The organism is Synechococcus sp. FACHB-909, from assembly GCF_014698945.1.
Classification (GTDB): domain Bacteria; phylum Cyanobacteriota; class Cyanobacteriia; order PCC-6307; family Cyanobiaceae; genus Cyanobium.
In genome coordinates, this window is sequence record NZ_JACJTY010000005.1 from 109,784 (window position 1) to 162,133 (window position 52,350).

Consider the following 52,350-nt stretch of genomic DNA (forward strand, 5'->3'; position numbering starts at 1 on the left):
AGACCATCAGCGGCGGAAGCGTTAAGAGTGCAGCCGCGCTCGGTTCGGCGGCAATTTCAGCAGCCTCCTAGGCAGAACGTCGTCTTTGAGCACGGATACCTGATCGCTAAGCTTGGCCGACGGCATGTGTGCGCGTTGGTGAAGAGTGGGGTCGAAGTTCCAAACGATATCAGCGCTGTGGTCTACATACAGCTGGATGAACATGGAGCCTGGCAGCTGGCTGTCGCAAAGGAACTGCTGAACGCAGGCTATGATATGGACATGAATAAGGTCGTGAAGGCTTCTGTACCGCGGGTGCCGAACCATTTCTTCCAGCAGTCTCACCTGAGGTGATCCGCCTAATTCAAACGTTAGACGACCAATGCATCATTGAGCTCAACATGAAACCCAACCCACTTCCAAGATCTAAGCAAGAAGCGTTCATCGATAGCCCGTTGTATGCGGCTTTCTCACTTGAGGGGTGGGAAGATGACGACACAACGAAATTCTTTCTCGGAGGTGGCACTCTCGATGCCTGGTGTCCGAAGTGCGGCAAGAACAGCGTATTCAGAATTCAGAGCAAGCTGCCAGGGTATAACGAAGCAAAAAAGAATCTTCCTCTTATCGGTATCTTGGAAATCGCATCTCAGTGCAGTCGCGGTGCCGAAGACAGCTATAGTGGCTGCCGCTCCCCACTTTTCGTACTCTTCCTTAAGGAGCACGATGAGGTAAGAAAAGTTGGCCAGAGTCCATCTGCCGCCGATCTGGCATTCGGAAGTCTTGACCCAGCATTTAGCAAAGAGTTGGGTGTCAGCGAACGTAGAGAGCTAGGCACAGCACTTGGACTCCACGCACATGGCGTTGGAATAGGCTCATTCGTATATCTTCGTCGGATATTTGAGTCGCTGCTTGACGGTGCCCGTCTCCAAGCGGAATCTGAGGAAGGTTGGGACGTAGACAAATACTCTCGTTCAAGAGTTTCAGAGCGAATTAGACTCCTTAGCAAGCATCTGCCTTCGCGCCTAGTAGAGTCGGCAGATTTATATGGCCTACTAAGCGCCGGAATTCATGAGCTATCTGAAGAGAAGTGCCTCCAGACTTTTGGCCTGGTACAAAGTGCGATTGAACTGATCCTCAAGGAAAGGCACGAGGACAAGCGTTATAGCGAGGTCATAAAGCGCCTCGATGCAGGAACGGATATCACTTAACTCACTGATCGCCTAACATCCAGATGTAGAAGACGGGTCCAATGAGTACATCTCAGTGCAAAAAGTTTCTGCCCGCTTCTGATCTGGGGTGTTAGGCCTTGCAGTTGAGACAATGAGCGTAGCTCCAGAAAAATCGACGCCTCGCATAACCAGATGACGAGCCCTGGACAACCCACAGAACCTCCCGAAGAGCCGAGCACCATATTCGATCTTGCAGAGTCGGAGGGGATAAATGACTCCGAGCGCGCCCTCACTAGGCTTTGTCGCAAGTCATTTCTGCGCCTTTGGTCACAGACCAACGTCTTTACCGACGAGGGATTTAAGGACGGGAAAGGGTCGACCAAAGAGCTATGTGATGCTCTTGTGGTCTTCGGCGATGAAGTGCTTGTCTTTTCGGACAAGCATATAGTCTTCCAAGCGGACAAGGATATCAACGTCGCTTGGCCTCGCTGGTACAAGAGAGCGATACGCGATTCATGTAAGCAACTTCAAGGTGCGAAGTTGTGGCTTCAACGCTTTCCCGATCGCGCATTCCAAGACCCCAAATGCACACGCCCGCTGCCAGTTGCGGTGCCCTCGGGCTCATCAATTAGATTTCACTTGGTTGCGGTAACTCGTGGGACGCGAGAAGCCGCCCTCGCGAACAACGGTGGAGAGGGCCTTGGCTCGCTTGCCTTGTGCAGTAGCGTCGAGGGAGATGGCCACTTCAAAACTCCCTTTGTTATTGGTCTTCCTGAGCCAGAGAAACACTTTGTCCATGTTTTCGACGATGTATCGATTGAACTTCTCCTGAACGAACTGGACACGATTGCTGACTTCCTCGACTACTTGAAGAAGCGCGAGACTTTACTCGGACGCCGCGGCACACACGTCATGGCGTACGGCGAAGAAGAACTCATGGCGTCGTATTTAAGGAATATGAACGCCGACAAGACTGAGCATGTCTTTGTTGATATTCCACCTGAGGAAGGCGTACCAGATCTCATTCTTTTCGATCAAGGCCACTTCGAATCTCTGAGCGAGGATCCAGGGTATCGACGCAAGAAGGTAGCTGACCGCATCAGCTACGCATGGGACGCACTGATAGATCGATTCATTCGCTACGGGGACCCAAGTATCCATTCGCGGTATGCGGAGCAGAAGGCTGTAGATGCCGAGCAGGGCCTGCGTCTCATGGCCGCCGAGACACGATTTCGGCGACGCCAACTGGCAGAGTCATTCATCGGCGCACTGCGACGTGCAAAGCAAGGCATTCGTCTTGGGCGGCTCGTATACGGCGGAGTCGAGAATGAAACCGTGTATGTATTCGTTGTGGCAGCCAAGAGAGCAGAAGAGTCCTATGAAGAATATCGGCAGTACCGGATTGGCCTGCTACATGCCTATGTCCAAACAGCAAAGCTCTAGGCACCGCTGGGAACGATCTTCGTCGGCATAGCCTTTGATATTAAGTACAAGGACTATCCAGGAGGGTCTGAGGATCTATTTGTTCTGTCAAAGCCAGATTGGAGCGACGATGAACTGGTCGAGCTTGAGTTAAGAAGGCGGGAACTCAGCCTATGGGGTGATGCAATGGAGTTCTCACGGTTTCGTCAGGATGAGTTCCCGCAGGCCAATCAGCGCATGGCCATCAGGCGAGTATTCAAGGAACGTCCTGAATCTGCTGCCGTAGCCAATTCTAGACATTCTGAGCGAGTAAAAGCGAAGAAGCGCCGCCGTAAAGTACAGCAGGCTTCAAAGCGAAGTAATCGCAGGAGGAAGTAAACCACCGCTCAAGTGTGGCTGGCATGATCGAGGCCTAGCTAGTTATTATGGCTGACAGCCTTCTGCGGCGGCTGAACTCCAGCGTTAGACATCAATCAAAGAGGTGCTCCATGAGGCGTTCAGCTGAAGAGGTTCTCCGAATGACTGAGGACAAACCAAGCCGAGGCACTGTGCGCCGACATTACCTCGAATGGAGGCGCTCACGCGACCTGCCTAAGCGCTGCGACAACCAGAAGTGCCAATTTCATTTAAATTCTCTGGTTTGGAATGGACAGCCCCTAAGTCTTATTCTGGACCATATATCTGGCAATGCTAGGGATAACAGGCCAGAGAATCTGAGACTCCTATGTCCGAACTGTGATGCGCAGAATACAACAACTCGGGGAGGGGCAAATGCCGGCAGAATCGAAACCCTTAAGGGTGGATCATATCATGTAAGAAATCGGGATGGTACACAAGCTGCATATGCGAATGGTGCGAGCTTCGTCGCAATTGCATCAGTTTTCGCTGGCGCACCCAATTCTGGTATTGTGACAAGTTCGCTCTTATCGAGTTCTGCAGAAAATCCATGACAACCCCCTCAAGTTGACAGGCAAGCTCTGGCTTGTCACCCTTGCCCCATGATCCATGCCTGTCACTCAAGGACGGCGTTCGCTCTGCTGTCGACCGGCTTGATTGTTCTTGTCAGGTATTCAGGTGAGAATCCCTCGACATGCCTTGAAACCAATATGCATCATGCTGGCAGTGGCTCAGGAGTTAATGGCAGCTTGCACGGTGAGTCGACAAATTGCTCAAATCAAAGGCATACACCCTGGATGCCCGAGAGGCATGCGCGGATCAGTCCAGAGCGCTAGACGCACCACGTATTCGCGCCCACGGACCAGGCCGTTCATCGGGGCGTAGGGCTGGTGAACACCGCCTCCAACCAGTCGTAAGCACGCTGATGGAACAGTGAACGCGCCATCTCCTCACAATGGCCACCGGCGCCTTCGGCTGTGGTGAAGCGCACCAGGGTCCGGGGACACTGCAGCGCGGCATGCAGCTGCTCCGCGAAGCGCGCGATCGGATCGCCTTCCGCCCAGGCCACCAGCGTGGGGCAGCGGATCTGTTCCGCGCGCCCCCTGAGGCTGTAGTCGCCGGCGATCCTGAAGTAATCGGCGAGGGAATCGAGGCCATGCACCCAGAGGGCCCGCTGGAAGGTCCAGTGCAGGGATGGATTGGAGCGGATCTGGCCCTGCAGGGCTTCGAGATCGGTGGGGGCGATTTCGGGCAGGCGTTCGCGCACGGCAGGCGGGAGCGGCAGGTTCGCCCGCAACGCTTCGAGAAGGTCCCACTGGCCGGGGTCGGCGATGCAGGCCGCAAGCCGGTGCTCCCCGCTGGCTGCACGGGGCGCCAGATAGCCGCCGAAGCTCCAGCCGATCAGCGCCATCCGCTGCGGGTCCACCTCCGGGCGGGAGTGCGCGTAGTCGACAACCGGGCGCACCACGTTCTCCCAGTCGGGGCGGAACACCAGGCCCTGGTGGATGAGGGGGCGGCCCTGGCCGGGGCCGTCGAAGGTGAGGCAGTGGTAGCCGCGGCGCACGGCGGCCACGGCATGGGCAAAGTGCGCCTCGTGCACGGTGGCGTCGTAGCCGTTGGTGGCGATCACCAAGGGGCGCGGCTGGCCCGAGTCATCGGCACGGTGGAAGTAGCCGGGCAGGCTCGTGCCCTCGTAGGGGATTTCCACGGCCTCCACCGCTGGCGACATTCGGGCGGCGGCTCTGGCGAACGCCTCGGCCTCCCGGTCGAAGGCCTCCACCAGCCGGACGTCCACAGGCACGCCGAAGAGCGGCAGGTAGGACGTGCGGTAGTAGTTGCTGGCCCGCAGGTAGGCCTCGCGAGCGCTCACCGAGCAGCCGGCCGCCGCACAGGATTCGGCGATCTGAAACACACGGTCGGCGGTGGCTGTCCAGGCCCGATACCAGCTGTCCGGATCGGCGGGCGTGATCTGCGCAGCCGTGACGAAGCACTCGCCGAAATCAGCACCCCCATAGAGCGCGTGCGAGAGGGCGCGGACGGCAAACCGCTCAAACAGCGTGTCTTGAAAGAAGAGCCCCATCGCGACGATCTCCGGCGGCCGCGCGAAGACGACCCAATACGCTCTGCATCATCACCGAGGGCTTCGGCGTTCTCATGCGCACGGCGGGCCTGAGCGCTGAGGCGACGGGTCTTCCTGCCCATGCGTGATCCGTTCGGCATCGGCAGTGTCTGCATCGTCAGGTGGACACCGCCGTTGACGTTAGCGTTAATCTGGCGCTTTGATCGACCCAGTCAGAAGCTCATGAACTCCACGTCTCTTGGAGCCATCCAACTCATGCTTGTGGCGGGCTCCGTTATCGCCGCTCTGTTTATTTTGTACCCAGCATTTCTGGCCTGGAGGTGGGGGGAGGAAAGCAGAAGCTGGCCAACGGTGACTGGAACGATCACCTATTCAGGCACGGTGTTTATCCTCAGTGGTGGCGATGGAAGTGCCGTGCACGCTTCCTATCGACCATGGGTTGTGTGCGAGTACTGCGTCGATCAAGCCAAGCACAAGTGCAGACGAATCAGTTTTGGATTCAGGTTCAATACAGTCCGCAGCAAAGCAGAGAAGGTGGCGGCTGAGTTCGTCGTGGGCCAGGATGTACTCGTGCATTACATGCCAGGCAAGCCCGCCATGGCGACGCTGAAGCCGGGGATCTCTGCTGGCCTATTGAGGTTCAATCTGCTCTACAGCGCCTTTCTGGTCACTCTTCTTGGGTGCGGTTGGATCTGGGTGGCTGTCCATTCCCTCGGGCGTTAGTTGGCGTTCCCCAGCAGGCGGCATCTGGCTGCCGACGCCAATGATATGGGTCTCTCTTCGTGGGGGAGGCTCCCCTGCGATCCTCAGGCCGAGAGGCTCAGATAGCCTAGGGCAAGCCGCTTGATCTCGGCAACCATTCGGAGTCGCTTCTCGGGCTCTTGCAGGCGGGACAGCCAGATCAGCGGTGTGATGGCCTTGACCAGCACAAGGGCCATCAGCTCCAGATCTGTCGTGGATGGGCTGGACTCCTGGTTCTTGCCGTCGCCGATGCCGCGCCCGGCGAGTGAGGCGGCGAGGTCAACGATGAGCTGAGCATCGGCGGCGTCTTCGGTCTCGCGGAGTTCCGGTACCGAGCCCTGGGTTTCCATGAAGATCGCGTGATACCCGGGATGGTCGTCGAAGAAGCGGGACGTGATGTCAATCAGCCGGCTGACGTACTCCGGTAAGGACAGCTGCATCAGTTCGGCGTTGTCGGCCAGGGCAAGCCGCTCGTGGAGCAGACGGTTGTACCGCTCCATCAGCAGGAGAACGATCGCCTTCTTGTCGGAAAAGAACTGATACAGCGAACCGATCGGCACCTGGGCCTTTTTGGCGATTTCGTTGGTGGAGGTGGCACCGAAGCCCTGGGCCACGAAAAGCTCCTCGGCCACGTCAAGGATGTGGTTGACGCGCTCCTGGCTACTCGCCTGTTGCGGCTTTCTGCGGATGCCACTGACCCGGGTCGGGCGGCTGGCCATGGGCTCCCCTTCGAACAGAGCAGTACGGGAGTCCTACACCCCCGCCCGACGCGGCAGGGCCCGCCTGGTTGACAGATGTGAGCAAAGCTCGTACGGTCTGCGGCATGAGCAAAGCTCACATCCTCCACGCCCCTGCGGCACCCTCCCCCATGCAAGACCTCCTGCTCGGCCTTGAGCGCGCCCCGTGGCTCTCGGACCTCCTCTCCCTCGGCGACTTTGCGCTGTTCGACAGCGCCCTGCCGGCTGCGGCCATCTACGCCCTGATCACCGTTCCCTTCTTCTTTGTCTTCTGGGTCTGGCGCCGGCAGGCGGTGCAGCCGCGGCGGATCCAGCCCAAGCAGCGCAGCACGTCCGCCCAATGGACCAGGGAGATTCGCCAGTCTCTGTCGAGCGTGGCGATCTTCACGCTCATCGACGTGGGAATCTTTCTGGCCGATCGGTCGGGCTTCACAACGATCTATCAGCACATTGGCGACTATGGCCTCGCCTACCTGGCGGCCAGTGTTGTCCTGATGATTGTGATTCAGGACACGTTCTTCTACTGGGCCCACCGGCTGATGCATTGGAAGCCCTTGTACCGCTGGAGCCACAGGGTCCATCACGAAAGCATCGACACCAGCCCCTTCACGGCGTACTCGTTCAGCCTGGTTGAAGCCGTTGTGGAAGGGATCCCCAACATCATCTTTCCTTTTCTCTTCCCGGTGCACTGGTCGGCGCTGATTGTCTATCAGGTGCTGTCGCTGATCATGAATGTGATCGGACACCTGGGCTATGAAATCATTCCCGAGAGCTGGAGCGGCCACTGGTTGTTGAAGTGGAAGACCCCCTCCACGCACCACAACATGCACCACTCCCATGTGAACGGGAACTACACCCTTTACTTCCGATTCTGGGATGTGTGGATGGGCGCGGAATTCAAGGATTATCCGCAGAAGTTGCAGTCTGTCTACGAGCGGATCCGCCAGCACCGGCAGGCCGCTGATGAGAGCGCGACCCCGGACGTCCAGCTGCAACTCACCGCGCCAGCCACTTCTGCCTCCATCCCGGAGACTGCCGCATGAACGCCAACAGTGTTGCCCAGGCCATTCAACTCGTCATTGCTCCGTCCGTGATGCTGTCAAGCTGCATCGTCTTTCTGAACCTGACCCTGGGGCGCTACCTGAAGATCAGTGATCGCCTCCGCGGCATGACGAGGGAGCGCATTGACATCCTCAACAGGTACGACCCCCAGGATCATGCGTATCGCGATGGCCTGAGCCTGATCGACAAGCAACTGATTCAGCTGGCGGATCGCTATTCCTCTCTCCAGAAGGCGAGCCTGGTGCTTTACGTCTCGATCGTCCTGTTCCTGCTCAGCATGATGGCGATTGGTTTGTCGATCAATCTGTACCCCCTCTTCTTCTCCTTCCTGGCGATGGCGATGTTCCTGCTTGGATCGCTGGCCCTCCTGACCGCCATCATCCTTGCCATGTCGGAGGTGTCGGTCTCCCATCGCGCCGTACGGGCGGAAGTCCGATGGGCCATGTCCCTGAGGCCAGACCAGTAAGCGGCAGCGCAACGACCCATCACCACCATGACGATGCAACAGACATCCAGCGTTGTAAGGCTCACCGGTGCAGACCTTGACTGGGCAACCGCCCTGCTGGGCGCAGCCTTCCTCAACGAACCGCCCATGAGCCACCTCTTCACAGGCGCTCGACGCGAATGCCAGACCAGGGAGTTCGTGCGTTGTGCCTGCGCCTATGCGCTCCATTCCGGGGAGGTGTACACCACCAGTACCCGTCAAGGTGTAGCTCTCTGGCTCCCACCTGGGAATACCAACATCAGCCTCCTAACCATGGCCCGCAGCGGCTTGCTGCTGGCACCCTTTCGGTTGGGCCTCACCACCCTGGCAAGGGTCCTGGGCTTCATGGAGCACATGGACACCATGCACAAGCAATCTGCGCCTACGCATCACTACTACCTTCTGATGCTTGGTGTGCATCCTCAGGCGCAAGGCAAGGGTGTTGGCAAGATCCTCATGAATCACCTGCTTGAACGTGCCGAGCAGGAGTCCATGCCTGTCTACCTGGAGACCCAAAGCGAGCGCAACCTGGACCTGTATCGGCGCTTTGGCTTCAACGTCGCCATCGAAGACTCGGTTCCTGGAATCACGGGCCTGAAGAACTGGGGAATGCTGCGAAGCGCCTCCTGACCCTGCGATCACACACGTCCCGACACCATCCCTTCATCAATCACACGACGAGCATCGATCATGGCAACACAAGCAACGTCAGATCAGCCGATCTTCGACACGATCATCGTTGGAGCAGGCCTTTCGGGGCTCTACGCAGCCCGTGTGCTGTCAAAGGCCGGGCAGCGGGTCGCCGTCCTGGAGGCACGCGATCGGGTCGGTGGGCTCACCTGCTCCCCATACAGCGAATACCTCGGCGAACACATCGACCTGGGCGGTGCCTGGCTCGCCGACAACCACACGCGCATGCATGAACTTGTGCGCGAATTCTCTGTGCCACTGATTCGCCAGTTCAAGACCGGGCAAGAGGTGGCGGTTGACGGAACGACAGCCCATGCCGGAGAGGTCGGCAGCTTTCCTGGTCGAGATGCGGCCCTGCCTGAACTCCAGGCCGCCATTGCCAGGCTGGAGGAGGCCCTCTCTGGCATCGACCTTGACGCGCCCTGGGACCACCCGATGGCCAAGGACTTTGATGCCATCACCTTTGCCACCTGGCTTCAGCAGAACGTGGAGACACCGGCCACGCGCGAGCTCCTGGCGATGAGCACGAATGCTTACTTCGGGGTGATGCCAGCGGAAGTCTCTTTCCTCGAAACCCTGCATCTGTTGAAAACGTGCGGGGACATCATCTTCATGGGGGATACCCTCACCGGTGGACAGGCCGCCCACATGATGGGCAGCCAGTTGATCTCCGAGGGGCTGGCCGCCAGCGTCAACGGGGTTGTTTCCCTCCGATCTCCTGTGCGCCGGATCATTCAGAACGATCAAGGTGTCGTCGTGGAGTGCCACGATTCCACCTGGCAGGGCAAGCGGTTGATCTGTGCACTGCCGCCGGTGATGATCAATCGGTTGGAGTTTGAGCCACCCCTACCCGCTTATCGGCGCGCCTTTCACCAACGCTGCCCCATCGGTCGCTACACCAAGGCCATCCTTGCCTACGAAACACCGTTCTGGCGTGAGCAAGGGCTGTCGGGTATCGCCACGAGCCTCGATAACGGCATGACGGGCATCTTTGACCTTGGCGATGGCGACGCCAGGCATGGGGCCATCTCGATTCTGTTTGGCGGTGAGCCGTCGCTTCGGCTTGAGGACTTGAGCGTGGAAGAACGCGACCGAATCATTCTCGATCAGGTGGCCTTTGCCCTGGGCGAGCAAGGACGCCATCCCGTCGAGATGGTGGTCCAGGAGTGGGTCAACGAACCTTGGTCGCAGGGCGGCGCCTGCTCCTACATGACGACCGGGACCCTCACGACGATCGGTGATCGCCTCTGGCAACCCTGCGGCCGGATCTTCTGGGCTGGCACCCATCTGGCCCGCGCCTGGAGGGGCTACATGGAAGGGGCCTGCGCGGCGGGCGAAGCAGCAGCGAATGCCGTGCTGGCAGCGTCGCCATGAAACGGATGATTCCCCGCCGCCCATCTCTCGCGTTGTGACCGGACCCCAAGCCTTTCTCGCCCCACCCGCCACCAGTGGCCCCCCATGCACGGCCGTTGGCATCGATGTCGGCGGCCCCCGCAAGGGCTTCCATGCCGTTGCCCTCAGCGGCGGCGCCTACGCCGCCCAGTTGGCCACGAGCGATGTGCAGGACCTCGCCCACTGGTGCCGCTCCGTGGTCCAGGCGAGCGTGATCGCCATCGACGCCCCCTGCCGCTGGAGCAGCGACGGCCGCGCCCGACCATGCGAACGGGAGCTGAGGCAGCAGGGGATCATCTGCTTCGCCTCCCCCACCCGCCAGGCCGCCGTGGCCCACCCCAACGGCTACTACAACTGGATGCTGCAGGGGGAGGCGCTGTATCAGGCCCTGGCGGCGTCCCATCCCCTGGTCGCTCGCCTGCCCATCAACGGGCCGGGCTGTTTTGAAACCTTCCCTCACGCCATCACCTGGCACCTGCGCGGCGGCCAGGCCCAGGCCTCCCAGAAGCGTGCGCAGCGCCGGGCGGTGCTGCAGCAGGCGGGCATCGACCTGGCACCCCTCACCAGCATCGACTGGATCGATGCCGCCCTCTGCGCCCTCACGGCCCACCATGCCGCCGTCGGTGGCGCCTGCGTGCACTACGGCGAACCGGAGACCGGCTGGATCGTGGTGCCTCACTGAGCCGCCGGGGCCTCGGCCCCGCGGCAAACGGAGATCAGCGCTCCCACCAGGCCGAGGGCGGCCGCCAGACGGAAGGCCAACTGCTGGGCGCCAAGAAAGGCCTCCAGCTGGGACCCGCCCAGCCGCGCTCCCACCTCCCCGGCCAGGGCGGCGTCGGCACCGGCGGCGCCAAGGCCGTGGGCGAGCAGGGAGGCCGCCAGCGCCGTGCCGATCGCCTGGCCGAAGTTGCGCGCTGTCGACAGGAACCCATTGGCCACGCTGAGGTGCTGCGGCGGCACGGTGTTGAGCGTGGCGCTGTTGTTGGGGGGATGGAACAGGCCGCCGCCCATGCCCAGCAGCACCAGCGGCCCGATGATGCTGGCGTCGGCAGCGTCCGGACCCAGCCAGGACAGGCCCACCAGGCCCGAACTGACGCAGAGCATGCCGGCGGTGCTCAGGGTCCGCGCCCCGGTCCGATCCCCCAGGCTGCTCACCGTCAGGCTCGTGGCGGTGAGCACCAGCGAGAGCGGCACGATCAGCACCCCCGACATCACCGGTGTGCGGCCCAGCACCAGCTGGGCGTACAAAGGCAGCAGGAAGTAGCAGGCCACCGCGGCCACGAAGTAGAAGGCGGCGGCCACCGAGCCGAAGCTGAAGGCCCGCGAGCGGAACAGGCTGAGCGTCAGCAATGGTTTGGGCAGGCGCTGCTCCACCCCCACGAACAGAGCCAGGGCCGCCGCGCCGCCCATCAGTAGCGCCAGGCTGGCCGGGCTCAGCCCCTCCTGGGAGAGCTGCTCGATCACCAGGAAGGGAGCGCTGGTGGCCACCACCGCCAGCAGGGCCCCCGTCCAGTCCATGGCGCTGCGGTCCTGGCTGCGGGGGCGGGCCTTGAGGATCCGGAGGCTGAGGATCAGTCCGGCCAGGCTCACCGCCAGGATCACCAGAAAAAGGGAGCGCCAGCCGAACTGGCCGATCAGCAGGCCGCCGAGCACCAGCCCCGTGACCTGGGCCAGCGCCAGGATCGAGGCATTGACGGCCATGGCCTTGCGTCGCTCCTGCTTCGGGAAGACGGCGGTGATCTCGGCCATCACGTTGGCCAGCACCAGGCCGCCGCCCACGCCCTGGAGAACGCGGAAGCCGATCAGGATCTCCACCGTCGGCGCCAGCGCGCACAGCACCGACGTGACGACGAGGACGCCCATGCCGATGACGACGATGCGCCGGCGTCCCCAGATATCGGCCAGGCGTCCGGCCGGCAGCAGGGTGACCGTCACGGTGAGCAGGTAGGCGACGATCACCCACTTGAGAACCGGCAGCCCGACGCCGAACTGACGCGCCATCGCCGGCAGGGCGAGGGTGACGATGAACCCGTCCATGTAGACAACGAAGTTGCCGCATTCCACGGCGGCCAGGGTCCACCAGCGGTCGGGATTGGCCGGCGGCGCTTCCCCCGGACGCTGGACGGCTGCGTTGCCCTGTTCCATGGCCGGCGTTGCCCTGATCTCCAGATGGTCTGCAGATACTGGCAGCGGTGCTGTTCTACCGACGTGGGTTTCGGCTGTGAGCAGGCAGAAGGACCTCAATCGAAATGTCCATTAAGATGCCCTAATGGACATTTCCGTGACCGAGTTCCGTGCCCAGTGCCTGGAGTTGATCCGGCAGGTGGAGTGTGGTGGCGAGGTGGTGGAGATCACCCGCCACGGCAAGTTGGTGGCACGCCTCATGCCGCCGACCGCGCGCTCCGCTCAGGGACCCCCGCCATGGACGACCCTGCGCGGTTCCGGTGTGCTCCACGCTGAGCCAGAGGAATCCGTGCTGGAGGCCCAGGCCTTCGATGCCCTGCGGTGAAGATTCTGCTTGACACCCATGTCTGGCTGTGGTGGCTGCTGGGTTCCGAGCGCCTCGTGGCCGGGGAACGGCGTTCGCTGGATCGAATGGCTGCCGCCGGCAGCACCCACCTCTCGGCCATGAGCCTCTGGGAGGCGCAGATGCTCTCCACCAAAGGACGGCTGACGCTGGATCGGCCGTTTCAGACCTGGTTGCAGGAGGCCGCTTCCCCTGCGGTAGTTCAGATCATGCCCCTTGACGTGGAGGTGGTCATCGCCCTCCATCAGATGCCGGATGGGTTCCATGGTGATCCTGCCGACAGGCTGATCGTGGCCACGGGTTTGGCCCATGGGTTGGTGCTCGCCACCCATGACCAGGCCATCCGCAACAGCGGAGTGATCCCGATCTGGAGGGGGGCCAGGACGTAGCCCAGTTTTTCCGGCATTGGCCGCTGCCGCAGGCCTGCTGGGCCTTCGCCAGCAGATCGCTCCGGGCCGCTGGGGCCTTGAATAGGCAGGAGGCCAAAGCACCGCCTATTCCAGGAGCCAGACCCTTGCCCTACGTGAACGTTCAGATCACCCGAGGTGCATCGCGGCAGCAGAAGGCCGAAATCGTCAGGGACATCACGGATTCACTCGTTCGTGTGCTCGGCAAGAAGCCCGAGCACACCCATATCGTCATCCAGGAGATCGACGACGAGAACTGGGGGTTCGCCGGGATGCTCACGGACGACTGGAAGGCGGCGCAGGCGGGGACATCGAGCTATGGGCAATAAACCTGCCACCGATTGGGAGGCGAGGTTCCAGGCCAGCCGGGAGCCCCAGATGAAGGTGCTGGAGAAATCGTTCGCGGGCATCCCCGCCGGTGCCCGGATGCTGGTCGTCACCCCTCGGATCGTCGATGCGGAGGTGTGCGAGATCGCGCCTGGGGCCGTGATGGCAGCGGCGACCCTGCGCCAGAGGCTGGCCGCGCGGCATGGAGCCGACTATTCCTGTCCGGTCACGACCGGGATCGCCCTGCGGGTCGTGGCCGAGCGCTCCTACCTCCGCCTGCAGGCCGGTGTGGACCCGGTCACGCCGTTCTGGCGCGCGCTTGACCCCGAGAGCGACCTGGCGGGCAAGCTGGCCTGTGGCCGGGAGTTCCTGCGGCGGATGCGGTCGGTAGAGGCGGCGCCCCCGCGCACTGGTCGATGAAACCCAGGATCTTCGAAGGCGGCTGCCTCTGTGGCGCCATCCGCTTCCGAGCCACCGGTGTCCCGCAGAGGCCCCACACCTGCTCCTGTGCCATCTGTCGCCGGCACTCAGGCGCGCTCACGCTCACCTGGGTGGAGTTCCCTGCAGCAAGCGTCGAGTGGATCGGTCCCGGCGGCAGGCCCGCCACATGGCGGTCCTCCGCCTTCTCCAGCCGGGCCTTCTGCAGCACCTGCGGCACCACGATCGGAGCCATCGACGACGGGCCGATCGTCGCCCTCGCCACCGGCGCCTTCGACAAGCCCCACCTCAAGGATCTGGCTCCGACGGCCCACTCCTACCTCTCGCGCAGGCCGCGGTGGTGGCATGTCGCTGCCGAGGCCAGGAGCCGCCGGGAGGACTGATGTCCGCGGCGGGGCAACGGACCGCTCGGGCCCCTTGCCTACCCTGAACCCATGGCAGATGCTGACATCCGCTGGCGCCAGCGGTTTGACAACTTCGAACGGGCCTTGCAGGTGCTGGCACGCGGTGTTGCGCTGGCGCAGCAGCGCCCGCTGAGCGAGCTGGAACAGCAGGGGCTGATTCAGGGATTCGAGTTCACCCATGAACTCGCCTGGAACCTGCTCAAGGACTATCTGCAATATCAGGGAATCGAAGGCATCATTGGATCGCGCGATGCCACGCGCCTGGCCTTCCAAAGTGGTCTTGTCGACGATGGGGAGGGCTGGATGGCGATGATCAAGGCCCGCAACCAGTCATCGCATACCTATAACCTTGAGCAGGCCAAGGCGATCGCCCACGACGTGATCGATCGCTTCGCTCCGCTGTTCGGCGCCCTGCGTGTGCGCTTCGCGGCACTCAGCGAATCCCGGCCATGATCAGCACGGCCCCGCTGGCGTCAGGTCAGGCCATCGGCCTACCGGATTCGGCCGTGGCGGCCATCCAGAGGGTGCTCGCCGGCTACCCCGAGGTGGAGGCTGCGATCCTCTACGGCTCCAGAGCCCTTGGCCGCCACCGCCCCGCCTCCGATATCGATCTCACCCTGACGGGTCACGTCATCCGCAACGCCACCCTGGCCCGCATTGATGCCCATCTCGATGATCTGCTCCTGCCCTGGGTGATCGATCTCTCCGCACTCTCCGCCATCAGCCATCCCGCCCTTCTGGACCACATCCAACGTGCCGGCGTGCTGCTGTACCGACGCTCGGATCCGCCAGCCGTCCCTGCCTGACCGTCCGGGTGGCTACTTCTGGTCTAGTCTGGTCTGGTTGAGGTGCCCGTCGCCATGGTGTCCCGTCCCAGCCGGGTGGTGAACATGCTTGAAGCGAAGACCCACCTCTCACGCCTGGTGGAAGCGATCGAAACCGGCGTCGAGGCCGAGGTGGTGATCGCTCGCAACGGCCGGCCCGTGGCACGGCTCACCAGCCTGCAGCCGCCCGAACGACCCCGCCGGCTCGGCATCGCCCGCGGCCAGTTCGTGGTGCCCGAGTCGATCGATGCGGCCAATCCCCTGATCGCCGATCTGTTCGAGCAGGGCTGATGCGGCTGCTGCTCGACACCCACACCTTTCTCTGGGCCATCACCGATGACCCGAAGCTGGGGCCCCTCAGCCGTGAGCTGATCACCAACCGGGCCAGCGCGGTGGTTCTCAGCCATGTGTCGCTCTGGGAGATCGCCATCAAGCACACCCTCGCCCGCGGCGACATGCCCCTGTCGGCCGGCGAGGCCATCGCCTGGGCGGAGCCATCCGGCTTCGTGTTCCTCCCCATCGACCTTCCCCATCTGCTGGCGCTTGAGCAGCTGCCCCTGCATCACCGCGATCCCTTCGATCGCCTGCTCGTCGCCCAGGCCATCAGCGGCCCCTTCACCCTGCTCAGTGCCGACGCGGCGTTCGCCGCCTATGGCTGCCCGCTGCAGGACGCCCGCGCCTGAAGTCGCCTCCGCCAGAGCCCCCGAATCAGCCCGGAGTCCCCGGCGGCGCGCTCACCAATCGCACCAGCAGCTCGGCGTACGCCTCCCGGTCCACCGGGGCCACCTCGCGGCCGTGCAGCAGGTCCTGCATCAGGATCAGGTGCACCAGGGCGCCCATGAACAGCCGCGCCCGCAGCTCCGCCTCCGCTTCTCCGGCGATGGCCTCGAACAGCGCCGTCACCCGGCCCACGCCGGTGAGCTCCAGCTGGGCCAGGAAGGTCTTGGCCAGTTCGGGGAACCGCTCCGACTCGGCGATCACCAGCCGCAGAAAGTCCAGGAACTGGGGCTGGCTGTGGCGGCACTCCAGGCAGCGGGCCGCCAGTTCCCGCAGGGCCGCGGCGGGCTCGGCCGGCAGGGCCTGCTGGGCTGAGGCGCCGAACAGTTCGCTGAGGCGCTCGCCCACCATCGCCTCGGTGAGGGCGCGGAACAGGGCCTGCTTGTCGGCGAAGTGGCCGTACACGGTGGCCTTCGAGACGCCCGCCGCCGCGGCGACGCGGTCCATTGAGCTGGCGGCGTAGCCGTGCTGCAGAAATTCGCGCCGGGCGCCGTCGAGAACGGCCTGACGCTTGTGCTGGCTGCGCCGCTCGCGGGCGCTGGGGCCGGAGGTGTTCCTGGGGACGGCAGCGTCACCACCGGCATCGGCTGGGGGCATGGCGCGTCCTGCTCAAAAAACTGAACTGAACCGTATAGTAACTGCAGATGGGAGGGGCGCGATGGTGGGGCGGCGGACGCAGCTGGGGCTGGTGGCGGCGGGCGGGGCCGTGGTGCTGGCCCTGGGCGTCGGCCTGCTGCGCCGCGCCACGCCGCCGCCGCCGCCGCCGGTGGTCGAGCGGCCGATCCGCACCGTCACCGCCCTGGGCCGGCTGGAGCCGGTCAGCGCCCTGCGCACGATCGCGGCGCCGCTCTCGGGCGCCGGCCAGCCCACCCTGCAGGCCCTGCTGGTCGACCGCGGCGATGCGGTGCAGGCCGGCCAGCTGCTGGCCCTGCTCGACAACCAGCCCCAGCTGGAGGCCGCCGTGGCGGCGGCCCGGGCCGAGGTGAACCTGGCCCGTTCCCGGCTGGCGATCGCCCGCGCCGATGCCGGCAGCGGCGAGGACGGCCAGCGGGCCAAGGTGCGCTCCCTGGAGGCCCAGCGGCGCACGGCCGCCACCGAGGCCGCCCGCTACCAGAGCCTGTTCACCAGCGGTGCCGTCTCGGCCGAAGAGCGCGACAACCGCCGCCTCAGCCTCGACACCATCACAGCCTCGCTGCAGGAGGCCCGGGTGCTGCTGGCGCGGCAGCAGGCGCGCAGCAGCGCCGGCGACGGCGGCGTGGATCTGGATGTGGAGGCCTCCCGGCGCGTGCTGGAGCAGGCCCAGGCCAACCTGCAGCGCGCCATCGCCGCCCGCGACGACAACCTGATCCGGGCGCCGATCGCGGGCACCGTGCTGCAGGTGTTCGCCCGGGCGGGCGAGGCCCCCGGGGCGGCGGGAATCCTGCAGCTGGGCCAGACCGGCCGGATGCAGGCGGTGGTGGAGGTGTACGAGAGCGATCTGCCGCGGGTGCGGCGGGGGCAGCCGGTGCGGATCACCAGCCCGGCCCTGACCCAGCCGCTGCAGGGTCGGGTGGAGCAGATCGGCGCGATCGTGCTGCGCCAGAACCTGATCAACACCGATCCGAGCGCCAACACCGACAACCGGGTGGTGGAGGTGCGCGCCCCGCTGACGCCGGAGAGCAGCCGGCGGGCGGCGGGGTTCACCAACCTGCAGGTGCGGGTGGTGATCGGGCCATGAGAACTCCGCTCGGCTGGCTGCAGCTCCGCCACGACCGCGGCCGCTTCCTGGTGGCCCTCGCCGGCATCGCCTTCGCCGATCTGCTGATGTTCATGCAGCTGGGCTTCCAGGCGGCCCTCTACGACAGCAATACCCGCCTGGATCGCGCCTTCCGGGGCGATGTGGTGCTGATCAGCCCGAAGGCGCTGAACCTGCAGAACCTCTCCACCTTCCCGCGCCGCCGGCTGTTGCAGGCCCTGGATGTGCCCGGTGTGGTGGAGGCCCAGGGGCTCTACATCCGCACGGTGAACTGGCGCAATCCCCAGACCCTGCAGAGCGCCACGGTGCAGGTGCTGGGCTTCGATCCGGATGCCGATGTGCTGCGATTGCCGGAGGTGCGGGCCCAGGCCGATCGCCTCAAGCTGCCTGACACGGTGCTGTTCGACCGGGGTGCCCGGGGCCGCTATGGCGAGGTGATCGCCCGGCTCGATCGCGGCGAGCCCGTGACCAGCGAGATCGAGCGGCGCACCATCGCCGTGGGCGGCCTGTTCCGGCTGGGGGCCTCCTTCGGGGCGGATGCCACCCTGATGGCCAGCGACCAGACGTTCCTGCGGATGTTCCCGCGGGCGAAGGCCGGCAGCATCAGCGTCGGGCTGCTCACCCTGGCGCCGGGCGAACCGGTGGCACCGGTGGTGCGGGCGCTGCGGCGCCACCTGCCGGACGATGTGCAGGTGCTCAGCCACGCCGACTACGTGCAGTTCGAGGAGAACTACTGGCGGGTGGCCAGCCCGGTGGGTTTCATCTTCGGGCTGGGCACGGCGATGGCCTTCGTGGTGGGGGTGGTGATCGTCTACCAGGTGCTCTCCACCGATGTGAACACTCACCTGCAGGAGTACGCCACCTTCAAGGCGATGGGCTTCCGCCAGCGCTACCTGCTGCTGGTGGTGGTGGAGCAGGCCCTGATCCTGGCGGCGCTGGGCTTCATCCCCGGCGTGCTGATGCCGGTGTGGCTGTATGCGGTGGCGGCGAAGGCCACCAGCCTGCCGATCGCCATGACTCTGGGGCGGGCGAGCACGGTGTTCGTGCTGACGCTGGTGATGTGCCTGGCCTCGGGGGCGATTGCCACCCGGCGGCTGCAGGCGGCCGATCCGGCCGAGCTCTTCTGATGGGGACCGCCGCCATGGCCAGCGCGATCGTGATCGAGGGGCTCAACCACCACTTCGGCCGGGGCGCGGTGCGGCGTCAGGTGCTGTTCGATGTGGCCCTGGAGGTGGCCGCCGGCGAGATCGTGCTGCTCACCGGCCCCTCCGGCTCCGGCAAGACCACCCTGCTGACCCTGATCGGCGGCCTGCGGGCGGCCCAGGGGGGCCGGCTCCGGGTGCTGGGGCGGGAGCTGGTGGGGGCCTCGCCGCTGCAGCTCACCCTGGCCCGCCGCGAGCACGGCTACATCTTCCAGGCCCATAACCTGCACCGCAGTCTCACCGCCACCCAGAACGTGCGCATGGCGCTGGAGATGCGCGGCACCCTCAGCGACGCCGAGATGGACCGGCGCGCGCGGCGGATCCTCGAGAGCGTGGGGCTGGGGGATCACCTGGATGTCAAGCCGGACCAGCTCTCGGGCGGACAGAAGCAGCGGGTGGCGGTGGCGCGAGCCCTGGTGGGGGAGCCGCCGCTGCTGCTGGCCGATGAACCCACCGCCGCCCTCGACAGCCACTCCGGCCGCGAGGTGGTGCTGCTGATGCAGCGGCTGGCCCGGGAGCAGGGCTGCACGATCCTGCTGGTGACCCACGACAGCCGCATCCTCGACATCGCCGACCGCACCCTGTCGCTGGAGGATGGCCGGCTCTGCTGATGGGGCGGTATGTGAACGCTGAACTGCCGCCAGTTGGACGCGGCGTTTCACCAGGCCTCGCCGTTGGAGCTCTGCCGCGTGGCCAGAGAGGTCAGGGTGCTTTCTTTGCTGGAGTTGGGCTGGGCGACGTCACCCCATCGCGCCGCAGCGGTGGAGATGCTGCGCATTCAGCGCGATGATGGCTGATAGCCACGCGTTGTTACTTGCCCCCCGTTGTTGTCCGTCAAGCCGGTCCATCCGATCTCGATGTGATCGTTCCGCTGTTCGACGGTTATCGCCAGTTCTATGGCCAGCCGTCCGAACCGGATCGCGTCCGCGCGTTCCTGAAGGAGCGGCTGGCCCAGGGCGACTCGGTGCTGCTGATGGCCGAAGCCGATGGGCTGGTGCTTGGTTTCACCCAGCTCTATCCGTCGTTCTCCTCGGTGTCGATGGCGCCGATCTTCATCCTCAACGACCTGTTCGTGGTGCCCGAGACCAGGCGCTCGGGGGTGGCCCGCCTCCTTCTTGATGCCGCCGTACGCCACGGCCGCGAGGCTGGCGCCATCCGCCTCTCCCTCTCCACGGCCCACACCAACACCGCCGCGCAGGCGCTGTACACCTCAGCCGGCTGGAAGCGCGATGCGGTGTTCTGCGTCTACCACTACGGCCTTTCCCGTTGATCGGGAACGGCAAGTCCGTCGCAACTGACCACCGCCCACCCAGGTCCCATTAGAGGCCCTGTTCCCGGAAGAAGCGCTGCATGGCGTCCTCGGCCTGGGTCACCTGGGCGGGGGTGCAGGCGGAGGTCTTGCTGAACTGTTTCCCGGCCTTGTTGAAGTTGACCCGGCAGGCGCCCTCGAACTTCACCTGGCGGATGCCCAGCAGCAGCTGCACGATTTCCGGCGGTTTCGCCGCGGGCGGGGTGGGTGTGGTGCTGCTGGCTTCCTTGCCGTAGGGGGCGGGATCCCAGAAGACGAAGATCGATTGCTTCTCCAGTCGGTACACCTGGCCGCGGTTGGCGTCCAGGATCTCCCGCCTGGCCGGTTCACCGCGCCCATCGAAGTAGGCGTTGGGGGTGCTCTCGTTGGGCTTGAGCTCGATCCTCTGGCCGCCCTTGAGCTCGATGCTGACGAATCCCTGCCGCTGCGAGAAGGTGCACAGCCCGGAGGACGTGGCCTTGTCGTCTCCGGCGGGGAAAACATCGCAGCGGGCCTGCACGGTATCGGCCAGCGCCGGCGCCGCCACCACCACGGACGCCAGGCCCAGCAGGGAGGCGGCAAGGATCGGGAGACGTCGCATCGGCAGAATCGGTGCTGCTCCGAATGTACCCATGGCCGCGATGGGCGTCCGTCCGACGATCCGCCTGGGGATCGCGCTCTGGCTCGCCTACAGCGCCCTGGCCGGAGTGCTGCAGTTCCGCACCGGCATTCCCTACACGGACTGGTTCAAGACGGCCGGCAATGCCTTCGCCACGGCGGTTGTTCCCCTCAGCCTCGGCGGCCTGGCGCTTCTGGCCTTCACCCACTGGTGCCGTTGGGACCATGTCTGGCGGGATCCCGTGCGACTGCGCTGCACCGGCCTGATGAAGCTGTCGATGCTGGCCTGGATGGCGATGATCGCCTTCCGCCTGGTGGGCATCCAGTGGAGCGCGGTGCCGCCGGCCCTGCTCCTGGCCATCCTCGCCGCCGGCATCGGCGTCGGCTTCGCCGAGGAGTTGCTGTTCCGCGGCCTGTTCCTGCGCTGCCTGCGCCAGGGGGGCCGCTCGGAAGCCAGCGCCGCGATCTGGACGGGCATCTGCTTCGGGCTGTTCCACCTCCCCAACATGGCCATGGGCATGGGCTGGATCGGGGCGATCCAGGTGGTGCTGGCGGCCCTGAGCGGCATCCTCCTGTATGTCTTCCGCCGCTACACGGGCCTCATCTGGCCGGCGATGGTGGCCCATGGCCTGTGGGACATCTCGACGTTCCTGGCCGGTGGCTATGCCTACCCGTGGCTCTCGATGGCCTCGGTGGTTGCGCAGGGGGTGTTCGTGGTGCTCGGCCTGCTCGTCTACGTGGGTCTCTACAGAAGCGACCGGGACACGGTGGTGATTCCTGCTCTTGAAGTGGCTACAATGTGACTACATGGTTGGGGCCGGGCGTGTGAGGGCCAAGCTGGTCAGGATCGGCAATTCACGCGGTCTTCGCCTGGCCAAGCCGCTGCTCGAGGAAGCCGGCCTCACCGATGAGGTGGACATCCACGCCGCCCCTGGTGTGCTGACCATCACGCCTGTGGCGGCGCCGCGGGCCGGTTGGGCCGAGGCAGCAGCTGCCGTGGCGCCAGAGGGTCTGCTTGATGCGGCGACTCCCACCCGCTTCGACGATGGGGAATGGGAGTGGTGACGGACGTCGCCGTCTGCCGCGGGGACATCTTTCTGGTGGCATTGAATCCCACCCGCGGCCAGGAGATCCGCAAGACCCGGCCCTGCGTGGTCGTGTCGCCCGATGAACTCAACGCCCACATGGGCACGTTCATCGTGGCGCCGTTGACGACCGGTGCTCACCCCTACCCCTTCCGCGTTCCTTGTTCGTTCCAGGGCAAAGAGGGCCACGTCGTGCCTGACCAGCTGCGCACGGTTGATCGAGAACGGCTGGTGAAGCGGCTGGGCACCCTGCCGAACGACACCCTGCTCCAGCTGCTGACCATCCTGCAGGAGATGTTTGCGGTCTGATGGCCGCCTCACACCACAGCCAGCGCCGTGAGTGAACCGCTGTAGCCGGTGATCTCGACGAGGGCGTCGCTGGCGGCCTGGAAACCGGCGGTCCCGTCGTTGAGGGCCAGGAAGGTGCGGCTGCCGCCGCCACCGCCACCGGCGGCCAGGGTGAAGGTGGCCCCGCCGTTGGCGGCGAAGGTGGAGGGGGTGAGCACGGCGGCCAGGGCGGTGGGGGTGAGGTCGGCCACGGCCCCCAGTTCGCGCAGGGCGGCGGCCGACACCGCCTGGGGGCCATCGATGCGGTCGCTGCCGATCACCAGATCGGTGATCTGGTCGGGGGCGCCCAGCAGCGAGTCGCGCAGGCTGGCGAGGCGGAACGTGTCGGCGCCCCCCAGGCCGGTGAGCGCATCGGCGCCGGGGCCGCTGCTGAGGCTATTGGCGGCGGCGTTGCCCGTCAGGAAGCGGGGGTTGGCGGCGCTGAAGGCCAGCCGGCCGGCGCCGCCGAACAGGGTCGCGGCCGTGAGGGCGCCGCTGTGGCCCAGGGCCCTGCCCTGGCTGGCGTTGAAGCCCACCGTCACGCTGCGGCCGGGCTGGATCGCGCTGGCCCAGGCGTCGCCGCTGACGACGTGGCGGAACAGGCCGCCCGCCAGCGCCGTGCTGCTGATCCGCACCCCCCATGGCGTGCCGCTGGGACGGTGCGGGCTCTCGAAGCTGAAGTTCCAGCCGTTCAGCGCCGCCGCGCCGGCGTTGCTGATGGTCAGCTGCACCGTCATGCCGCCGGTCCAGATCGAGCCGCCCACCACCACCGCCAGATCCGGGCTGGAGGTGAGCGGAATGCCGTTGAGCGTGGCCGGCAGCGGGGCGCCGGGGGTGGGAATGGGCGTGGGAATCGGTGGCGGCGGTGTGGGCGTTGGGGTTGGCGTGGGCGTTGGTGTGGGAGTCGGTGTCGGGGTGGGAGTCGGTGTTGGCGTTGGTGTGGGCGTCGGCGTCGGGGTTGGTGTCACCGGAGTTCCGCCGCCGCCCGGCCGCACCGTGATCCCGGGCAGGGCGTCGAGCTGGGCGTCGCTGAGCGGCACGCCGCCGCGGCGTTCGACGCTGCGGGCGAAGGCGCCGGTGAGGGCGGCGTTGTAGTCGAGGGCCACCTCATTGGCGACGTAGTCGTCGCGGCGGTCCTGGTAGGCGAAGTCGTTGGCGCTGGTGGGGCCGCCCACCAGGGCGCCGTAGAGGGTGTGGGTGTTGGGTTGGCCGTTGCGGAACCCGTCCCAGCCCACTCCCGAGGCCGCCCGGTGGTGGGGCTGGCGGGGCGCGTTGGCCCCGAAGCCCACCAGGTAGCTCGACTGGCGCGGATTGGCCCCGAGGATGTAGTCCACTGTTCCCTGCGAAAGACGGCCGTAGGCGCCGCCGGGATCGCGCACGTTGTCGGCGTAGACATCGGCCAGGAAGGCCGTGTTGGCGGCGTAGCGCAGCGAACCCCACTGGCTGATGTGGCGCAGGCCTCCGGCGCTGATCGTCACGCCGTTGCCGCCGCTCACCCAGTTGTTCAGCCAGCCCTCCACGTCCTGCTGGATGCGGGCCGAGCCGGTGTCCTCCGCCAGGATCACCGCCGTGGCGTAGGAGGCGTCGTCCCAGTTGCCCGTCCAGCCGCGCGAGAGGCCGCCGATGCTGCCGGTGTAGATCGACAGGGCCTTGTCCCGGTAGGCCGTGCCGTTGCCCCCCGCCGCGCCCACCGCCCGCGACAGCCAGGCGGCGCCGTAGGCCAGCTCGTCGTTGTAGCCGCTCCAGGAGTTGTAGAAGGAGCGCACCTCGGGGATCGCATCGGCGTAACTGCCCCGGTAGCGGTCGGCGAAGTCGTAGAGCGAGACGGCGCGGTTGAGCAGCACGTCGGCGTAGGCGGCATCGCCGTTCTGGCGGAACAGCACCGACGCCGAGGCCAGTGCCGCCGCCGAGCCCGCCGCCACATCGGAGCCGGGCTTGCTCGGCGTCACCGCCATCGCCGGCCGGGCGATCGTCTGGTTTTCGGGCGAGCTCCAGAGGGCATGGTCGGCCCCGGCATCGCCCACCTGGGCCACGAAGTAGAGCGTGGTGCCGGCGGCGTCGACGCCGTGGGCCTTGAGCAGGTAGTCGGTGCCCCAGCGCACCGCATCCAGCAGCTCATCGGTCTGCCCCGTGACGGCATAGCCATCGGAGAACTCGATGCCGCCCCAGGCGAGGGTGGCGAGGGTGGAGGCCAGCGGCAGCCCGAACTTCACGTGATCGCCGGCATCGTGGTAGCCGCCGCGGAGGTCGAGCGTCAGGCCGCTCTGCAGGTTGGCCGCCGTGCGCCCGCCGAAGTACACCCCGTCGGCCCCGTCCCGCAGACCGGAATCGCCGCGCCAGTCGATCCGCTTGCGGGCCTCATCGAGATCGCCGGAGCGCTGGGCCTCATAGAAGAGGAAGCTTTTCTGCAGGGCCTCGGCGTAGTTGAACCCCACCCCGGTCAGCGGATCGACGGACGCCATCGCTCAGAACAGATCACCCCCAACGGTTTACGGCGCCCCACCTGTCCGGGGCGACCCCCTTCGGAGGGTGGTTGGCGGCGCGCCGGAGGGTGATCGGCCGCCGCGGCACCGGCGCGCGCGCGGTTCAGCGCAGCCGGATCAGGCCCTGCCGCAGCGCCATCACCAGCGCCTGGAGCCGGTTGCGGGCGCCCATGTTCTGCAGCAGCCGCTTGGTGTACGACTTGGCCGTGCTCGGGCTGATCATCAGCCGCTCGGCGATCTCCCGGTCGGTGAGGCCGTCGGCCAGGCCCTCGAGGATTTCGTAGTCCCGCGGACTGAGTTCGCTGATCGGCGCCGGCACCGGCAGGCCGCGCATCGAGGCGCTGCGGAAGTGGTGCCCGCCCAGCGCCGCCAGCACCGCCGCCTGCAGGGCGCCGCTGCGGAAGGTCATGTCGCGCTCCGCCACCAGCCCGTCCACCCAGGCCGCCCGCACCAGCGCCGGGTCCTGGACCGGGGCGGTGCCGATCACGATCACCTTCAGCTGGGGATGGCGCTCCTTCACCGTGGCGGTGAGGCTGAGCACGTCACCGCCCTCGAGGCTGTCGGAGCACACCAGCAGCCCGTGGGCCTGCTCCGCCAGGCGGCGCAGGCAGCTCTCCGCATCGGTGACGGCGCAGCCGATCAGGCCGTAGCCGAACAGTCCCACCGTGTAGCGCAGCAGCTGCGGCTCGTCGCCCATCGCCAGTGCCACCCGCGGCGGCACATCGGTGGCGATCAGGGCCCGGCGCATCACCGCCCGCCGGACCTGGACGACGGGCAGATCGGCGGTGAAATCCACAGGGACCGGCGGGTGCTGTGGGGCAGGCTATGGGGATGGACCGATTCGGGGCGACACGTCGGAGCCGGCGGCGCGCCCTGGCGCCGATGCTGCTCGCCTGTGGCCTGCTGCTGGCCGTGCGGCCGGGTCTGGCGGAAGGCGAACCGGCCGGCGTCACGGTGCGGACGCTGGTGCAATCCACCCGGTCGTGGAACGGCACCCCCCTTCCCGCCTACCCCAGCGGCCAGCCGGAAGTCACCGTGCTGCACATCACCATCCCGCCGGGGGTGGCGCTGCCCATGCACCAGCACCCGGTGATCAACGCCGGCATGCTGATCCGCGGCCGGCTGCTGGTGACCAGTGCGGCCGGCGCCAGCGTGCAGCTCCAGGCGGGCCAGGGCTTGATCGAGATGGTGAACCAGCCCCACTACGGCACCAACAACGGCACCGAACCCGCCGAGATCGTGGTGGTCTACGCGGGGGTGAAGGGCCAGCCGATCACCGTGCCGGCGCCGACGGCAGGCCCAGCCCGTTGATGGGGGGCCTCGCCGAGGGGCCGTTGCCGAGGGGCCGCTGCGCCGAATGGCCATGGAGCCTGATCAGCGACCTTGATGTCTCTCTCGGAGCACGGAGCAGACCTGTACAGGCTGTACAGCTTTGTGCGCTGCCCTGTTGAGCCCCTGCCGCCCCCGGAAGCCCCGCAAGCCCCGGAAGGTTGTTCGCCCGAAGCCATGGGTTTGGTGTTGGATGGGCCCCAGTTCTGCGCAGGGAGCTGGGCCGATTGGTCAGGCATCTCCGTCCCCTCCTGGCTGGCCTTCTGGGCGCCTACGTACTGGGCTACGGCGTGGCCCGGGTGTCCATCTTCCACGCCGTGGAGCGTTATGGCGGCCCGGAAGGGAAGGGGCCCCCACGGCAGGACTTCATCACCCGGCGCGACCGTCCCCCCGGCGACGGCTGGGAGTACGGGCTGTTCCTGCCGGCCATCCGGGTGGAAGAGGCCACCCTGGGTTGGATCCACAACCGTTAGCCGTTAGCCGTGAGCCCATGGACCCTCTCGAGCTGCTGATCGATCTGCACCGGGATGGGGAGCGGCAGGGGCCGGGCGGGGACGCCGAGACGGAACTGGCACTGCAGCTGGCCGGGGTCGACCGCACCGCGCCACTGCAGCTGGCCGACATCGGCTGCGGTACCGGAGCCTCCACCCTGCTGCTGGCCCGCCTGTTGCCGAACGCCCGGATCACGGCGGTGGATCTGCGGCCGGAGTTTCTCGACGTTCTCCAGGCCCGGGCGCGACAGCAGGGAGTGGCGGGCGCGATCACCCCCTGCGCCGCCTCCATGGACAACCTGCCCTTCGCTGACGGGGAGCTGGACATGATCTGGTCGGAGGGGGCTATCTACAACATCGGCTTCGCCAGGGGCATCGCCGAGTGGCGCCGTTTCCTGAAACCGGATGGCTTGCTGGTGGTGAGCGAGATCACCTGGACCACCGCGGCGCGACCGGCGGATCTCCAGCGGCACTGGCAGGCGGAGTACCCCGAAATCGACCGGGCCTCGGCCAAGATCGCCCTGCTGGAACAGCACGGTTACGCGCCGATCGGCTACGTCGTGCTCCCCCGGCGCTGCTGGTTGGATCACTATTACCGGCCCTTGCAGGCCCGCTTCAATGACTTCCTGAGCCGACACGGCCACAGCGAAGCCGCCCAGGCCATCGTCAGCGCCGAAGAACAAGAGATCCGTCTCTACGAAGCTCACAGCGCCCACTTCAGCTATGGCATGTACGTGGCCCGGAGGGTCGGGTAGACCGGTCCTGCCGAACGGCGATCGGGTGAGGTCAGACACAGTGACGGATGGGACCCGTCCATAGACTCGCTGCCGTGGTATTCACAGATGGCTCAGGTCTGGATATGGCTGATTCACCCACCACCAGAGCTGATTCGCTCCCAGTCAGAACCGACAACCTGGCGCCCATTCTTCCGAACGTTCCCTTGCTGTCCAGTGCTGGGGCAGGGTGGCAGGGGATCGCGCTGGAGCAGTTCCGTTGCCCTCCGTTCGAAACCCCGGAGTATGCCTATCCCGACCACAAAATTGCCATCCATACCCATATCCCGGAAGATCTCCAGGTCAAACGGACGTTGAATGGACGGGTGCAGGTTGAGCAGGTTGTTGCCGAGCAGGTGATCGTCGTCCCTGCCAAGGTGACGCATCAGGTTCAGTGGGATCAGGACGCGGAGTTCCTGATCCTCACCCTCAGGCCCGATGTTCTCGGTCGGGTTGCCTATGAGGCGATCCGCCCCGATCAGGTTGACCTGGTGCCGGGTCTGCCCCGGGTGGATGCCCTGGTTCGTCAGTTGGGGCTGGCCCTGCGCTCGGAGCTGGAGCTGAACGGGGGACGCGATCAGCTGTACGTGGAATCGCTCGTAAATTGTCTGGCCGTGCATCTGCTGAAGACGTACTCGGCGGTTCCACCCCGATTCCCGGCTGCGGGGCCATTGCCGCCGTCCACGCTTGCCCTGGTGACCGGCTACATCCAGGACCATCTCGACCAGGCACTGTCGTTGGCGGATCTGGCGGACTTGGTGGGACTGAGCGCCTGTTACTTTGCCACTTTGTTCAAACAATCCACGGGAACGTCGCCCCACCAGTTCATCGTTCAGTGCCGGCTGCAGCGGTCGCAGCAGCTGCTGGCGCGCTCGGATGCAGCCATCGCCGCTATTGCCCTCCAGTGTGGCTTCTCCAGCCAGAGTCACCTGACGCGCGTGTTTCGCCAGCACCTGGGCACGACCCCCAGGGCCTATCGAACATCCGTGAAATAGCCCACACCTGCACCCCAGATCAAAAGATTGTGCCATCTTTCAAAAGATCAGGAAAGATCCATGCGGACTTGATGGCTAGCCTGACCCCGGTTCCATTTCAATGGCTCGCGTTCCGAGGATCCTGAATGTCTACCCCAGCCGGACTGCCGCCGATTTTCGCCGAGGTGCCTGTGGCGATCGCTCCATCGCATCTCGTTGCGGAGTTTCCACCAGGCACATTCCTGGAAAGCATTGCGGTCAGCACCGATGGCACGTTGTTTGTCAGCAGCCATCTGGATGGCAAGGTGTTTCGGATGGGCGTCGATGGTGTGCCCGTGGTGCATGCGGCCATCGCTGGAAATGCCACGGGGCTGGCCCTGACCCCTGCCGGAGACTTGTTGCTGACAGCCTGGGACGCCGACGGCCTTCCTGTCGTCTATTCGATTTCCTCCCAGGGCGCTGTGACGCTGCTGGTGACCATGCCCAAGGCCATCTTCCTGAACGGATTGACACCCCTCTCGCCATCCTCCTATCTGATGGCCGACTCCTATCGCGGTGCCATCTGGCACTTGAATCTGGCGGATCGGTCGGTCGGCCTATGGCTGGAGCATCCTCTGCTGGCGCGCCGTTCCGAGGACAGGGAGTTCCCGGCGGTCAACGGACTCAAGATCCATGGGCAGATGCTCTACGCGTCCAACACGGAACGGATGCAGTTGATCCAGATACCGATTCAGCCCAATGGGCAACCTGGTGAGCCGGAGATCTTTTTCGAACCCGTCAATCTCGATGACTTTGCCTTTGACCGGGAGGGCAACCTCTATGGCACCACCCACATTTACAACAGTGTGGTCAAGATCACGCCCGATCGCCGGATCACCACCATTGCCGAGGCAGAGCAGGGGATGGTCGGAAGCACGGCGCTGGCCTTTGGTGCCGGTGCGGGCGACCACACCAGTCTGTATGTCGTCACCAATGGAGGCCTGTCGTTCCCGTTGCCGTCGGGTCTGGAGCCTGCCAAGGTTGTGCGCCTGGACATCGGCATCGCCGGGCACCAACTCCTGCAGCCATGAGCGCCCCTGAACACCTGGATTCTGATCCGCCCACGACGGTGGATGTGCTGCAACGGATCAAACCCGGATGTGAAGCAGCCTTCGAAGCGGTTCTCGCCGAGCTGATTCAAGCGGCCATGGCCTGTGAGGGGCACCTGGGCGTCAACGTGTTCCGCCCATCCGATCCGGACCATCCGGAATACCGGATTGTGTTCAAGTTCGACCGCATCAGCAGGCTCAAGCAATGGGAAGCCTCTCCGATTCGCCAACGCCTGTTGAATCGTGCCCGTCAGTTCACGGAGGGCACGGGCCAGTACGCGATGCTCACTGGCCTGGAAACCTGGTTCACCCTGCCCCATCGACCGGGTCTGCCTGCCCCACCTCGCTACAAAATGATGGTGGTCTCCTGGATCACGATCTATGTGCTGATCAATCTGATCAATGTCATCCTGGTGCCGCTGATCGGCCCTCTCCCCGCCTTGCTGCGGACGTTGGTGGTGACGTTGGTTGTGGTCGCCGTTATGACCTATGTGGCCATGCCCCGCATGACGAAACTCTTCAAGGGCTGGCTGTATCCAGCCAGGCGACTGTGATGGCGACTTGCATGGAGATCATGATCCGCTGAACAGGCCTGTACAGCGTGTACAGCTTCCGTTACGGCTTTTGGCGGCTTACCTCTGCTGCGTGGCGTGATGTCTTTCGCCGTATCCGATGTTCCTGAGCCGCCGCCTAGGATCGCCAGACAGATCCATGGACCGTGAGGATGGTGCCCCCCAACACGGTCTCTCGCAAAACGGTCTCTCGCAACACGATTTCTCGCAACACGATCTGCCTCTGGTACGACGGCACCGCCTTGGAGGCGGCCACGTTCTACGCCGAAACTTTCCCGGACAGTGCGGTGGGTGAGATCTTTCGGGCGCCGGCCGACTATCCGTCGGGCCAGGAGGGTGATGTCCTGACCGTGTTGTTCACCGTCGCCGGCCTCCCTTGCATGGGCCTCAATGGGGGGCCGGCGTTCCAGCACAGCGAAGCGTTCTCGTTCCAGATCGCCACCGACGACCAGGCCGAAACCGATCGGCTCTGGAACGCGATTGTTGGCAATGGCGGCGAAGAAAGTGCCTGCGGCTGGTGCAAAGACAAATGGGGCCTGTCGTGGCAGATCACCCCGCGCGCCCTCACCGCCGCCATCGCCGACCCCGACCGGGCCGCGGCCCGGCGCGCCTTCGAGGCCATGATGCAGATGACCCGGATCGACATCGCGGCGATCGAGGCGGCCCGCCGCGGGTAGGGTCCCTCGGCGGCGCCGCCAGGCCTCACCCATGACCCGCCAGCCGATCGTGATCCTCGGGGGTTTCCTGATCAGCCCCGAGGCCTATGCCCCGATGGTGGCGCGGCTGGAGCAGCTCAGCGGCCAGCCGGTGCGGCTGGTGCCGGTGGGCAAGCCCGAGTGGCTGCTCACCGTGTTCGCCTTCGCCTGGGCCGGGATCCTCGATCGAGTGCAGGCCACGGTCGCCGAGCTGGCCCGCCAGTCCCCCACGGGCAAGGTGACGCTGATCGGCCACAGCTCCGGCGGCATCATGCTGCGGCTGTTCCTGGATGAGGCCCCGTTCCAGGGGCGCCGCTACGACGGCAAGGCCCTGGCCGACACCCTGGTGATGCTGGGCAGCCCCCACACCGCCCTCAAGGCCACGGTGCTGCGCCGGATGGTGGCGGAGCGCCTGCCCGGTTGCCCCTTCGCCGATCGGGTGCGCTACGTCTCGGTGGCCGGCGACCTGGATCTGCAGGCGGCCTCCCCCATGGCCCAGCGCCTGGCTCCCACCGCCTACCGCAACAGCACCGGTGATCCCACAGGCCGGGGCGACGGCCTGGTGCCGGTGGCCTCAGCCCTGCTGGAAGGCTCCACCCCCCTGGTGCTGCCGGGGGTGGCCCATGGCGGCGCCTTCGGCCCCTTCTGGTACGGCAGCCCCGCGGTGGTGGAGCGCTGGTGGAGCGCCGGCTTCAGCGCCCCTGGGCGTTCCCCCGGGTCGTCGCCTGCTGGCGCAGCTCACTGACCACGCCGCTGCGCTTGAGGGCGCTGATCGCCTGGTCGATGCGGTCGGCGGTGGCCACCGGCAGACTCGGCGCGTAGGCGAACGCCTGCGACTCGGGCCGGATTCCCTCCAGCGCCAGGCTGGGCAGGAAGCCTTTGGCCTCCTCCTGGAGCAGCAGGTAGCTGAGCTGCAGGTTGTCCCCCAGCAGGGCGTCGACCCTGCGCTCGGCCAGCAGTTGGCCCCCCTCGCTGATGCTCTTCAGGGGCACGATCGTGGCCCTGGGGCCGGGACTGGAGGCGTTGAGTTCCTTCAGCAGCGACTCGCTGACGGTGCCGCTGCGCACCCCCACCCGCAGGCCGCGCAGGTCGGCCGGCGAGCGGATGGCGCCGCTGGCCGTGTCCTGGATCTCCCCGGCCACATTGACGGTGAGATAGCCCACCAGCAGCGACGCCGAGACGATCCGCACCAGGTAGGCCAGGATCACGATCCCGTTGCCGCGGGTGGTGGTCACGATCGTGTTGCTGCCCGGCCCGGTGGCCAGCACCTGGAACACCTTGCTGCAGTGGCGCAGGGAGCTTCGCCGGCTGACCGGAACGGGATGGGTGCGCACCTCCAGGCGCAGGGTGAGCCAGGTGAGCGCCGCGATCGCCAGCAGGTAGCCGCCCAGCAGCTGCAGCAGGGTCGGCGTCAGCAGGGCCGCCAGGAAGGAGCGCCCCAGGTCCAGCCGGCTCTTCACCACCATCACCGCCAGGCCGTCCTCCTGGAAGGGGAGGCTGAAGCGGTAGCGCTTCAGGCGGTCGGGCGAGACGTTGATGCAGCCCACCGCCACATCCACCTTGCCCTCGCGGCTGGCCTCCAGCATCTGCCGCACCGACGGCCACTGGGAGACGACGTAGGGGATCTCCTCCAGCGTGGCCACCCGGTTCCACAGATCGACCCCCAGCCCCCGCCAGACCCCCGCCTCCCGGTAGCTGCAGGGCGGCGAGCCATCCACCAGGCCCACCCGCAGCACCGGTGCCGCCGCCGCCGCACCCGGCAGGGCGATGGCCAGGACAAGCGCCAGGCAGGGGGCGAGGCCCCAGCTGAGGCGTTTCATCAGGGCGCCAGCCTGGCCTTGTGCAGCCGGCTCTTCTCGTACCAGTCGGCGAATTCCGGCACCCACTGCTGCAGGTGGGGCCACATCAGGTCGCAGAGCTCGCGGATCTCCTGCTGGGCATCGAGCTTGGCCCGCAGGTCGAGGAAGTGCAGGAACGCCCGCAGGGTGAAGCTCACCACGAAGTGCTGGCGGTAGTCGAAGGGCAGGATGCCGCGGGCGTGCTCCTCGGCGTAGCCGGCATCGAGCAGGTCGCGGTAGCGCTCCGCCGCCGTGCGGCAAAGCTCCAGATCGATGGCCCGCTGCCCCTCGTCGTAGAGGTACTTCTTGCCCTGGCGGTCGCTGTAGGGCCCCACCGGCCGCAGGTAGAACACCTCCTCCAGGTCGAGCTCCCCGTTGGCGGCCCGGCGGATGCGGTCGCCCGTGTAGCGCATCGACTGCACATCGAAGCTCACCCCCACCCGGTGGGTGCGGGCCTGCTGCATCACCGAATGGGGGAACCAGCCCACGTTGAGCACGATCTGGGCGTGCTCCAGCGGGCCGTAGTGGCCGCGTTCGCCGGCCAGGAGCCGCTTGACGCAGATCTCACCGGCCTTGCGCTCGTCGGGCCAGTCGGCCCGGTCGGCGGCCACGAACCCCTCGCTGTAGTCCTGGTGCATCCCGGCGTAGACGCACTGCTGCGGGTTCGGCGTGGCGGCGATCAGCTCGACCCGGAAGCGGGGATCCATGGGCGGGGTGCGGGGGGAAGGGAGGTGGCGGGATCAGCCGTGGCTGCGGGGGCCGGCCTGGGGGCTGGGCAGGGCGGCCGCCGGGGGAGCGGCACCCTCGGTTCCGGCCGCCTCCGGCAGGCTGCTCACCGCCCCCACCCCCGCCAGCAGGGGCAGGGGCTGGCCGTCGACCAGGGCGGTGGTGAGGGCCTCGAGTTCGGCGCCGGAGCGGGCGCCGAGCGAGCGACCCACGGGGGCGCCGGCGGCGTCGAAGAGCTCCAGCTGGGGGATGCCGTTGACGTCGTAGCGCTCCAGCTCCGGCTGCCAGCGGGGATTGTCGACATTGAGCAGCACCACATCCATCCGGCCGTGCTGCTGGCGCTCGATCCGCTCCATCGCCGGCGCCATCGAGCGGCAGGCCTCGCACCAGTCGGCGTAGAACTCCACCAGGGTGGGCCGGCCGTCGGCCAGGGCCACGTTGAACTCGGGCGACTGGCGGGCGAGGCGCTCCAGGGGCGCTTCCGGATGCAGGCCGCCCCGCAGCCACACCATCAGCACCACCAGCACGGCCGCCACGGCCGCCAGCACCATCCGCTCGGTGCGGCCGAGGGCGGAGGGGGGGGGACTGCCCGACGGGGCCATGGGCGACGGCGACACGGAACGGCGCCCACTCTGGCAGCGTCGCCCCTCCCACCGGGCACCTGCGGGCGGGGGCTGGCCCCGGACATCGTTGCTAGCGTCAGCTTTCCCGGCCTGGAGCGGTGAAACGGCGCCTCACTCTCCATTTCCCCTCCGAGGCGGTGCACCAGCCGATCACCTACCGCCTCGCGGTCGACTTCGACATCGCCGCCAAGATCCTGCGGGCCCAGATCGCCCCCAACCAGAGCGGCACCATGGTGGTGGAGCTCTCCGGCGACATCGACGAGCTCGATGCGGCCGAAGACTGGCTGGAGATCCAGGGGCTGGGGCTCAACCGCGCCCCCGGTGAGATCCGCATCGATCCGGAGCGCTGCGTCGACTGCGGCATCTGCTCCAGCGTCTGCCCCAGCGGGGCTCTCCACTACACACCGGTGACCCAGCGGCTCCACTTCGAGGCCTCCCGCTGCCTGGTGTGCGAGCAGTGCATCCCCAGCTGCCCGCTGGAGGCCATCACCCTGGTGCTGCAGCCATGAAGGACATCTTCCGGCTCATGCTGCTGCCGCTGCAGGCGCCGATGCTGCTGGTGCTGATGGGGGTCAGCACCTACCAGGGCATGCACTGGAGCCATGCCCTCGAGACCGGCGGCACCCAGATGCAGGAACTCACCACCCTGGTCTGGTCGGCCGAGTGCCTGCAGGCGATGTTGATCGTGTTCGTCTGCACCATGCCCGACCTGGTGATCCGGCAGCTGTCGATGGTGATGGCCGCCAGTCGGGTGGTGAGCCTGGTGGTCACCCTGCTGCTGGTCACCGTCGGCGGCCTCTACCTGCTGCACCTCAACGTGCTGGCCAACGTGCTGATCATGGGCTCGGCGGTGCTGCTGGCCCGGCTCGATCTGCTGCGGGTGCGGGTGGTGCCGCCGCCGCTGGTGCTGGCCGGGGTGCTCACCCTGCTGGTGCTCGGCGGCGCCAACTTCGGCCGCCTGCTGGTGCGCTGATTCAGCAGCCCGGTTCGCTGCCCTGCTGGTAGCTCCAGACGTTGCCCAGCACCTTCTTCACGTACAGGCGGGTTTCGGGGTAGGGGATCGCCTCCACCCACAGTTCCGGGTCGCTGCGCAGCTGGGGGTTCACCCAGCCGGCCACGGCGCCGGGCCCGGCGTTGTAGCTGGCCACCGCCAGCAGGGGGTCGCCGTCCCACTGGCGCAGCATTTTCGCCAGGTAGCGGCTGCCGAGGCTGGCGTTGCCGGCCGGGTCCTCCAGCACCGACTCCGGCACCGGCCCACCGGCCAGCTCGGCGGCGGTCTCCGGCATCAGCTGCATCAGGCCCGTGGCCCCCACCGGCGAGCGCACCGCAGGTGTGAAGCGCGACTCCTGCTTGGCCACCCCCAGCAGCAGCTCCATCGGCAGCCCGCCCTGGTTGGCGGCGGCCTGGAAGGCCGCCTCGAAACGCAGCGGATGCAGGCTGCGCTCCAGTTCCCGCTCCAGGGCGCACTGGTTGCCGTCGAGCTTCAGGGTGGCCTGCTCCAGCAGGCCGAAGCCGGTCCAGTCGTCGCCGACCCCCTGGCGCAGCCGCCCCTCCAGCAGCAGCTCCCGGCTGCCCTCCGGGGCGCGGCGCCCGCGGCGGTGGCGCCAGGTCTCCCAGGCCTCGGTGCGCTGGTCCAGCCGCCAGAGCCGATCGAGGGTCCCGTCGCCGCTGGCGAGGGGCCGCCAGCCGCTGCCCCCTCCCGGGCCGTCGGCACCGGCCGGCAGGTGGGGCCCGGCGCCCAACTGCAGATCCCCCTGGCCCAGGCGCACCGCGGCACGCCAGCCGTAGTAACCGCCCGGATGGCGGCGCAGCAGCGCCTCCCAGGTGGCCCGGGCGGCGGCGCCGTCGCCGAGCTGCTGCTGCACGAAACCGATCCAGAAGCTCTGGCGGGCGGCCAGGGGTGGCGGCAGCTGATCGGTCGGGATGGCCTCCAGCAGGGCCTTGGCTGCCCGCCAGCGGCCGGCCAGCAGCCGCTCCCGCACGAGATCCCACTGCAGCGTGCGGCTGGCGGGGTCGAGGGGCCAGCGGCGCAGCAGATCGAGGGCGGCGGCGTCGGTGGCGGGATGGGGGCCGTCTCCCTTGGGTTCGGCCTCCTGGATCCGCCGGGCCAGCACCGGGGCACTGTCGCGCCAGCGGGGCGGCAGCCGGGCCAGGGAGGCGGCGGCGGCGGGGCTGCCCTGCTGGGCCAGCAGGCGGACGGCCGCCTCGGCCTCGGGCGTGGTGGGGGCGCTGCGGACCAGATCCAGCAGCAGCCGCTCCGCCTGGCCCTGCTGCTGCTCGTTCCCCGCCAGCAGGGCCCGGCCCAGGCTCAGCCGGCCGCTGGCCCCCAGGCCGTTGAGCGTGGGGCCCAGGCAGCCCAGGGCGCCCTCGGCATCGCCCAGTTCGGCCAGGCCCTCCGCCAGCTGCCCCCGCTGCTGGGCGCTCAGGTCCGGGCGGTCCTCCTTGCAGACCTGCCGCAGGCGGGCTTCGGCGCCGGGCCAGCGGGCGCCCCAGCGGGCCAGGTGCAGGGCGCCGCGTCGTCGTTCGGCCGCCTCAGGTCCGGCGGCGAGGGCGGCGGCCAGGGCCGCGGGGTGGGCCGGGAAGCGCTGCAGCAGTTGCCGGCGTTTGGCCGGATCGTCGCCGCCGAGGGCGTAGAGGGCATCGGCGCTGGCCGGATCGCCGGGGAAGCGCCGCTGCAGCTGGCGCCACAGGGCCTGGGCGGTTTCGGGGCGTCCGAGGGCCGCGGCGGCCAGGGCGTCCTGCTTCAGCACCAGGGCGGCCAGGGGATCGGGACCCCAGCCCTGGCCCCGCAGCCACTGGCGCTGCGCCTGGGGATCCTTGCTGCGGGCCGCCAGCAGCAGGCTGGCCTCCCGGCGCCGCCAGGGATCGGCATCCCAGTGCTGCAGCCACTCCAGCCGGTCGGTGGCGGTGGCGGGGGTGGGCGCCGGCTGGCGCGCCAGCAGGGCCCGGCCCCCCACCAGTGCCAGGCCGGTGCCCAGGCAGGAGAGGGACAGCAGCAGCGGGAGTCGGGCCAATGGCCGGGGGACGGCGTCCGGGGCATTCTGGGCATCCGCCTGCGCCGCCCCCGGTGCGACTGCCCTCCCTCCCCGCCCTGCCGCCGCTGTTCGACCGCCTGCCCGGGGCGGGCCAGCGCCGCCGCGCCGTGGTGGTGAGCGCCGTGGCCCTGCTCGCCCTGCTGCTGCGGCCGCTCTGGCCCGTCCGGCTGCTGCCGGGCTGGTGCCTGGGCCTGCTGCTGCTCTGGGCCACCGCCGAACTGCTGCGCTGGCGCTGGTGGCCGCCCCGCTGGCGTTGAGCCCCTCCTGGCACGGCGCGTAGCCTGCTCCCCAGTGGTGGCAGCGGCATGGGAGAAGCGGCTTCGCATCCGGCGGGGTTCCCCCTCGGGGCCCCCCTGGCCGATGGCATGGCCCGCTTCGGCACCGACGGCATCCGCGGCCGCGTCGGCACCAGCGTCACCCCCGCCCTGGCCTTGCAGGTGGGCTACTGGACCGGCGTGGTGCTCCAGGCCGACGGGCCGGTGGTGATCGGCACCGACTCGCGCCGCAGCGGGCCGATGCTGGTGGCGGCCCTCAGCGCCGGCCTGATGGCCGCCGGCCGCGAGGTGTGGCAGCTGGGGCTGTGCCCCACGCCGGCGGTGCCGGGCACGATCCGGCGCCAGGGGGCCGCCGGCGGCCTGATGGTCTCGGCCAGCCACAACCCCCCCCACGACAACGGCATCAAGGTGTTCGGCGCCACCGGAGCCAAGCTCGTGGCCGCCCGCCAGCAGGCGATCGAAGCCGGACTCCAGGGCCGCACCGCCCTGCCGCCGCTGGCGGGCAGCGGCCGGGAAGTTCCTCGGACCGACCTGCTGGCGGCCTATGTGGAGTCTCTGCGGGCCAGCACCGGCGGCCAGAGCCTCGATGGCGCTCGTGTGGTGCTCGACCTCTGCTGGGGGTCGGCCACCGCCTGCGGCGAGGAGCTGTTCCGCTCCCTGGGGGCGGAGGTGCTGGTGCTGCACGGCGAGCCGGATGGCGAGCGCATCAACCAGGGCTGCGGCAGCACCCACCTGGAGCCCCTGAAGCGGGCGGTGCTGGAGAGCGGCGCCGACATGGGCTTCGCCTTCGACGGCGACGCCGACCGGATGCTGGCGGTGGACGGCCGCGGCCGGGTGGTGGACGGCGACCACACCCTCTATCTGTGGGGCTCCGCCCTGCGCCGCGAGGGCCAGCTGCCCGACGACCGCCTGGTGGCGACGGTGATGTCGAACCTGGGCTTCGAGCGGGCCTGGCAGGCCAGCGGCGGGGTGCTGGAGCGCACCGACGTGGGCGATCAGCACGTGCACGCCGCCATGGAGGCCCTGGGGGCCGGCCTGGGGGGCGAGCAGTCGGGGCACATCCTCTCGGCGCGGCACGGCATGAGCGGCGACGGCCTGCTCACCGCCCTGCAGGTGGCCACCCTGATCCACGGTGGCGGCCTGAAGCTGGCCGAGTGGATGGACGGCAGCTTCCAGCCCTACCCCCAGCGGCTGGTGAACGTCACCGTGCCCGACCGCCAGCGGCGCCAGCAGTGGGAAGATTGCGAACCGCTGCGGCTGGCGGTGGCCGAGGCGGAGGCGGCCATGGAGGGCCACGGCCGGGTGCTGGTGCGGGCCAGCGGCACCGAGCCGCTGCTGCGGGTGATGGTGGAGGCAGCCGAGCAGAGCCAGGTCGACCACTGGAGTGAGTCCCTGGCCGCCGCCGCCGAGGAGCACCTCAACCGGGCCTGAGCCCCCGGCCGCCTGCCTTCACACCACGCCGTTGGCGCGGAACCAGGCCCGCATCTGCGTCCAGCCGGCGGCCGCGGCGGCGGCGCGGTAGGTGGGGCGGTAGTCGGCGTGGAAGCCGTGGGGGACGCCCGGGAACACCTCGATGCGGCTGGGGCTGCCGGCCGCCTTCAGGGCCGCCTGCATCCGCTCCACCGACTCATTCGGAATGCCGTCGTCCTCGCCGGCATAGAGCCCCAGCACCGGGGCTTTGAGCTTGGGAATCACATCGATCGGATAGACGGGCTGGAGATTGTTGGCCGTGCCCACCAGCCGGCCGTACCAGGCCACCCCGGCCTTCAGCTTCGGGTTGTGGGCGGCATAGAGCCAGGTGATCCGCCCGCCCCAGCAGAAGCCGGTGATGCCGAGCCGTGCCACGTCCCCTTCGCCGCTGGCGGCCACCCAGGCAGCGGTGGCATCCAGATCAGCCATCACCTGGGCATCGGGCACCGTCGCCACCAGCGGCAGGATCGAGGGGATGTCGGGCAGCACGGTCACATCGCCCTGGCGATCGAACAGGCTCGGGGCGATGGCCAGGTAGCCCAGCTGGGCCAGGCGCTTGCAGACGTCCTGGATGTAGGCATGGATGCCGAAGATCTCTTGCACCACCAGCACCACCGGGAAGCCCGAACCCTTGGCGGGGCGGGCCCGGTAGGCCTTGATGGCGCCATCCGCCCCCGGCACCGACACCCAGCCGGCCGTCAGCCCCTGGGTGGAGGTGGTGACGGTGGACGCCGCCACCGGCCGCACCGCCAGGGCGAAGCCGGCGGCCGCGCCTCCCAGCAGCACCTGCCGGCGGCCGAGGCGGAGATCCGTGCCGGGAAGGGAGGGGAACGGGGCCATGGCAAAGGGCCCGATCGGGCTGGTACGTGAAGGCGATCCTAGAAACGGGATCCTTCAGGGCTTGCCCTGTTGCTGCGGCCAGCCCTGCAGCCGCTGCACCAGCCGCCCCAGCAGTTCCCGCCGGGCTGGACCCTGCTGGCCCGCCTCGGTGATCAGCAGGGCCTTCACCTGCAGGTCGTCCTCCGTCATCGCGTCGATGCCCAGCAGGCGGGGTGGCTCCAGCAGCTTCGGGGCCCAGCGCGGATCGGCGCCGAAGGCGGCCAGTTCCTCGGCGATCAGGGCCATGGCGCCCGCCAGATCAGTGAGGCTGCGCGACAGCAGCACGGTCACCTCCGCCCCCGAGCGCAGCTTCGTGTGGTTCACCACCTGCTCGCAGTGGCTGTTGGGCACCACCACCACCCGCTGATCGGCGCAGCGCAGTTCTGTGCTCAGCACCCCCACATCCACCACCTCGCCGGAGCGACCACCGATCTCCACCACATCGCCGATGGCGTAGCGGTCGTCGAGCAGCAGCACCAGCCCGGCGACGAAATCCCGCAGCAACCCCTGGAACACCAGCGCCAGGGCGCCGAGCACGGCCCCACTGGCCAGGACGGCATTGCTGGAGAGGTCCCGCAACACGGGGATCCCGAGCACCGTCCAGATCGCGAACAGCAGCAGGCAGACCAGGTTCACCAGCCGGCCCAGCACCCGCAGCAGGCTCAGGTAGCGCTGCCGGCGTCGGGCCCGGTGATCGGGGTTCACGGCCAGATGGCTGGCCCACTGGGCCAGCAGCAGCCCCACCAGGCCCCGCGCCACCACGGCCACGGCCGCCAGCGCCAGCGCTTTCATCAGCACCACCACGGGCTGGAGCAGCACATCGATGGCGGCCGGGATCTGGCCGGGCCAGGCCAGCAGCAGCACGGCGCCCATCGCCACCCCCAGCAGCAGCACCAACGCCGTCAGCAGCCGGCTGACGGTGTGGGTGAGCTGGAGCAGCAGGCGATCGAAGCGTCCCGACCCCTCGGCGACGCGCCGTTGCAGGCGGGGCAGCGAGCGCTGGCTGAAGCGCCACGACGCCACCGCCAGAACCATCAGCAGGGCCAGTGCGGCCAGGGACACCAGGGCGGTCCGCAGGCGCCCGTCGAGCTGCTCCTCGCCGAACACGCCCCGGGCGCTGCGCAGGCGGCGTTCCAGCAGACCGCGCCACCGTTCGGCCAGGGCATCGGCCGGCAGCCCGTTGAACGCGGCGTCCTGCTCGGTGACCGTGAGCAGAGGGAAGGGGCTGGCGCGGCCGGGCACCTTGGCCGCCAGCCGCTGCCCTCCACCGGGCTCCCGCAGCACCACCACCCGCAGGGCCTCCGGTGGCCCCTGCAGCCCCAGATGGTTGGGGTCACAGGCGGCCTTGGTCCCCTCGACGCTGAGGTGATCCAGCAGCGCCTCACCGAGCCGTTCCCCCGGCGTGCAGGGATTGCTGGGTTCGTAGAGCTGGCTCAGGTTGCCCTCGATCACCCGGGCCCGCTCGGCGGCCTCCGGCCCGCTGTCGCTGCCGGAACCCACCGCCGATGAGGCCACGGTGATGACGGGCACCCCCAGGATCCGCACCGTGCCGAGGCGGAAGCTGCCGGCGCTGGCCGGGTCCGCCGGGGCGGGGCCGTGGCCGCCCAGGGCGGGGGCCTCTGCGGCGGCTGTCGCTGCGGCCGTGGGGTGGGGCTGGAGCACCGCCAGGCCGATGGACAGCGCCAGGCCCAGGGCCATCAGCAGGGCCAGGGACCGCCGGACCAGCGGGCCCTGGCGGGGGGAGCGCAACGGTTGCAGGGCTCGGGTCATCGTGGTGGCGTCGGCTGCAATCCGCCCTGACTCTGGCAAGCGCCCGCATCACCGATGCCGATGCCCTGGTGCTGCCGCGCTGATCTCCGGAAGGGCCGGCAATCCGTCGCCCGGCGGGTGAGTTTGCCGTCTTCCCCGCCGGTGAATGAGGGGCAGATTGAAATCACTCATCGGCCCACGTCCATGGCAAGCCTTGCAACCAACGTCAGGCAATGGCTGGCACGGCGCCTGCGGGCGGCGGCCACCGCCCTGTGGCAGGAGCCATCGCCGCCCCCGCTGGCCGTCAGCAGCCCGCCCCTGGCCCCGGCGCCGGTCCGCCCGCCCGCTCCACCTGCTCCACCGGTCGATCGGGTCGCCGCCCTCTGCCCCGGGGTGCGGGAGCCCCTGTCGGTGGAGACCGCCGTGCTCAGCCGGGACATGACCGTGCTCAAGCGGGAAGCCGCCGATTCCCTGGCGGCCCTGGGCGCCGCCCATGCCCTGATCAGCTCCGCCCGGCTGGCCCAGGTGCAGGAGCTGCGGCCCCGGGTGATCGAAGGCCAGGCCTCGGGGGAGGCCCTGATGGCCCTCGCCGCCGAGTACCAGGGCTGGCAGGGCGACCAGGTGCGCATCTTCGATGCCCTGGCGCTGGTGATGCGGATGGGGGTGCCCAAGGGTCTGGTGCTCGACCAGCTGGATCCAGGCCTTCAGGAGCAGGCCCGCTCCCACCTCGAGGCCCTGTCGGTGGAGTACCAGCGCCGCCTGCTGGCGGACCAGTTCCACACCTCCGCCTGAGGGCTGGCGCCGACCGTCGGCGTCCGGAAGCAACGGCTACCATCCCGCTCCGTGTCCCGGCCGTCCTCCGGTATACAAGGTCCGATGGATCCCTTTCGGCTGCTTGAGCTCCTGATCCTGGTGGCGGTGCTGGTGGGGTTCGTCGGCCTGCTGCTGCGCCGCAACCTGTTCCTCAAGGTGCTGGCCATGGACGTGATGGGGTCCGCCGTGGTGGCCCTGTTCGTGCTTGTCGCCGCCCGCTCCGGACTGCAGAGCCCGATCCTGGCGGCGCCCCTCGCCCCCGGGGCGGTTGCGGCCCCGGTGCCCATGGCCGACCCGATCCCCCAGGCCGTGATCCTCACGGCGATCGTGATCGGTCTCTCCATCCAGGCCCTGCTGCTGGTGGTGATCACCCGCCTGGCCCGCGTCGACCCCAGCCTCGATCTGGCCAGCTTCGATGCCGGTCGCCTCGATGCCGGGGGGCGGCGCTGATGGCGCCCCTCTCCGGCCAGACCCTCCTGATCGGCTGGCTGCTGCTGCCCTACTCGGCGGCGTTTCTGGCTGCCCTGCTGCCCCCCCTGGCCCGCTGGCTGGCCCTGGTCTGCTGCCTGGCCACCGGCGCTGTGGCGGTGGCGATCCAGTCCGGCGCCCTGCCGGCGAGCCTCAGCCTGCTCGGCCCCTACGGCGTCGAGCTGCAGCCCGATGGCCTGGCGGCGCCGTTCCTGCTCCTCAATGCCCTGGTCTGCGGCGCGGTGGTGCTCGACGGCTGGCGCCGGACCCTGCCCGGCCCCTTCCTGCTGCTGCTGATGGTGCTCCACGGCGGCCTGGCCTCCGCCTTCGTGGCGGTCGATCTGGTGAGCCTCTACGTGACCCTGGAGGTGGTGGGGATCAGCGCCTTCCTGCTGATCCTGGCCAGCCGCTCGGAGCGCTCCCTCTGGCTGGCCCTGCGTTACCTGCTGATCGGCAACACGGTGATGACCCTCTACCTGGTCGGTGCCGCCGTCGTCTATCTGACCCATGGCAGTTTCCAGCTCGAGGCCGTCGCCGGAGCCGGTGCCGCCGCCCTGGCCCTGCTGCTGGTCGGGCTGCTCACCAAGGCCGGGTTGTTCCTCTCGGGTCTGTGGCTGCCCCGCACCCATGCTGAGGCGCCGGCGGAGGTCTCCGCCCTGCTCTCCGGCGTGGTGGTGGCCGCCGGGGTTGTTCCCCTGCTGCGGCTGAGCGGCGTGGTGCCCGCCCTGGCGGCGGTGCTGCCCCTGATCGGGGTGGCCAGCGCCGGCCTGGGGCTGTTGTTCGCCCTGGTGGAGGCGGATGCCAAGCGGCTGCTGGCCTGGAGCACCCTCTCCCAGATGGGACTGGTGGTGCTGGTGCCCGCTGCCGGAGGGCTCTATGCCCTGGGCCACGGGCTGGCCAAGGCCGCCCTGTTCCTGGTGGCCCGCCGCTTCCCCGGCCGTGACCTGGCCGGCTGGGCCGGCCGGCCCCTGGCTGCCGGCGTGTGGGTCCCGCTGTGGATCGGCTCCCTCTCGATCGTGGGGGTGCCGCCGCTGCTGGGCTTCTTCGCCAAGTCGGGGCTGGATCGCGCCCTGCCGGAGCCCACGGGCCTGCTGCTCAGCCTGCTCACCGTGGGCACCGCGGCGGTCTACGCGCGTCTCTGGGGCGCACCTCTGCAGGCCGCGGCCCCGGCATCGCCGCCGGCGGCCATGACCCCGCCGGAGCCGGCCTGGTCGCCGGGGGTGATCCTGCTGATGCTGGCGCTGGTGCTGCTCGGTGCCGCCGAGGCCACCCGCACCTGGAGCCCACAACTGCTGCCGGCGGCCGCCAAGGCGGCCCTGGTGCTGGCGGCCGGGCAGGGGCTGCACCGGCTGCTGCAGCCCCTGCGGCGCCGCCCCTGGTTCCGGCTGCCCGACCTGGAGGGCTTCCCCGATCTGGTGGGTGGCATGGGTGTGGTGGGGGCCGGCCTGCTGGTGTGGATCCGATGAGACGCCTGCTGCCTCTGCTGCTCACCACCGGCTTCCGCCTGGCGGTCTGGTGCCTGCTGACCGCCGACCTGAGCCGCATCAACCTGCTGATCGGGCTGGTGGTGGCCCTGCTGCTGCCCCGCGCCCACTCCAGGCCCCTGCCACTGCGTGCCCTGCTGCGGGCCCTGGGGCGCAGCCTGCTGGCCGTGCCCCAGGCCTACCTGGAGGCCCTGCGGCTGATCGTCGGCCGCGAGCCGGTGGAGGGGGAGCTCAGCGAGGCCACCACCGACGGCACCATCCCCCTGCTCGTGTTCCTGGACGTGTTCCGCATCACCCTCACCCCCTTCACGATCGTGCTCGGCCTGGAGGACGGCGGACGCCGCTACCGGATCCACGCCCTGACGCCCCGCCGCACCGGAGGGCCGACCCCATGACGGTGCTGCTCTGGGGGATGGTGCTGGCCCTGCTGATCCCGATCGCGGTGGCCTGCCGGCCGTCGGACGTCTGGCACCGGCTGGCGGCGTTCTCCAGCGTCGCCAGCAAGGTGGCCCTGATCATCCTGGTGGTGTCGGCGGTGCGGGGCGACCGGATGCTGGGCCTGGCCGGTGTGATCGTCCTGTGCGCCGGCAATGCCGGGCTGCTGCTGCTGGCCAACCTGTTGCGGGGGACGGAGCGATGACCCTCGCCGCTCTCGCCGATCACGCCAGCTTGCTGCTGCTCGGGGCCGGACTGGTGTTCTGGTTCTGGGGCACCTGGCCCCTGCTGGAGAGCCGCAGCTACCTGAGCAAGCTGCATGCCCTCTCGGTGGCCGACACCCTGGGCTCGGCGCTGATGCTGCTGGGCCTGCTGCTGCGGATCCCCGGCCAGTGGCCCCTGCTGGTGCTGGCCCTGGTGGCGCTGATCCTCTGGAACACGATCTTCGGCTACGTGCTGGCCGCCTGCTCGCTGGCCTCCCGCTGGGAGCCGGAGCCGTGAGCGGAACCGTGTCCCTGGTGGGGGAGCTGGATCTGCTCCTGCCGATCACCGCCCTGCTGCCGCTCACCGCCGTGCTGCTGGTGAGCCAGTCGAATCCCTACCAGACCCTGGTGCTGCGGGGCATCCTGGGGTCGGTCTCCACCCTGATCTACGCCCTGCTGGGCGCTCCGGACGTGGCGATCACCGAGGCGCTGGTGGGCACCCTGCTCTCCACCACGCTCTACGCGGTGGCGCTGCGGTCCTCGATGGCTCTGCGGTTGTCCTATCCGGCCGACGATCCCCCCAGCGACGCCAGTCAGGCGCTGCTGCGCGACTGGCTGGAGCCCCTGTCGCTGCGGCTGCGACTGGTGCCGCCGGATCCGGAGGAGCCCGGCGAGGCCGACGCGAGCCACGGCCAGCTTGGCCCTGGCCTGCGGCTGGAGCTCACCAACCCCCGGCTGGCGGAGCGTCTCCAGGCCCTCGAGGGCTTCCGTCGCTGGCAGAGCAGCGGCGGTGAACTGCTGCTGCGGGAGGAGCCATGACCTGGCTCTACCTGCTGGCCGCCACCGCCCTCTGCCTGGCCCCGCTGGGGGCGGCCCTGCCGCCGGCGCCCCCCATCGGCCCGGTGATCGCCTCCCTGGCCGCCATGACCGACGTGCCCAATCTGGTGTCGGGGGTGATCCTGCACACCCGCCTCTACGACACGATCGCCGAGGTGGTGGTGTTCACCCTGGCCTCGATCGGGGTGCGCTTCCTGCTGGCGGGGGAGCCCACCAAGACGAGCATCCGGGCCATCGAGGACGCGCCCTCGGTGGTGCTCTGCCAGCTGGGCGCCACCATGGCGGCCCTGATCGGGGTGGAGCTGGCCCTGCGCGGCCACCTGTCCCCGGGGGGCGGGTTCGCGGCGGGCGTGGCCGGCGGCACGGCCATCGGCCTGGTGCTGATCAGCGGCTCGGCCCGGCTCTCCGACCGCCTCTACCGCCGCTGGCGCGCCGACCTCTGGGAGAAGGCCGCCGTGATCGCCTTCGTGGTCCTCTCCGCCTTCGCCCTCGCGGGGGTCCCCCTGCCGGCCGGAACCTTCGGCACCCTGGCCTCGGGGAGCTGGATCCCCCTGCTCAACGTGCTGGTGGCCGTCAAGGTGACCCTGGGCTCCTGGGCGATGGTGCAGCTGTTCGTGCGCCATCGGGGGTTGCTCTAGGGAGGTCGCGTCAGGCCGTGACCCCCACCCGCAGGCTCGAGCCGCGCTCGCCGGCGATCACCTCGATGCCGCCGCGGATGCGCTCCCGCAGGGCGCCGACGTGGCTGATCAGGCCGATCATGCGGCCCCCTTCCCGCAGCCGGTCGAGTTCGTCCATGGCCAGCTGCAGGTTGTCGGGGTCGAGGCTGCCGAAGCCTTCGTCGATGAAGAGGGCCTCCAGGGGCACGCCGCCGGCGTGGGCCTGCACCGTGTCGGCCACCCCGAGGGCCAGGGCCAGGGAGGCCTGGAATGTTTCACCGCCCGAGAGGCTGCTCACCTCCCGTTCCTCGCCGGTGTAGGCATCCAGCACCCGCAGGCCCAGGCCGGCCTTGCGGCCGCCGTGGCCGCCCTCGTCGGTGAGCCGCAGCTGGTAGCGGCCCGAGGTCATCAGGGTGAGCCGCTGGTTGGCGTAGCCGCAGATATCGGCGAGGTAGGCCGAGAGCACCCAGCGCTGCAGGGAGATGTAGGGGGCCGCCTTGCCCTGGCAGCGGTTGGCCACGGCGCTGAGCCGCTCGGCCCGCTCCTGCTTCGCCGCCAGAGCGGCGGCCCCGACCCGGTGCTCCGCGGTGAGCCGGGTGATCTCCCGCTGGGCGGCGCGGGCTTCGCTGTGGCGCTCCACGGCCCGGGTGCGGGCGGCATCGGAGCGCGCCACGGCCTCGCGGGCGGCGGTGGTGTCGGGCCGCGCTTCGGGGAGATCGGCCAGATCGGGGGCGGCCAGGAGGTTGCGCTGCTCGATCACCGCCGCCTCGTAGGCCGCGATCCGCTCGACCAGTTTCAGGCGCCAGCTCTCTTCCTGCAGGGCCGCCGCGGCGTCCGCCGCCGTGGCGAACGGTGAGGCGGCCAGCTCCTGGCCCAGCCGCCGGGCCGCCTGCTCCAGCTCGCTGCTGGCGCGGGTGTGGGCGCCGGCCCCGGCCACCAGGGCCTTGAGGGCGGCCTCCAGGGGCCCGAAGGCCCGCAGCACCGCACCCGGCTCCAGCCCCTCCCCCAGCTCTCGCGCCACCTGCTCTGCCAGGGCCCGCTGCCGCTGGCTGGCTTCGGCGGCGGCCCGGCGCTCCAGGGCGATCACCGTGGCGGCCGCCTCGATGGCCTTGGCCAGCTGCTGCCGCTGCTGCTCCCGATCAGCGGTTCGCTGCTCCAGCGCCGGCAGACCGTCGGCCAGGCCCTGGGCCGCCTGGTGGGCCGCAGCGGCGCTGCCGGCGGCCTGGCGGGCGGCGTGCGGATCGGCGCCGTCGCCCGCCTTCTCCAGCACGGCGGCGAGGGCGGCCTGGGCGTTGGCCAGGGCCACCGCCGCCGCCTGCGCCGCCTGGGTGGCCGCGGCCAGGGTCCGTTCCGCGGCGGCGATCGCCCCGTCGTCCACAGCATCGGCCGAGGGCCGGGCCGGTGCCGGGTGGTCGGTGGCGCCGCAGACAGGGCAGGGGGCTCCGGCGGCCAGCTCCCCGGCCAGCCGGGCGGCCATGCCATCGATCTGGCGCCGCCGCAGCTCGTTGAGGTCGGCGGCCGCCGTGTTGACCTGGCGATCGGCGCCGTTCCTGGCGGCCTCGGCCGCGTGCTGTCGCTCCCGGGCCGGGGCGATCGCTTCAGCGGCAACGGCACGGCCTTCGGCCTCCCGGGCGGCCCGCTGCAGGCCCTCGAGCTGGTCGCGGGCGCTGCGCGCCTTGGCGAGCAGCGCCAGTTCCCGCTCCTGCTCCGCCGCCAGCCGCTCCTGCCGGGCGACGGCCGTGGCCCGTCCGGCCTCGGCCTCGCCGGCCCGCTGGCTGGCGGCGGCCGCGGCCCTCCCGGCCTGGGCGGCTTCTTCGGCCTTCTTCGCCAGCTCCCGCACCTCGGCCCCCCGGGCGGCCAGGTCGGCACCGGCCGACGCGAGGGCTTCGGCGTTGGGCAGGGCCGTCAGATCCAGCCCCAGCAGCGACGGCGGCAGCGCCTGGGCGCCGTCCCTGGCCTGGCGTGTGGCGTGCAGTTGCTCCTTAAGCCCCTGCTCCACCAGGGCGAGGGACCGGCGTGCCCCCTGCTCGGCCACCAGGCTGGGGCGAAGGCGTTCGGCCTGCTCCGCCAGGGCGAGCTTCTGGCGGTACGCCTCCACCGTCTCCTTTTTGGCCTCCAGCTCGCCCAGAAGGGTGGTGGCGGCGGCGCGCCGGTCGAAGCGGTCCGCCTGCGCCGCCAGGGCCGCCTGGCTTGCCTGGGCCGCCGTCAGGCTGGCAGAGGCCTCCTCCAGGGTGGCTTCGGTGCCCCGCACCACCCCTCCGATCCGCTCCACCAGCGTCTCGAGGCCGGCCTGGTCGGCCGGGGGCGGCGGCGGTTCGGTCCCCTCCGGCGGCTCGGGGGCGTGGGGGGCCCAGGCGTCGGCCGCCCGGCGCCGCAGCACCTCCTGCTCCCGGGCCTGATCCAGCGCCAGGTTCCGCGCCGCGCGGGCCTGGTCCTCCAGCCACCAGCCGGCCCGCTCATAGATCTCCGTCTCGAAGAGGGTCTTGAGCAGGGCTTCGCGCTCCTCGGCCTTGGCCCGCAGCACCTCGGCGAAGCGCCCCTGGGGCAGCAGGATCACCTGGCGGAACTGGGCGGCGCTTAGCCCCACCAAGCCTTCCACCTCCCGGGTCACCTCGGTGGTCTTCGCCGCCACGGCCTGCTCCGGCGCCCCGGCGTCCAGGCGGAACAGGACTGCCTGGGGTGGCTTCTCGGTGGTGCCCTGGCCACGGGCCTTCGGGGCGGTGTGGGCGGGGGTGCGCTCCACCCGGTAGCGGGCGGCGCCGCAGGAGAACTCCAGGCGCACCCGGGGCACGGCGCCGGGGGCGGCGTGGTCGGAGCGCAGCCCCTTGACGCTGCGGTCGCCGGACACCTCGCCGTACAAGGCGAAGCAGAGGGCATCGAGCAGGAAGGTCTTGCCGGCGCCGGTGGTGCCGTGGATCAGGAACAGCCCCTCGGCGGCCAGGGCGTCGAAGTCGATCGCCACCGGATCGGCGTAGGGCCCGAAGGCCTCGATCGAGAGCCGGTGCGGCTTCACCGCTCCCCTCCCCGTTCCGCCGCCGCCAGGGCCGCCCGCAGCAGCTCGGCCTCCGGCTCGTTGGGCGGCTGGCCCTGCTGGTCGGTGAAGAAGGCGGTGGCCAGCTCCAGCGGCGAACGGGCCTGGCGCACCTGGCGGTGGCGCTCGGCCTCGCCGGCGCGGGCCACGTCGGGGGGCTCGTGGCGCAGCTCGGCGATGTGGGGGAAGCGTGCCCGCAGCCGGGCCATGGCCTGCAGGGGCAGGGTGTCGTCGGTGAGGATCGCCCGCACCCGTGCCTCGCTGGCGGCGGCGTGGGCAGGGTCTGAGCAGAGCTCGTCGATGGCCCCCCGCAGGGTGCACAGGCGCCGGCCCACCCCCAGGGGCACCACCGCCACGGTGGGCGTGCCGTCGGCGGCCAGCTCCACGATCCGCACCGACTTGACGTGCCGCTCCTCGGAGAAGGAATAGGCCAGGGGGGTGCCCGAATAGGCCACCCGGGCGCCGTCCAGCTGCTGGGAGGCGTGCAGGTGGCCCAGGGCCACGTAATCGAAGCCCTCGAAGGCCGCCACGCTCACCCGGTCGACGTTGCCGATGGTGAGCTCCCGCTCTGATTCCGACGTCTCGCCGCCCGCCACGAAGGTGTGGGCCACCAGCACCGAACGGTGCGGCGGCCGTTCGCGGCGGTCGGCGTGGATCCGCTCGATGGCCAGGCGGGTCACCTCCTCGTGGCGCAGGCGCACCGGTGCCCCGGCCAGGGCCGGCCCGACCACCGCCGGCTCCAGGTAGGGCAGGGGATAGATGGCCACTGGCGTGCCGCCGTCCCGGGGTGTCACCAGCACCGGCTCGCTGGCCCGGCCCACGTCGCCCCGCACCGTTACCCCAAAGGCCGAGAGCAGCGGGTCGTACACCGACACCCGCACATGGGAATCGTGGTTGCCGGCGATGGCCACCACGGCGGTGCCATCACGGCTCAGCTGGGCTAGGGCCCGGTTGAACAGGTCCACCGCCTCGGCCGGCGGGATGGCCCGGTCGTAGAGGTCGCCGGCGATCAGCACCGCATCGACGGCATGCTCCCGCGCCAGTTGGGCGATCCGCTCGATCGCCGCCTCCTGCTCCTCCAGCAGCGAGGCGCCGTGAAAACTGCGGCCCAGATGCCAGTCGGAGGTGTGCAGCAGGCGCATACGGTCAGGCTAGGGAGGCCCGCGACGTGCCAGCCCGAGGGCGCGCACCAGGGGCCCGAACGGCTTGAGGAAGCGGCTTTCGTGCAGGCGCCCCTTGAGCACTCGGTGCCAGTACACCCAGGGGAACGCCCGTGTTTCCACCAGGAACATGCTCCAGCGCTCCTTGGTGGGATCCACCAGGAACGAACTCACCGGCTGCAGGCTGTAGTCGAACTCCGCCATCACCACATCGTGGAAGCTGGTGATCAGGGGGCAGGCGGTGTAGCCGTCGTAGTGGGCCAGCAACGGCCGACCATCGATGTGGGCCAGCAGGTTGGCCACCAGCACCGGCGCCTGGCCGCGCACGGCCGCCAGGCTCTTGGCGGTGGGCAGGGAACTCACGTCGCCGAGGGCGAACACATCGCCGTAGCGCTTGTGCTGGCAGGTGAATCGATCGACTTCCACCCAGCCCCCCGGCCCGGCGATCGCCAGGGGGCTGCTGGCGATCACGTCCGGTGCCGCCATCGGCGGCACCACGTGCAACAGGTCGTATGGAATCTCCTCGCGCCTGGGCTCCCGCCCCTCGGCCAGCACCTCAAAGACGGCCACCCGCTCCTCGGCGCGCACCTCGATCAGGTTGTGGAGCAGGCGGGTCTCAATCCCCCGGCGCTCCACGACGCGCTCAACGCTGGCGTTGTAGGCCTCCACCGGATACAGCTTCGGCTGGGCGCTGCAGAAGATCACATGCGTGTTCACGCCCACCCCACTGGTGGCCTGGAAGATGTCGTCGGCCAGGTACATCACCTTCTGGGGGGCGCCGCCGCATTTGATCGGTGTGGCGGGATGGGTGAACAGGGCCGTTCCACCGCGGAAGTCGCGGATCGCCTTCCAGGTGGTGGCGATGTGGGGGTGGGAGTAGTTGCTGACGACGCCGTGCTGGCCGAGGGCCTGCGGCAGGCCCTGGATGCGGCTCCAGTCGAGCTTCAGGCCCGTGGCCACCACCAGCACCTCGTAGCTGAGGGCGACCCCGGCCGCGGTGATCACCCGCCGGGCCTCCGGCTCGAAGGAGGCGGCGCTGTCCCGGATCCAGACGGCACCGGCCGGGATCACGGCGGCCTCGGGCCGCTGGGTCTGGGCGTAGGGGAGCAGGCCGGCACCGGCCAGGATCCAGCCGGACTGGTAGGCGTGAACGGAGGCGGGCTCCAGGATCGCCACGTCCAGGCCGGGGCGGGCGCGCAGCAGCTGGGCGGCGACGGTGATCCCGGCGGAGCCGCCGCCCACGATCAGAACCTGGTGGTGGCGGTGGTGTTTCGCTACGGATTCGCCCATCTCACGGCCATGCTCTTCGTCCCAACCTGGGTCGGGCCCCAGCCGACACGCCGCCCGCCACACAGAAGTTAATGCGCTAGAACGCATAACAAGATAAAATTAGTTGAAACCTCGCCGGTCGCGTCGATGCCTCCAGCTCCGCTGCGGCTGCAGAAGCATGGGGGCATCTTCACTGCGGTGAACCCCTCCGACTGGCTGCGGCACTGGCGCCACCCCAATCACCTGATGCTGGCGGTGCCCTGGCCCGGTTTCTTCGGGCTGATCGCCGCAGGGTATCTGCTGCTCAACCTGCTGTTCGCCCTTCTCTACTGGCTCGATCCCCATGGCATTGCCGGGGTGGCTGGCGAGACCACCAGTTTCCTCGAGGCCTTCTTCTTCAGCGTTCAGACCCTGGGCTCAATCGGCTATGGCGCTTTCCATCCCAGCAGCCTGTTCACCCATCTGGTCGTCACCGTCGAATCGTTGCTGGGACTGATCGTGATCGCCCTGACGACGGGGATGGCGTTCAGTCGCTTCTCCCGTTCCACGGCCCGGATCCTGTTCTCGGAGGTGGCCACCGTGCACGACTACGACGGCCAGCCCACCTTGATGTTTCGCCTGGCCAACGAACGCCGCAAGACCATCCTGGAGGCCACGGTTCAGGCCTATCTCGCCATCGATGAGCGCACGACAGAGGGCCATCGGATGCGGCGTCTGCACCCGCTGGCCCTGAACCGCGATCGCTCCCCGCTGTTTCTGCTCACCTGGACGCTGATGCATCCGATCAATGACCGCAGCCCGCTGCGGGGGCGAACAGCCCGGGATCTGGCCGCTGGCGAGGCCGAGATCCTGGTGTCCTTCCGCGGCATTGACGAAACCCTGG

Annotated in this window: 64 protein-coding genes (1 of these 64 running past the window's edge); 48 read left to right on the top strand and 16 right to left on the bottom strand. The window is 68.5% G+C overall.

Annotation, left to right across the window (positions count from 1 at the left end; translation table 11 throughout):
* Positions 1-27 precede the first annotated feature (27 nt).
* From H6G99_RS09535 to H6G99_RS09550, 4 genes are all read left to right on the top strand, one after another.
* A complete protein-coding gene (locus tag H6G99_RS09535) occupies positions 28-333 on the top strand; it encodes a TIR domain-containing protein (protein WP_199297101.1) in 306 nt (101 codons plus the stop codon).
* 47 nt (positions 334-380) lie between these two features.
* Entirely contained in the window at positions 381-1,187 is an 807-nt protein-coding gene (locus H6G99_RS09540) for a hypothetical protein (protein ID WP_190611252.1), read from the top strand.
* A gap of 153 nt (positions 1,188-1,340) precedes the next feature.
* Positions 1,341-2,591, top strand: a complete 1,251-nt coding sequence (locus tag H6G99_RS09545; protein WP_190611254.1) for a hypothetical protein — start codon at positions 1,341-1,343, stop codon at positions 2,589-2,591.
* A 497-nt stretch (positions 2,592-3,088) separates the two neighbouring features.
* Positions 3,089-3,520 (top strand): HNH endonuclease, encoded by a 432-nt coding sequence (locus H6G99_RS09550; RefSeq protein ID WP_286191089.1) that lies wholly within the window; start codon positions 3,089-3,091, stop codon positions 3,518-3,520.
* A 317-nt stretch (positions 3,521-3,837) separates the two neighbouring features.
* On the opposite strand, the gene H6G99_RS09555 is transcribed toward H6G99_RS09550, so the two are convergent.
* Positions 3,838-5,046 (bottom strand): alpha/beta hydrolase family protein, encoded by a 1,209-nt coding sequence (locus H6G99_RS09555; protein ID WP_190611258.1) that lies wholly within the window; start codon positions 5,044-5,046, stop codon positions 3,838-3,840.
* 120 nt (positions 5,047-5,166) lie between these two features.
* Here H6G99_RS09555 and H6G99_RS09560 point away from each other — a divergent pair, with 120 nt between their 5' ends.
* On the top strand, positions 5,167-5,769 hold the full coding sequence (locus H6G99_RS09560; protein ID WP_190611259.1) for a DUF3592 domain-containing protein: 603 nt from the start codon (positions 5,167-5,169) through the stop codon (positions 5,767-5,769).
* Between the two features lie 83 nt (positions 5,770-5,852).
* Here the strand turns inward: H6G99_RS09560 and H6G99_RS09565 are convergent, their stop codons facing one another.
* Positions 5,853-6,506, bottom strand: coding sequence for a TetR/AcrR family transcriptional regulator (locus H6G99_RS09565; protein WP_094584427.1), 654 nt, complete (start codon positions 6,504-6,506; stop codon positions 5,853-5,855).
* A 149-nt stretch (positions 6,507-6,655) separates the two neighbouring features.
* On the opposite strand from H6G99_RS09565, the gene H6G99_RS09570 reads away from it, so the two are divergent.
* Genes H6G99_RS09570 through H6G99_RS09590 form a run of 5 tightly spaced genes read left to right on the top strand, consistent with a single transcriptional unit; the run spans position 6,656 to position 10,834 of the window.
* On the top strand, positions 6,656-7,567 hold the full coding sequence (locus H6G99_RS09570; RefSeq protein WP_190611261.1) for a sterol desaturase family protein: 912 nt from the start codon (positions 6,656-6,658) through the stop codon (positions 7,565-7,567).
* The gene (locus tag H6G99_RS09575; RefSeq protein WP_094584429.1) at positions 7,564-8,052 is read left to right on the top strand and encodes a DUF2721 domain-containing protein; all 489 of its coding nucleotides are present in this window, start codon (positions 7,564-7,566) and stop codon (positions 8,050-8,052) included. Before H6G99_RS09570 ends, H6G99_RS09575 begins: the two co-directional genes overlap by 4 nt.
* Before the next feature lie 27 nt (positions 8,053-8,079).
* Positions 8,080-8,700, top strand: coding sequence for a GNAT family N-acetyltransferase (locus tag H6G99_RS09580; protein ID WP_094584430.1), 621 nt, complete (start codon positions 8,080-8,082; stop codon positions 8,698-8,700).
* Positions 8,701-8,760: 60 nt separating this feature from the next.
* Entirely contained in the window at positions 8,761-10,134 is a 1,374-nt protein-coding gene (locus H6G99_RS09585; protein WP_190611262.1) for a flavin monoamine oxidase family protein, read from the top strand.
* Positions 10,135-10,168: 34 nt separating this feature from the next.
* Positions 10,169-10,834, top strand: coding sequence for a DUF429 domain-containing protein (locus tag H6G99_RS09590; RefSeq protein WP_233133796.1), 666 nt, complete (start codon positions 10,169-10,171; stop codon positions 10,832-10,834).
* Here the strand turns inward: H6G99_RS09590 and H6G99_RS09595 are convergent.
* Complete coding sequence (locus H6G99_RS09595; protein ID WP_190611265.1) at positions 10,828-12,297, bottom strand: MFS transporter; 1,470 nt, start codon at positions 12,295-12,297, stop codon at positions 10,828-10,830. The genes H6G99_RS09590 and H6G99_RS09595 overlap by 7 nt on opposite strands.
* Before the next feature lie 136 nt (positions 12,298-12,433).
* Here H6G99_RS09595 and H6G99_RS09600 point away from each other — a divergent pair, with 136 nt between their 5' ends.
* The 9 genes from H6G99_RS09600 to H6G99_RS09640 all read left to right on the top strand — a co-directional run bounded on the left by H6G99_RS09600 (position 12,434) and on the right by H6G99_RS09640 (position 15,762).
* Positions 12,434-12,661 (top strand): type II toxin-antitoxin system Phd/YefM family antitoxin, encoded by a 228-nt coding sequence (locus H6G99_RS09600; RefSeq protein ID WP_199297102.1) that lies wholly within the window; start codon positions 12,434-12,436, stop codon positions 12,659-12,661.
* Positions 12,658-13,068, top strand: a complete 411-nt coding sequence (locus tag H6G99_RS09605; RefSeq protein ID WP_190611268.1) for a type II toxin-antitoxin system VapC family toxin — start codon at positions 12,658-12,660, stop codon at positions 13,066-13,068. Before H6G99_RS09600 ends, H6G99_RS09605 begins: the two co-directional genes overlap by 4 nt.
* Before the next feature lie 134 nt (positions 13,069-13,202).
* Positions 13,203-13,415 (top strand): tautomerase family protein, encoded by a 213-nt coding sequence (locus H6G99_RS09610; RefSeq protein ID WP_353617219.1) that lies wholly within the window; start codon positions 13,203-13,205, stop codon positions 13,413-13,415.
* A 49-nt stretch (positions 13,416-13,464) separates the two neighbouring features.
* The gene (locus H6G99_RS09615; protein ID WP_190611271.1) at positions 13,465-13,833 is read left to right on the top strand and encodes a hypothetical protein; all 369 of its coding nucleotides are present in this window, start codon (positions 13,465-13,467) and stop codon (positions 13,831-13,833) included.
* Positions 13,830-14,234 (top strand): GFA family protein, encoded by a 405-nt coding sequence (locus H6G99_RS09620; RefSeq protein ID WP_190611273.1) that lies wholly within the window; start codon positions 13,830-13,832, stop codon positions 14,232-14,234. Before H6G99_RS09615 ends, H6G99_RS09620 begins: the two co-directional genes overlap by 4 nt.
* 51 nt (positions 14,235-14,285) lie before the next feature.
* Positions 14,286-14,708 carry a nucleotidyltransferase substrate binding protein gene (locus H6G99_RS09625; RefSeq protein ID WP_190611275.1) on the top strand — a complete coding sequence of 141 codons (423 nt, stop codon included), beginning with the start codon at positions 14,286-14,288 and terminating at the stop codon, positions 14,706-14,708.
* Entirely contained in the window at positions 14,705-15,061 is a 357-nt protein-coding gene (locus H6G99_RS09630; protein WP_190611276.1) for a nucleotidyltransferase domain-containing protein, read from the top strand. The genes H6G99_RS09625 and H6G99_RS09630 overlap by 4 nt, the downstream gene beginning before the upstream one ends.
* A 54-nt stretch (positions 15,062-15,115) precedes the next feature.
* Positions 15,116-15,370, top strand: coding sequence for a type II toxin-antitoxin system Phd/YefM family antitoxin (locus H6G99_RS09635; RefSeq protein ID WP_190611277.1), 255 nt, complete (start codon positions 15,116-15,118; stop codon positions 15,368-15,370).
* A complete protein-coding gene (locus tag H6G99_RS09640; RefSeq protein WP_190611279.1) occupies positions 15,370-15,762 on the top strand; it encodes a type II toxin-antitoxin system VapC family toxin in 393 nt (130 codons plus the stop codon). Before H6G99_RS09635 ends, H6G99_RS09640 begins: the two co-directional genes overlap by 1 nt.
* Before the next feature lie 25 nt (positions 15,763-15,787).
* On the opposite strand, the gene H6G99_RS09645 is transcribed toward H6G99_RS09640, so the two are convergent.
* Complete coding sequence (locus H6G99_RS09645; protein WP_190611280.1) at positions 15,788-16,453, bottom strand: TetR/AcrR family transcriptional regulator; 666 nt, start codon at positions 16,451-16,453, stop codon at positions 15,788-15,790.
* 61 nt (positions 16,454-16,514) lie between these two features.
* Between H6G99_RS09645 and H6G99_RS09650 the strand changes: the two genes are divergently transcribed.
* The 5 genes from H6G99_RS09650 to H6G99_RS09670 are packed head-to-tail and all read left to right on the top strand — an operon-like array spanning position 16,515 to position 20,063.
* Positions 16,515-17,573, top strand: a complete 1,059-nt coding sequence (locus H6G99_RS09650; protein WP_190611282.1) for an HlyD family efflux transporter periplasmic adaptor subunit — start codon at positions 16,515-16,517, stop codon at positions 17,571-17,573.
* The gene (gene devC, locus H6G99_RS09655; RefSeq protein ID WP_190611284.1) at positions 17,570-18,718 is read left to right on the top strand and encodes an ABC transporter permease DevC; all 1,149 of its coding nucleotides are present in this window, start codon (positions 17,570-17,572) and stop codon (positions 18,716-18,718) included. The genes H6G99_RS09650 and devC overlap by 4 nt, the downstream gene beginning before the upstream one ends.
* A gap of 14 nt (positions 18,719-18,732) precedes the next feature.
* The gene (locus tag H6G99_RS09660; protein ID WP_190611286.1) at positions 18,733-19,404 is read left to right on the top strand and encodes an ATP-binding cassette domain-containing protein; all 672 of its coding nucleotides are present in this window, start codon (positions 18,733-18,735) and stop codon (positions 19,402-19,404) included.
* Positions 19,405-19,437: 33 nt separating this feature from the next.
* Positions 19,438-19,590: a hypothetical protein gene (locus H6G99_RS16210; protein WP_199297103.1), complete on the top strand. Its 153-nt coding sequence runs from the start codon at positions 19,438-19,440 to the stop codon at positions 19,588-19,590.
* A gap of 17 nt (positions 19,591-19,607) precedes the next feature.
* Positions 19,608-20,063, top strand: coding sequence for a GNAT family N-acetyltransferase (locus tag H6G99_RS09670; protein ID WP_190611288.1), 456 nt, complete (start codon positions 19,608-19,610; stop codon positions 20,061-20,063).
* Between the two features lie 49 nt (positions 20,064-20,112).
* On the opposite strand, the gene H6G99_RS09675 is transcribed toward H6G99_RS09670, so the two are convergent.
* Complete coding sequence (locus H6G99_RS09675) at positions 20,113-20,682, bottom strand: hypothetical protein (protein ID WP_190611290.1); 570 nt, start codon at positions 20,680-20,682, stop codon at positions 20,113-20,115.
* A gap of 40 nt (positions 20,683-20,722) precedes the next feature.
* On the opposite strand from H6G99_RS09675, the gene H6G99_RS09680 reads away from it, so the two are divergent.
* From H6G99_RS09680 to H6G99_RS09690, 3 genes are read left to right on the top strand one after another with little or no spacing between them, the layout of a single operon-like run.
* On the top strand, positions 20,723-21,502 hold the full coding sequence (locus H6G99_RS09680) for a CPBP family intramembrane glutamic endopeptidase (RefSeq protein WP_190611291.1): 780 nt from the start codon (positions 20,723-20,725) through the stop codon (positions 21,500-21,502).
* Between the two features lie 22 nt (positions 21,503-21,524).
* The gene (locus H6G99_RS09685) at positions 21,525-21,764 is read left to right on the top strand and encodes an AbrB/MazE/SpoVT family DNA-binding domain-containing protein (protein ID WP_353617213.1); all 240 of its coding nucleotides are present in this window, start codon (positions 21,525-21,527) and stop codon (positions 21,762-21,764) included.
* The gene (locus H6G99_RS09690) at positions 21,752-22,093 is read left to right on the top strand and encodes a type II toxin-antitoxin system PemK/MazF family toxin (protein WP_190611294.1); all 342 of its coding nucleotides are present in this window, start codon (positions 21,752-21,754) and stop codon (positions 22,091-22,093) included. The genes H6G99_RS09685 and H6G99_RS09690 overlap by 13 nt, the downstream gene beginning before the upstream one ends.
* An 8-nt stretch (positions 22,094-22,101) precedes the next feature.
* Here the strand turns inward: H6G99_RS09690 and H6G99_RS09695 are convergent, their stop codons facing one another.
* Both H6G99_RS09695 and H6G99_RS16575 read right to left on the bottom strand, forming a co-directional pair.
* Positions 22,102-24,573 carry a glycoside hydrolase family 9 protein gene (locus tag H6G99_RS09695; RefSeq protein WP_190611296.1) on the bottom strand — a complete coding sequence of 824 codons (2,472 nt, stop codon included), beginning with the start codon at positions 24,571-24,573 and terminating at the stop codon, positions 22,102-22,104.
* A gap of 124 nt (positions 24,574-24,697) precedes the next feature.
* Positions 24,698-25,390, bottom strand: a complete 693-nt coding sequence (locus H6G99_RS16575) for a helix-turn-helix transcriptional regulator (protein ID WP_190611298.1) — start codon at positions 25,388-25,390, stop codon at positions 24,698-24,700.
* 86 nt (positions 25,391-25,476) lie between these two features.
* On the opposite strand from H6G99_RS16575, the gene H6G99_RS09705 reads away from it, so the two are divergent.
* The 8 genes from H6G99_RS09705 to H6G99_RS09740 all read left to right on the top strand — a co-directional run bounded on the left by H6G99_RS09705 (position 25,477) and on the right by H6G99_RS09740 (position 31,261).
* A complete protein-coding gene (locus tag H6G99_RS09705; RefSeq protein ID WP_190611300.1) occupies positions 25,477-25,905 on the top strand; it encodes a cupin domain-containing protein in 429 nt (142 codons plus the stop codon).
* 245 nt (positions 25,906-26,150) lie between these two features.
* Entirely contained in the window at positions 26,151-26,396 is a 246-nt protein-coding gene (locus H6G99_RS09710; RefSeq protein ID WP_190611301.1) for a hypothetical protein, read from the top strand.
* Between the two features lie 17 nt (positions 26,397-26,413).
* Positions 26,414-27,169, top strand: coding sequence for a class I SAM-dependent methyltransferase (locus H6G99_RS09715; RefSeq protein ID WP_190611303.1), 756 nt, complete (start codon positions 26,414-26,416; stop codon positions 27,167-27,169).
* A 185-nt stretch (positions 27,170-27,354) separates the two neighbouring features.
* Entirely contained in the window at positions 27,355-28,182 is an 828-nt protein-coding gene (locus tag H6G99_RS09720; protein ID WP_190611304.1) for an AraC family transcriptional regulator, read from the top strand.
* A 125-nt stretch (positions 28,183-28,307) separates the two neighbouring features.
* Positions 28,308-29,231, top strand: coding sequence for an SMP-30/gluconolactonase/LRE family protein (locus H6G99_RS09725; protein ID WP_190611305.1), 924 nt, complete (start codon positions 28,308-28,310; stop codon positions 29,229-29,231).
* Positions 29,228-29,803 (top strand): antibiotic biosynthesis monooxygenase, encoded by a 576-nt coding sequence (locus H6G99_RS09730; protein WP_190611306.1) that lies wholly within the window; start codon positions 29,228-29,230, stop codon positions 29,801-29,803. The genes H6G99_RS09725 and H6G99_RS09730 overlap by 4 nt, the downstream gene beginning before the upstream one ends.
* A gap of 170 nt (positions 29,804-29,973) precedes the next feature.
* Positions 29,974-30,498 carry a VOC family protein gene (locus H6G99_RS09735; protein WP_190611307.1) on the top strand — a complete coding sequence of 175 codons (525 nt, stop codon included), beginning with the start codon at positions 29,974-29,976 and terminating at the stop codon, positions 30,496-30,498.
* A 31-nt stretch (positions 30,499-30,529) separates the two neighbouring features.
* Complete coding sequence (locus H6G99_RS09740) at positions 30,530-31,261, top strand: esterase/lipase family protein (protein WP_190611308.1); 732 nt, start codon at positions 30,530-30,532, stop codon at positions 31,259-31,261.
* Here the strand turns inward: H6G99_RS09740 and H6G99_RS09745 are convergent.
* The 3 genes from H6G99_RS09745 to H6G99_RS09755 are packed head-to-tail and all read right to left on the bottom strand — an operon-like array spanning position 31,209 to position 33,682.
* Complete coding sequence (locus H6G99_RS09745; protein ID WP_190611309.1) at positions 31,209-32,336, bottom strand: substrate-binding periplasmic protein; 1,128 nt, start codon at positions 32,334-32,336, stop codon at positions 31,209-31,211. The genes H6G99_RS09740 and H6G99_RS09745 overlap by 53 nt on opposite strands.
* Complete coding sequence (thyX, locus tag H6G99_RS09750; RefSeq protein WP_190611310.1) at positions 32,336-33,061, bottom strand: FAD-dependent thymidylate synthase; 726 nt, start codon at positions 33,059-33,061, stop codon at positions 32,336-32,338. Before thyX ends, H6G99_RS09745 begins: the two co-directional genes overlap by 1 nt.
* Positions 33,062-33,094: 33 nt before the next feature.
* Positions 33,095-33,682, bottom strand: coding sequence for a thioredoxin domain-containing protein (locus tag H6G99_RS09755; RefSeq protein ID WP_190611311.1), 588 nt, complete (start codon positions 33,680-33,682; stop codon positions 33,095-33,097).
* A 119-nt stretch (positions 33,683-33,801) separates the two neighbouring features.
* Here H6G99_RS09755 and H6G99_RS09760 point away from each other — a divergent pair, with 119 nt between their 5' ends.
* Both H6G99_RS09760 and H6G99_RS09765 read left to right on the top strand, forming a co-directional pair.
* Positions 33,802-34,212, top strand: a complete 411-nt coding sequence (locus H6G99_RS09760) for an NIL domain-containing protein (protein WP_190611312.1) — start codon at positions 33,802-33,804, stop codon at positions 34,210-34,212.
* Positions 34,209-34,676 carry a hypothetical protein gene (locus H6G99_RS09765; protein WP_190611314.1) on the top strand — a complete coding sequence of 156 codons (468 nt, stop codon included), beginning with the start codon at positions 34,209-34,211 and terminating at the stop codon, positions 34,674-34,676. The genes H6G99_RS09760 and H6G99_RS09765 overlap by 4 nt, the downstream gene beginning before the upstream one ends.
* Before the next feature lies 1 nt (position 34,677).
* Here H6G99_RS09765 and H6G99_RS09770 read toward each other — a convergent pair whose 3' ends face one another.
* Entirely contained in the window at positions 34,678-36,717 is a 2,040-nt protein-coding gene (locus H6G99_RS09770; RefSeq protein ID WP_190611315.1) for a lytic transglycosylase domain-containing protein, read from the bottom strand.
* Between the two features lie 53 nt (positions 36,718-36,770).
* Here H6G99_RS09770 and H6G99_RS09775 point away from each other — a divergent pair, with 53 nt between their 5' ends.
* Both H6G99_RS09775 and glmM read left to right on the top strand, forming a co-directional pair.
* Positions 36,771-36,995, top strand: coding sequence for a hypothetical protein (locus H6G99_RS09775; RefSeq protein WP_094587451.1), 225 nt, complete (start codon positions 36,771-36,773; stop codon positions 36,993-36,995).
* A gap of 48 nt (positions 36,996-37,043) precedes the next feature.
* On the top strand, positions 37,044-38,444 hold the full coding sequence (gene glmM / locus H6G99_RS09780) for a phosphoglucosamine mutase (protein ID WP_502707679.1): 1,401 nt from the start codon (positions 37,044-37,046) through the stop codon (positions 38,442-38,444).
* 18 nt (positions 38,445-38,462) lie between these two features.
* On the opposite strand, the gene H6G99_RS09785 is transcribed toward glmM, so the two are convergent.
* Together H6G99_RS09785 and H6G99_RS09790 are read right to left on the bottom strand one after the other, a co-directional pair.
* Positions 38,463-39,323 carry a dienelactone hydrolase family protein gene (locus tag H6G99_RS09785; protein WP_190611316.1) on the bottom strand — a complete coding sequence of 287 codons (861 nt, stop codon included), beginning with the start codon at positions 39,321-39,323 and terminating at the stop codon, positions 38,463-38,465.
* Positions 39,324-39,377: 54 nt separating this feature from the next.
* Positions 39,378-41,132 carry a mechanosensitive ion channel family protein gene (locus tag H6G99_RS09790; protein ID WP_190611318.1) on the bottom strand — a complete coding sequence of 585 codons (1,755 nt, stop codon included), beginning with the start codon at positions 41,130-41,132 and terminating at the stop codon, positions 39,378-39,380.
* A gap of 183 nt (positions 41,133-41,315) precedes the next feature.
* Between H6G99_RS09790 and H6G99_RS09795 the strand changes: the two genes are divergently transcribed.
* From H6G99_RS09795 to H6G99_RS09830, 8 genes are all read left to right on the top strand, one after another.
* On the top strand, positions 41,316-41,903 hold the full coding sequence (locus H6G99_RS09795; RefSeq protein WP_190611319.1) for a hypothetical protein: 588 nt from the start codon (positions 41,316-41,318) through the stop codon (positions 41,901-41,903).
* An 84-nt stretch (positions 41,904-41,987) separates the two neighbouring features.
* Complete coding sequence (locus H6G99_RS09800) at positions 41,988-42,374, top strand: NADH-quinone oxidoreductase subunit K (protein WP_190611321.1); 387 nt, start codon at positions 41,988-41,990, stop codon at positions 42,372-42,374.
* A complete protein-coding gene (locus H6G99_RS09805; protein WP_190611322.1) occupies positions 42,374-43,858 on the top strand; it encodes a proton-conducting transporter transmembrane domain-containing protein in 1,485 nt (494 codons plus the stop codon). The genes H6G99_RS09800 and H6G99_RS09805 overlap by 1 nt, the downstream gene beginning before the upstream one ends.
* Positions 43,855-44,271 carry a Na+/H+ antiporter subunit E gene (locus H6G99_RS09810; RefSeq protein WP_286191090.1) on the top strand — a complete coding sequence of 139 codons (417 nt, stop codon included), beginning with the start codon at positions 43,855-43,857 and terminating at the stop codon, positions 44,269-44,271. The genes H6G99_RS09805 and H6G99_RS09810 overlap by 4 nt, the downstream gene beginning before the upstream one ends.
* A complete protein-coding gene (locus tag H6G99_RS09815) occupies positions 44,268-44,516 on the top strand; it encodes a hypothetical protein (RefSeq protein ID WP_015109571.1) in 249 nt (82 codons plus the stop codon). Before H6G99_RS09810 ends, H6G99_RS09815 begins: the two co-directional genes overlap by 4 nt.
* The gene (locus H6G99_RS09820; RefSeq protein ID WP_190611323.1) at positions 44,513-44,812 is read left to right on the top strand and encodes a monovalent cation/H(+) antiporter subunit G; all 300 of its coding nucleotides are present in this window, start codon (positions 44,513-44,515) and stop codon (positions 44,810-44,812) included. The genes H6G99_RS09815 and H6G99_RS09820 overlap by 4 nt, the downstream gene beginning before the upstream one ends.
* Positions 44,809-45,333 carry a hydrogenase subunit MbhD domain-containing protein gene (locus H6G99_RS09825; RefSeq protein ID WP_190611324.1) on the top strand — a complete coding sequence of 175 codons (525 nt, stop codon included), beginning with the start codon at positions 44,809-44,811 and terminating at the stop codon, positions 45,331-45,333. Before H6G99_RS09820 ends, H6G99_RS09825 begins: the two co-directional genes overlap by 4 nt.
* On the top strand, positions 45,330-45,989 hold the full coding sequence (locus H6G99_RS09830; protein ID WP_190611325.1) for a Na(+)/H(+) antiporter subunit B: 660 nt from the start codon (positions 45,330-45,332) through the stop codon (positions 45,987-45,989). The genes H6G99_RS09825 and H6G99_RS09830 overlap by 4 nt, the downstream gene beginning before the upstream one ends.
* Positions 45,990-45,999: 10 nt before the next feature.
* On the opposite strand, the gene H6G99_RS16580 is transcribed toward H6G99_RS09830, so the two are convergent.
* Genes H6G99_RS16580 through H6G99_RS09845 form a run of 3 tightly spaced genes read right to left on the bottom strand, consistent with a single transcriptional unit; the run spans position 46,000 to position 51,488 of the window.
* Positions 46,000-49,020, bottom strand: a complete 3,021-nt coding sequence (locus H6G99_RS16580) for an AAA family ATPase (protein WP_190611327.1) — start codon at positions 49,018-49,020, stop codon at positions 46,000-46,002.
* Positions 49,017-50,180 (bottom strand): exonuclease SbcCD subunit D, encoded by a 1,164-nt coding sequence (locus tag H6G99_RS09840; protein WP_190611329.1) that lies wholly within the window; start codon positions 50,178-50,180, stop codon positions 49,017-49,019. Before H6G99_RS09840 ends, H6G99_RS16580 begins: the two co-directional genes overlap by 4 nt.
* Positions 50,181-50,189: 9 nt before the next feature.
* Entirely contained in the window at positions 50,190-51,488 is a 1,299-nt protein-coding gene (locus H6G99_RS09845) for an NAD(P)/FAD-dependent oxidoreductase (RefSeq protein WP_190611330.1), read from the bottom strand.
* A gap of 126 nt (positions 51,489-51,614) precedes the next feature.
* Between H6G99_RS09845 and H6G99_RS09850 the strand changes: the two genes are divergently transcribed.
* Positions 51,615-52,350 carry the 5' portion of an ion channel gene (locus H6G99_RS09850; RefSeq protein WP_190611332.1) on the top strand. It continues 158 nt past the right edge of the window, so only the first 736 of its 894 coding nucleotides appear in the window; the start codon lies at positions 51,615-51,617; its stop codon lies beyond the right edge, outside the window.

Bases quoted from the DNA above. Each gene is read 5' to 3' on its own strand.
- H6G99_RS09730 (WP_190611306.1), top strand. From the start codon at position 29,228: ATGAGCGCCCCTGAACACCTGGATTCTGATCCGCCCACGACGGTGGAT.
- H6G99_RS09540 (WP_190611252.1), top strand. From the start codon at position 381: ATGAAACCCAACCCACTTCCAAGATCTAAGCAAGAAGCGTTCATCGAT.
- H6G99_RS09640 (WP_190611279.1), top strand. From the start codon at position 15,370: ATGCGGCTGCTGCTCGACACCCACACCTTTCTCTGGGCCATCACCGAT.
- H6G99_RS09820 (WP_190611323.1), top strand. From the start codon at position 44,513: ATGACCCTCGCCGCTCTCGCCGATCACGCCAGCTTGCTGCTGCTCGGG.
- H6G99_RS09815 (WP_015109571.1), top strand. From the start codon at position 44,268: ATGACGGTGCTGCTCTGGGGGATGGTGCTGGCCCTGCTGATCCCGATC.
- H6G99_RS09620 (WP_190611273.1), top strand. From the start codon at position 13,830: ATGAAACCCAGGATCTTCGAAGGCGGCTGCCTCTGTGGCGCCATCCGC.
- H6G99_RS09755 (WP_190611311.1), bottom strand. From the start codon at position 33,682: ATGGCCCCGTCGGGCAGTCCCCCCCCCTCCGCCCTCGGCCGCACCGAG.
- H6G99_RS09660 (WP_190611286.1), top strand. From the start codon at position 18,733: ATGGCCAGCGCGATCGTGATCGAGGGGCTCAACCACCACTTCGGCCGG.
- glmM (WP_502707679.1), top strand. From the start codon at position 37,044: ATGGGAGAAGCGGCTTCGCATCCGGCGGGGTTCCCCCTCGGGGCCCCC.
- H6G99_RS09650 (WP_190611282.1), top strand. From the start codon at position 16,515: ATGGTGGGGCGGCGGACGCAGCTGGGGCTGGTGGCGGCGGGCGGGGCC.
- H6G99_RS09575 (WP_094584429.1), top strand. From the start codon at position 7,564: ATGAACGCCAACAGTGTTGCCCAGGCCATTCAACTCGTCATTGCTCCG.
- H6G99_RS09635 (WP_190611277.1), top strand. From the start codon at position 15,116: ATGGTGTCCCGTCCCAGCCGGGTGGTGAACATGCTTGAAGCGAAGACC.
- H6G99_RS09690 (WP_190611294.1), top strand. From the start codon at position 21,752: ATGGGAGTGGTGACGGACGTCGCCGTCTGCCGCGGGGACATCTTTCTG.
- H6G99_RS09550 (WP_286191089.1), top strand. From the start codon at position 3,089: ATGACTGAGGACAAACCAAGCCGAGGCACTGTGCGCCGACATTACCTC.
- H6G99_RS09695 (WP_190611296.1), bottom strand. From the start codon at position 24,573: ATGGCGTCCGTCGATCCGCTGACCGGGGTGGGGTTCAACTACGCCGAG.
- H6G99_RS09840 (WP_190611329.1), bottom strand. From the start codon at position 50,180: ATGCGCCTGCTGCACACCTCCGACTGGCATCTGGGCCGCAGTTTTCAC.
- H6G99_RS09630 (WP_190611276.1), top strand. From the start codon at position 14,705: ATGATCAGCACGGCCCCGCTGGCGTCAGGTCAGGCCATCGGCCTACCG.
- H6G99_RS09785 (WP_190611316.1), bottom strand. From the start codon at position 39,323: ATGGCCCCGTTCCCCTCCCTTCCCGGCACGGATCTCCGCCTCGGCCGC.
- H6G99_RS09830 (WP_190611325.1), top strand. From the start codon at position 45,330: ATGACCTGGCTCTACCTGCTGGCCGCCACCGCCCTCTGCCTGGCCCCG.
- H6G99_RS09680 (WP_190611291.1), top strand. From the start codon at position 20,723: ATGGGCGTCCGTCCGACGATCCGCCTGGGGATCGCGCTCTGGCTCGCC.
- H6G99_RS09615 (WP_190611271.1), top strand. From the start codon at position 13,465: ATGAAGGTGCTGGAGAAATCGTTCGCGGGCATCCCCGCCGGTGCCCGG.
- H6G99_RS09725 (WP_190611305.1), top strand. From the start codon at position 28,308: ATGTCTACCCCAGCCGGACTGCCGCCGATTTTCGCCGAGGTGCCTGTG.
- H6G99_RS09580 (WP_094584430.1), top strand. From the start codon at position 8,080: ATGACGATGCAACAGACATCCAGCGTTGTAAGGCTCACCGGTGCAGAC.
- H6G99_RS09560 (WP_190611259.1), top strand. From the start codon at position 5,167: ATGCGTGATCCGTTCGGCATCGGCAGTGTCTGCATCGTCAGGTGGACA.
- devC (WP_190611284.1), top strand. From the start codon at position 17,570: ATGAGAACTCCGCTCGGCTGGCTGCAGCTCCGCCACGACCGCGGCCGC.
- H6G99_RS09595 (WP_190611265.1), bottom strand. From the start codon at position 12,297: ATGGAACAGGGCAACGCAGCCGTCCAGCGTCCGGGGGAAGCGCCGCCG.
- H6G99_RS09800 (WP_190611321.1), top strand. From the start codon at position 41,988: ATGGATCCCTTTCGGCTGCTTGAGCTCCTGATCCTGGTGGCGGTGCTG.
- H6G99_RS09790 (WP_190611318.1), bottom strand. From the start codon at position 41,132: ATGACCCGAGCCCTGCAACCGTTGCGCTCCCCCCGCCAGGGCCCGCTG.
- H6G99_RS09740 (WP_190611308.1), top strand. From the start codon at position 30,530: ATGACCCGCCAGCCGATCGTGATCCTCGGGGGTTTCCTGATCAGCCCC.
- H6G99_RS09545 (WP_190611254.1), top strand. From the start codon at position 1,341: ATGACGAGCCCTGGACAACCCACAGAACCTCCCGAAGAGCCGAGCACC.
- H6G99_RS09765 (WP_190611314.1), top strand. From the start codon at position 34,209: ATGAAGGACATCTTCCGGCTCATGCTGCTGCCGCTGCAGGCGCCGATG.
- H6G99_RS09795 (WP_190611319.1), top strand. From the start codon at position 41,316: ATGGCAAGCCTTGCAACCAACGTCAGGCAATGGCTGGCACGGCGCCTG.
- H6G99_RS09625 (WP_190611275.1), top strand. From the start codon at position 14,286: ATGGCAGATGCTGACATCCGCTGGCGCCAGCGGTTTGACAACTTCGAA.
- H6G99_RS09565 (WP_094584427.1), bottom strand. From the start codon at position 6,506: ATGGCCAGCCGCCCGACCCGGGTCAGTGGCATCCGCAGAAAGCCGCAA.
- H6G99_RS09845 (WP_190611330.1), bottom strand. From the start codon at position 51,488: ATGGGCGAATCCGTAGCGAAACACCACCGCCACCACCAGGTTCTGATC.
- H6G99_RS09555 (WP_190611258.1), bottom strand. From the start codon at position 5,046: ATGGGGCTCTTCTTTCAAGACACGCTGTTTGAGCGGTTTGCCGTCCGC.
- H6G99_RS09745 (WP_190611309.1), bottom strand. From the start codon at position 32,336: ATGAAACGCCTCAGCTGGGGCCTCGCCCCCTGCCTGGCGCTTGTCCTG.
- H6G99_RS09645 (WP_190611280.1), bottom strand. From the start codon at position 16,453: ATGCCCCCAGCCGATGCCGGTGGTGACGCTGCCGTCCCCAGGAACACC.
- H6G99_RS09810 (WP_286191090.1), top strand. From the start codon at position 43,855: ATGAGACGCCTGCTGCCTCTGCTGCTCACCACCGGCTTCCGCCTGGCG.
- H6G99_RS09570 (WP_190611261.1), top strand. From the start codon at position 6,656: ATGCAAGACCTCCTGCTCGGCCTTGAGCGCGCCCCGTGGCTCTCGGAC.
- H6G99_RS09585 (WP_190611262.1), top strand. From the start codon at position 8,761: ATGGCAACACAAGCAACGTCAGATCAGCCGATCTTCGACACGATCATC.
- H6G99_RS09715 (WP_190611303.1), top strand. From the start codon at position 26,414: ATGGACCCTCTCGAGCTGCTGATCGATCTGCACCGGGATGGGGAGCGG.
- H6G99_RS09805 (WP_190611322.1), top strand. From the start codon at position 42,374: ATGGCGCCCCTCTCCGGCCAGACCCTCCTGATCGGCTGGCTGCTGCTG.
- H6G99_RS09735 (WP_190611307.1), top strand. From the start codon at position 29,974: ATGGTGCCCCCCAACACGGTCTCTCGCAAAACGGTCTCTCGCAACACG.
- H6G99_RS09705 (WP_190611300.1), top strand. From the start codon at position 25,477: ATGCTGCTCGCCTGTGGCCTGCTGCTGGCCGTGCGGCCGGGTCTGGCG.
- thyX (WP_190611310.1), bottom strand. From the start codon at position 33,061: ATGGATCCCCGCTTCCGGGTCGAGCTGATCGCCGCCACGCCGAACCCG.
- H6G99_RS09675 (WP_190611290.1), bottom strand. From the start codon at position 20,682: ATGCGACGTCTCCCGATCCTTGCCGCCTCCCTGCTGGGCCTGGCGTCC.